General features: G+C 59.6%; 49 protein-coding genes, 1 tRNA gene and 1 pseudogene (2 of these 51 running past the window's edge). 38 read left to right on the top strand and 13 right to left on the bottom strand.

Annotation, left to right across the window (positions count from 1 at the left end; translation table 11 throughout):
• The 6 genes from amyA to V6S97_RS16320 all read right to left on the bottom strand — a co-directional run.
• A protein-coding gene (amyA, locus tag V6S97_RS16345; RefSeq protein WP_112357022.1) for an alpha-amylase crosses the window boundary here: on the bottom strand, window positions 1–222 show its beginning. 1,266 nt of this gene lie to the left of the window's left edge; 222 of the gene's 1,488 nt are visible here — the first part of the coding sequence; it begins with the start codon at window positions 220–222; its stop codon lies beyond the left edge, outside the window.
• Window positions 223–334: 112 nt separating this feature from the next.
• Window positions 335–2,068, bottom strand: coding sequence for an acetyl/propionyl/methylcrotonyl-CoA carboxylase subunit alpha (locus V6S97_RS16340; RefSeq protein WP_111792690.1), 1,734 nt, complete (start codon window positions 2,066–2,068; stop codon window positions 335–337).
• Window positions 2,065–3,681, bottom strand: coding sequence for a 5-oxoprolinase/urea amidolyase family protein (locus V6S97_RS16335; RefSeq protein WP_111792691.1), 1,617 nt, complete (start codon window positions 3,679–3,681; stop codon window positions 2,065–2,067). The genes V6S97_RS16340 and V6S97_RS16335 overlap by 4 nt, the downstream gene beginning before the upstream one ends.
• Window positions 3,682–3,688: 7 nt before the next feature.
• A complete protein-coding gene (locus V6S97_RS16330; RefSeq protein WP_003505842.1) occupies window positions 3,689–4,498 on the bottom strand; it encodes a putative hydro-lyase in 810 nt (269 codons plus the stop codon).
• An 11-nt stretch (window positions 4,499–4,509) separates the two neighbouring features.
• The gene (locus tag V6S97_RS16325) at window positions 4,510–5,277 is read right to left on the bottom strand and encodes a LamB/YcsF family protein (protein ID WP_003505845.1); all 768 of its coding nucleotides are present in this window, start codon (window positions 5,275–5,277) and stop codon (window positions 4,510–4,512) included.
• A 20-nt stretch (window positions 5,278–5,297) separates the two neighbouring features.
• Window positions 5,298–6,554, bottom strand: coding sequence for an NRAMP family divalent metal transporter (locus tag V6S97_RS16320; RefSeq protein WP_003505852.1), 1,257 nt, complete (start codon window positions 6,552–6,554; stop codon window positions 5,298–5,300).
• A gap of 266 nt (window positions 6,555–6,820) precedes the next feature.
• On the opposite strand from V6S97_RS16320, the gene V6S97_RS16315 reads away from it, so the two are divergent.
• The 19 genes from V6S97_RS16315 to glpK all read left to right on the top strand — a co-directional run bounded on the left by V6S97_RS16315 (window position 6,821) and on the right by glpK (window position 30,276).
• A complete protein-coding gene (locus V6S97_RS16315) occupies window positions 6,821–7,486 on the top strand; it encodes a GntR family transcriptional regulator (RefSeq protein WP_080864671.1) in 666 nt (221 codons plus the stop codon).
• Between the two features lie 101 nt (window positions 7,487–7,587).
• Complete coding sequence (locus V6S97_RS16310; RefSeq protein WP_112357024.1) at window positions 7,588–8,175, top strand: ANTAR domain-containing response regulator; 588 nt, start codon at window positions 7,588–7,590, stop codon at window positions 8,173–8,175.
• 35 nt (window positions 8,176–8,210) lie between these two features.
• On the top strand, window positions 8,211–9,506 hold the full coding sequence (locus V6S97_RS16305) for a CmpA/NrtA family ABC transporter substrate-binding protein (protein ID WP_111792692.1): 1,296 nt from the start codon (window positions 8,211–8,213) through the stop codon (window positions 9,504–9,506).
• Window positions 9,507–9,884: 378 nt separating this feature from the next.
• Complete coding sequence (locus tag V6S97_RS16300; protein ID WP_003505860.1) at window positions 9,885–11,177, top strand: CmpA/NrtA family ABC transporter substrate-binding protein; 1,293 nt, start codon at window positions 9,885–9,887, stop codon at window positions 11,175–11,177.
• Window positions 11,178–11,290: 113 nt separating this feature from the next.
• Window positions 11,291–12,184: a nitrate ABC transporter permease gene (gene ntrB / locus V6S97_RS16295; protein ID WP_003505862.1), complete on the top strand. Its 894-nt coding sequence runs from the start codon at window positions 11,291–11,293 to the stop codon at window positions 12,182–12,184.
• 13 nt (window positions 12,185–12,197) lie between these two features.
• Window positions 12,198–12,995 carry an ABC transporter ATP-binding protein gene (locus V6S97_RS16290; protein ID WP_035225183.1) on the top strand — a complete coding sequence of 266 codons (798 nt, stop codon included), beginning with the start codon at window positions 12,198–12,200 and terminating at the stop codon, window positions 12,993–12,995.
• A gap of 5 nt (window positions 12,996–13,000) precedes the next feature.
• The gene (nirB, locus tag V6S97_RS16285; protein WP_111792693.1) at window positions 13,001–15,448 is read left to right on the top strand and encodes a nitrite reductase large subunit NirB; all 2,448 of its coding nucleotides are present in this window, start codon (window positions 13,001–13,003) and stop codon (window positions 15,446–15,448) included.
• 5 nt (window positions 15,449–15,453) lie between these two features.
• A complete protein-coding gene (nirD, locus tag V6S97_RS16280; protein WP_003505867.1) occupies window positions 15,454–15,789 on the top strand; it encodes a nitrite reductase small subunit NirD in 336 nt (111 codons plus the stop codon).
• Between the two features lie 214 nt (window positions 15,790–16,003).
• A complete protein-coding gene (locus tag V6S97_RS16275) occupies window positions 16,004–18,652 on the top strand; it encodes a nitrate reductase (RefSeq protein WP_223569045.1) in 2,649 nt (882 codons plus the stop codon).
• Window positions 18,624–20,102: a siroheme synthase CysG gene (cysG, locus tag V6S97_RS16270; protein WP_020812586.1), complete on the top strand. Its 1,479-nt coding sequence runs from the start codon at window positions 18,624–18,626 to the stop codon at window positions 20,100–20,102. The genes V6S97_RS16275 and cysG overlap by 29 nt, the downstream gene beginning before the upstream one ends.
• A gap of 119 nt (window positions 20,103–20,221) precedes the next feature.
• A complete protein-coding gene (locus tag V6S97_RS16265; protein WP_003505873.1) occupies window positions 20,222–20,995 on the top strand; it encodes a DeoR/GlpR family DNA-binding transcription regulator in 774 nt (257 codons plus the stop codon).
• Between the two features lie 108 nt (window positions 20,996–21,103).
• Window positions 21,104–22,627, top strand: coding sequence for a glycerol-3-phosphate dehydrogenase (locus V6S97_RS16260; RefSeq protein ID WP_003505883.1), 1,524 nt, complete (start codon window positions 21,104–21,106; stop codon window positions 22,625–22,627).
• Window positions 22,628–22,664: 37 nt separating this feature from the next.
• Window positions 22,665–23,735, top strand: a complete 1,071-nt coding sequence (locus V6S97_RS16255) for an ABC transporter ATP-binding protein (protein ID WP_112357020.1) — start codon at window positions 22,665–22,667, stop codon at window positions 23,733–23,735.
• A gap of 12 nt (window positions 23,736–23,747) precedes the next feature.
• Window positions 23,748–24,818 carry an ABC transporter ATP-binding protein gene (locus tag V6S97_RS16250; RefSeq protein WP_334427499.1) on the top strand — a complete coding sequence of 357 codons (1,071 nt, stop codon included), beginning with the start codon at window positions 23,748–23,750 and terminating at the stop codon, window positions 24,816–24,818.
• 2 nt (window positions 24,819–24,820) lie between these two features.
• Complete coding sequence (locus V6S97_RS16245; RefSeq protein WP_003505888.1) at window positions 24,821–25,687, top strand: carbohydrate ABC transporter permease; 867 nt, start codon at window positions 24,821–24,823, stop codon at window positions 25,685–25,687.
• 3 nt (window positions 25,688–25,690) lie between these two features.
• Window positions 25,691–26,614: a carbohydrate ABC transporter permease gene (locus V6S97_RS16240; protein WP_003505890.1), complete on the top strand. Its 924-nt coding sequence runs from the start codon at window positions 25,691–25,693 to the stop codon at window positions 26,612–26,614.
• Window positions 26,615–26,616: 2 nt separating this feature from the next.
• Window positions 26,617–26,910: a DUF2160 domain-containing protein gene (locus V6S97_RS16235; RefSeq protein WP_003505892.1), complete on the top strand. Its 294-nt coding sequence runs from the start codon at window positions 26,617–26,619 to the stop codon at window positions 26,908–26,910.
• A 75-nt stretch (window positions 26,911–26,985) separates the two neighbouring features.
• Window positions 26,986–28,707, top strand: a complete 1,722-nt coding sequence (locus V6S97_RS16230) for an ABC transporter substrate-binding protein (protein WP_003505894.1) — start codon at window positions 26,986–26,988, stop codon at window positions 28,705–28,707.
• 69 nt (window positions 28,708–28,776) lie between these two features.
• Complete coding sequence (gene glpK / locus V6S97_RS16225) at window positions 28,777–30,276, top strand: glycerol kinase GlpK (RefSeq protein WP_020810335.1); 1,500 nt, start codon at window positions 28,777–28,779, stop codon at window positions 30,274–30,276.
• Window positions 30,277–30,331: 55 nt separating this feature from the next.
• Here glpK and V6S97_RS16220 read toward each other — a convergent pair whose 3' ends face one another.
• Window positions 30,332–31,192 (bottom strand): LysR family transcriptional regulator, encoded by an 861-nt coding sequence (locus V6S97_RS16220; RefSeq protein WP_060723063.1) that lies wholly within the window; start codon window positions 31,190–31,192, stop codon window positions 30,332–30,334.
• Window positions 31,193–31,290: 98 nt separating this feature from the next.
• Here V6S97_RS16220 and V6S97_RS16215 point away from each other — a divergent pair, with 98 nt between their 5' ends.
• Entirely contained in the window at window positions 31,291–32,310 is a 1,020-nt protein-coding gene (locus V6S97_RS16215) for a bile acid:sodium symporter family protein (RefSeq protein ID WP_003505904.1), read from the top strand.
• Between the two features lie 63 nt (window positions 32,311–32,373).
• Here the strand turns inward: V6S97_RS16215 and hspL are convergent, their stop codons facing one another.
• Window positions 32,374–32,856: a heat shock protein HspL gene (hspL, locus tag V6S97_RS16210; RefSeq protein ID WP_003505905.1), complete on the bottom strand. Its 483-nt coding sequence runs from the start codon at window positions 32,854–32,856 to the stop codon at window positions 32,374–32,376.
• 161 nt (window positions 32,857–33,017) lie between these two features.
• On the opposite strand from hspL, the gene V6S97_RS16205 reads away from it, so the two are divergent.
• The gene (locus V6S97_RS16205; RefSeq protein WP_020810333.1) at window positions 33,018–33,263 is read left to right on the top strand and encodes a hypothetical protein; all 246 of its coding nucleotides are present in this window, start codon (window positions 33,018–33,020) and stop codon (window positions 33,261–33,263) included.
• Window positions 33,235–34,176: an alpha/beta fold hydrolase gene (locus V6S97_RS16200; protein ID WP_112357019.1), complete on the top strand. Its 942-nt coding sequence runs from the start codon at window positions 33,235–33,237 to the stop codon at window positions 34,174–34,176. The genes V6S97_RS16205 and V6S97_RS16200 overlap by 29 nt, the downstream gene beginning before the upstream one ends.
• Window positions 34,177–34,196: 20 nt before the next feature.
• Here the strand turns inward: V6S97_RS16200 and hisN are convergent, their stop codons facing one another.
• Together hisN and V6S97_RS16190 are read right to left on the bottom strand one after the other, a co-directional pair.
• Complete coding sequence (gene hisN / locus V6S97_RS16195) at window positions 34,197–34,973, bottom strand: histidinol-phosphatase (RefSeq protein WP_113101151.1); 777 nt, start codon at window positions 34,971–34,973, stop codon at window positions 34,197–34,199.
• A gap of 318 nt (window positions 34,974–35,291) precedes the next feature.
• The gene (locus V6S97_RS16190) at window positions 35,292–36,176 is read right to left on the bottom strand and encodes an N-formylglutamate amidohydrolase (protein WP_003505913.1); all 885 of its coding nucleotides are present in this window, start codon (window positions 36,174–36,176) and stop codon (window positions 35,292–35,294) included.
• A gap of 181 nt (window positions 36,177–36,357) precedes the next feature.
• On the opposite strand from V6S97_RS16190, the gene cpdR reads away from it, so the two are divergent.
• The 12 genes from cpdR (at window position 36,358) to V6S97_RS16130 (ending at window position 50,506) form a co-directional block, all read left to right on the top strand.
• Window positions 36,358–36,720 carry a cell cycle two-component system response regulator CpdR gene (gene cpdR, locus V6S97_RS16185; RefSeq protein ID WP_003497910.1) on the top strand — a complete coding sequence of 121 codons (363 nt, stop codon included), beginning with the start codon at window positions 36,358–36,360 and terminating at the stop codon, window positions 36,718–36,720.
• Between the two features lie 81 nt (window positions 36,721–36,801).
• A tRNA-Val gene (locus tag V6S97_RS16180) sits at window positions 36,802–36,876 on the top strand.
• Window positions 36,877–37,191: 315 nt separating this feature from the next.
• On the top strand, window positions 37,192–38,205 hold the full coding sequence (locus V6S97_RS16175) for a substrate-binding domain-containing protein (RefSeq protein ID WP_107676694.1): 1,014 nt from the start codon (window positions 37,192–37,194) through the stop codon (window positions 38,203–38,205).
• 70 nt (window positions 38,206–38,275) lie between these two features.
• Window positions 38,276–39,796, top strand: coding sequence for a sugar ABC transporter ATP-binding protein (locus tag V6S97_RS16170; protein WP_112357017.1), 1,521 nt, complete (start codon window positions 38,276–38,278; stop codon window positions 39,794–39,796).
• 12 nt (window positions 39,797–39,808) lie between these two features.
• The gene (locus V6S97_RS16165; RefSeq protein WP_003505919.1) at window positions 39,809–40,810 is read left to right on the top strand and encodes an ABC transporter permease; all 1,002 of its coding nucleotides are present in this window, start codon (window positions 39,809–39,811) and stop codon (window positions 40,808–40,810) included.
• Window positions 40,811–40,851: 41 nt separating this feature from the next.
• The gene (locus V6S97_RS16160; RefSeq protein WP_003505921.1) at window positions 40,852–41,826 is read left to right on the top strand and encodes a sugar-binding transcriptional regulator; all 975 of its coding nucleotides are present in this window, start codon (window positions 40,852–40,854) and stop codon (window positions 41,824–41,826) included.
• A complete protein-coding gene (locus V6S97_RS16155) occupies window positions 41,823–42,821 on the top strand; it encodes an aldo/keto reductase (RefSeq protein ID WP_112357016.1) in 999 nt (332 codons plus the stop codon). Before V6S97_RS16160 ends, V6S97_RS16155 begins: the two co-directional genes overlap by 4 nt.
• A gap of 120 nt (window positions 42,822–42,941) precedes the next feature.
• Entirely contained in the window at window positions 42,942–44,666 is a 1,725-nt protein-coding gene (locus tag V6S97_RS16150; RefSeq protein WP_112357015.1) for a glycerol-3-phosphate dehydrogenase/oxidase, read from the top strand.
• A gap of 2 nt (window positions 44,667–44,668) precedes the next feature.
• Window positions 44,669–45,511 carry a class I fructose-bisphosphate aldolase gene (locus tag V6S97_RS16145; protein ID WP_003505929.1) on the top strand — a complete coding sequence of 281 codons (843 nt, stop codon included), beginning with the start codon at window positions 44,669–44,671 and terminating at the stop codon, window positions 45,509–45,511.
• A complete protein-coding gene (locus tag V6S97_RS16140; protein ID WP_162697155.1) occupies window positions 45,504–47,003 on the top strand; it encodes an FGGY-family carbohydrate kinase in 1,500 nt (499 codons plus the stop codon). Before V6S97_RS16145 ends, V6S97_RS16140 begins: the two co-directional genes overlap by 8 nt.
• Before the next feature lie 279 nt (window positions 47,004–47,282).
• The gene (locus tag V6S97_RS16135) at window positions 47,283–49,487 is read left to right on the top strand and encodes a methyl-accepting chemotaxis protein (RefSeq protein ID WP_334427480.1); all 2,205 of its coding nucleotides are present in this window, start codon (window positions 47,283–47,285) and stop codon (window positions 49,485–49,487) included.
• Window positions 49,488–49,600: 113 nt separating this feature from the next.
• The gene (locus V6S97_RS16130; RefSeq protein ID WP_003505935.1) at window positions 49,601–50,506 is read left to right on the top strand and encodes a LysR substrate-binding domain-containing protein; all 906 of its coding nucleotides are present in this window, start codon (window positions 49,601–49,603) and stop codon (window positions 50,504–50,506) included.
• Window positions 50,507–50,569: 63 nt separating this feature from the next.
• Here V6S97_RS16130 and V6S97_RS16125 read toward each other — a convergent pair whose 3' ends face one another.
• On the bottom strand, window positions 50,570–51,262 hold the full coding sequence (locus V6S97_RS16125; RefSeq protein ID WP_003505937.1) for an SDR family NAD(P)-dependent oxidoreductase: 693 nt from the start codon (window positions 51,260–51,262) through the stop codon (window positions 50,570–50,572).
• Window positions 51,263–51,272: 10 nt separating this feature from the next.
• Window positions 51,273–52,475, bottom strand: a complete 1,203-nt coding sequence (locus tag V6S97_RS16120) for a pyridoxal phosphate-dependent aminotransferase (protein WP_003505938.1) — start codon at window positions 52,473–52,475, stop codon at window positions 51,273–51,275.
• 426 nt (window positions 52,476–52,901) lie between these two features.
• Here V6S97_RS16120 and V6S97_RS16115 point away from each other — a divergent pair, with 426 nt between their 5' ends.
• Genes V6S97_RS16115 through V6S97_RS16100 form a run of 4 tightly spaced genes read left to right on the top strand, consistent with a single transcriptional unit; the run spans window position 52,902 to window position 56,850 of the window.
• Window positions 52,902–53,834, top strand: a complete 933-nt coding sequence (locus V6S97_RS16115) for an ABC transporter permease (protein WP_112357197.1) — start codon at window positions 52,902–52,904, stop codon at window positions 53,832–53,834.
• Complete coding sequence (locus tag V6S97_RS16110) at window positions 53,831–54,634, top strand: ABC transporter permease (RefSeq protein WP_003505942.1); 804 nt, start codon at window positions 53,831–53,833, stop codon at window positions 54,632–54,634. The genes V6S97_RS16115 and V6S97_RS16110 overlap by 4 nt, the downstream gene beginning before the upstream one ends.
• Before the next feature lie 25 nt (window positions 54,635–54,659).
• Window positions 54,660–55,736, top strand: a complete 1,077-nt coding sequence (locus tag V6S97_RS16105) for an ABC transporter substrate-binding protein (RefSeq protein ID WP_003505945.1) — start codon at window positions 54,660–54,662, stop codon at window positions 55,734–55,736.
• A gap of 10 nt (window positions 55,737–55,746) precedes the next feature.
• Window positions 55,747–56,850, top strand: a complete 1,104-nt coding sequence (locus V6S97_RS16100; protein ID WP_020810713.1) for an ABC transporter ATP-binding protein — start codon at window positions 55,747–55,749, stop codon at window positions 56,848–56,850.
• Window positions 56,851–56,985: 135 nt separating this feature from the next.
• On the opposite strand, the pseudogene V6S97_RS16095 reads toward V6S97_RS16100, so the two are convergent.
• A pseudogene (locus V6S97_RS16095) lies at window positions 56,986–57,671 on the bottom strand (5-oxoprolinase subunit PxpA) (it continues 83 nt past the right edge of the window).

Raw genomic sequence — 57,671 nt, 5'->3', positions numbered from 1 at the left:
GGCGACGGTGCCCTTCTGGTCAAATTCGCCGAGGTCGAAGAGATCGTAGGTATCATAACCTACAGAATAACCGCCGGCGGCGCCCTTGTAGGCGGGCGGCAGCCAAACGTCGGTGATACCCATTTTCGCAAGGCTTTCGGCCTTTTCGGCCACCTCGCTCCATAATTTCCCTCCGTCCGGATAATACCAATGGAAGAACTGAAGCAAGGTGCGTCCGGCCATATTTCCCTCACAGTAGTTAGCAGGTCGCGCCATAAACGGCCCGGCGGCGAAAGGGTTCCGCCGCCGGGGATGCGCGATCTGCAATTGTGAGGCCCGATGGCCCGTCCGTATATTAGCCGGCTATGTCGAGAAGAGCAGCGCCCGCCTGCAGATAGTCGCCTTCCTTGACGATCAGACGGACTTTGCCGGCCTTGGGGGCGACAATCTGCGTCTCCATCTTCATGGCTTCCATCACGGCCAGAAGATCGCCTTGCGAAACCGTGTCGCCGTTTTCCACCTTGAAGGACTGCAAGGTGCCGGAAACCGGGGCGAGGATTTCACCTTCCTTTTCCTTGGTGGCGGCGGCGCCCGGAACAGCCGCGCTGCTGCCGCTAACCGCACCGAGACTGGAGAGCAGCAGGCTGGGCAGGCCAACCGATACGCGCTTGCCGTCGATTTCCAGAAAAGTGCGAGTAACGGAAGGGTCGTCGGCCGGTGCCGGTCGTTCCATCGCATCCGGCATGGCGGCAAAATCGGTCTCGATCCAGCGGGTATGAACCTTGAACCCATCCGTGCCGATGAAGTCTTCGGTTTCGATCGCTGCGCGATGAAATGGCAGCACCGTGGCGATGCCTTCGATGCGGAACTCCTTCAGCGCGCGGCGGGCGCGACGCAGGACCTGATCGCGGTCGGCACCGGTGACGATCAGCTTCGCCATCAGCGAGTCGAATACGCCAGGCACGCTGGAGCCGCTGACGACACCGCTATCCACGCGAATCCCGGGACCTGAAGGTGCGTCGAAAACCGAGATCGAGCCGGGTGTGGGCAGGAAACCCCGGCCGGGATCTTCGGCATTGATGCGGAACTCCATGGAGTGGCCACGCGGCTCCGGCGTTTCAAGCACCCGTAGCTTGTGGCCTTCGGCAATGCGGAACTGTTCGATGACGAGATCGATGCCTGTGGTTTCCTCGGTAACCGGATGTTCCACCTGCAGGCGCGTATTGACCTCGAGGAAAGAAATCGTGCCGTCGACGCCGAGAAGGAATTCGACGGTGCCGGCGCCGGAATAACCAGCGGCAGCGCAGATCGCCTTGGCGGCCGCATGGATTTTCTGACGCTGTTCGGCGGACAGGAAGGGGGCAGGGGCTTCTTCGATCAGTTTCTGGTTCCGGCGCTGCAGCGAGCAGTCGCGGGTGCCGAGTACCAGCACATTGCCGTGCTTGTCGGCGAGAACCTGCGCCTCGATATGGCGCGGCCGGTCAAGGAAACGTTCGAGGAAGCACTCGCCGCGGCCGAAAGCGGCTGTCGCCTCGCGCACGGCGGATTCGTAGAGATCGGCGATCTCTTCCATCTTCCAAGCAACTTTCAGGCCGCGACCACCGCCGCCATGCGCTGCCTTGATGGCGACGGGCAGGCCGTGTTCTTCGGCAAAGGCTGTGACTTCGGCGGCGGAAGAGACCGGGCCGTCGCTGCCGGCGACCAGCGGTGCGCCGACGCCGGTGGCGATGCGCCGCGCCTCGACCTTGTCGCCCAATGCTTCGATAACCTGCGGGTCCGGGCCGATCCAGATCAAGCCGGCATCAAGCACGGCCTGCGCGAATTCAGCACGCTCGGACAGGAAGCCGTAGCCGGGATGCACGGCATCCGCGCCGGCACGTTTGGCAATCGCGATCAGCTTGGTGATATCGAGATAGGTCTCGGCCGGGCGCACGCCTTCCAGCGCATAGGCTTCATCCGCCAGCCGGACGAAAAGCGCATCCTGATCGGGATCGGCATAAACGGCGACCGATTGCAGGCCATAATCGCGACATGCGCGGATGATGCGCACCGCGATCTCGCCGCGATTGGCAATCAGCACTTTTTTCATCGCTCTTCTCCTCGGAATTCTATGTTCTTGGCCGCGATTTCGGCGAATAGGCCGATCGGGCGGAATTTGATTTTGGCGTTGACGGGGATCTGCCCGGCAAGATCGAGATGATATTCCGCCACCGCGCCGATGACGGGATAACCGCCGGTCAGCGGGTGATCGGCAAGGAAGAGAACCGGCTGGCCGCTATGCGGTATCTGGATCGCCCCTGTCGCCGTGCCTTCACTCGGCAGTTCGGCGCTGTCCTTGCGTTCCACCGGCACGTCGCCGGCAAGGCGGATGCCGACGCGGTTCGATTGCGGCGTGACCTGCCAGAACTGGCCGGTCAGCGTCTCGATACCCTTCTGCGTGAACCAGTCGGTGCGGGGGCCGAGAACGACGTCCAGTGTCACGACCTCACCGGTTGCCGGAGGTTCGAAGGCCGGAACTTCGTTGATCGATACGCTGGAGAGGCCGGACTTCTCACCCTTGAGCGAAAGGACGGCGCCAGCGCCCACCGGTTCGGGACCGACAACAGCGAGCGTATCGGTTGCGAAACTGCCGAGTACCGGCTCAACATCAAAGCCGCCGCGTACCGCAAGATAACAGCGCATGCCCTTCGGCGGCTGGCCGAAAGTCACGACATCGCCGGGTTCGAGGGATACCGGGCCATCGGTCTTTGCCGCGAAGCTGCCATCCGCCGTGGTAATGGTGACGGGGCAGGGCGCACCGGCAATGCCGATGACAGTGCGGCTTGTGCTCCTGAAGGAAAAACCGCCGAGCGTCAGTTCAAGGCACGGCGTATTAACCGGATTGCCGACGATGCGGTTTGCGGCGTTGAACGCACCGCGATCCAAGGCGCCGGAAGCCGATACACCCTGCCCTGTCTGGCCGAAGCGGCCGAGATCCTGAAAGATGGCGGGCATGGGTGCGGCGAGCACCTCGAAATGTGGGCCGTCCTTTATCGGTTCTTTTTGCGAACTACGCGGTGCCGAGACGGGAATATCGACCGTCTTGCCGGCCTTGTTCATGTCGAAGAAACGCACCCGGTAACCCGGCTGGAAAAGTGCGCCGGGATCGCGGTCAATATCCCACATTTTCACCGGCGTCGTGCCGATGATCTGCCAGCCGCCGGGGCTGTTTTGCGGATAGACGCCGCTGAAGGCTCCGGCCAATGCCACTGAACCGGCCGGAATGCGGGTGCGCGGGCTTTGCCGGCGCGGCACATGCAGGGCCGGATCGCCGCCGACCAAATAACCGAAACCGGGGGCGAAACCGCAGAAGGCCACGGTGAATTCGCTTTCGGTGTGGCGACGGATGACCTCTTCTATGCTCATGCCGGTCAGTTCGGCAACATCGGCGAGGTCCTCGCCATTATAATGGACTGGGATTTCGACGAGATTGTCCGAAGGTGCAATTTTCGCCGAAAGATCACGGCTTGCGAGCTGCGCGGCCAGCGTCTCCGCACCGATCTTTTCGGGGCGGAAACGGATCATCAACGTGCGGGCCGCCGGCACCGTCTCTTCGATGCCCTCGACCGGATCACTCTGAAGCGAGGCGAAAAGCGCCAGCGTTTCATCGAGATCGGCAAGTTCGACAAGAATGGTGGTGAGGCTGACGGGGAGAAAACGCATCATATCCTCACGCGTGATAGGCGGAATCGGGAATATCGGTGATGAACATGTGGCCCGGCGCATGGGTGATCGCAAAAGGCACGCCGGATGCCATGACCGCGGCCTGAGGGGTCACACCGCAGGCCCAGAAGACCGGAACCTCACCCGGCTCGATCCGCACCGCATCACCGAAGTCGGGTTTGGCAAGATCGATGATGCCGATTTCTTCCGGCGCGCCGACATGCACGGGCGCGCCATGCACCGCCGGAAAACGTCCCGAAATGGTTGCCGCATCGGCAACACGCGACGCCGGGATCGGCCGCATGGAAACGACCATATTGCCCTTCAGCCGACCCGCCGGACGGCAGGGCCGGTTGGTGAGATACATTGGCACATTGCTCTTGTCGGTCATGTGGCGGATTTCGATGCCCGCTTCCACCATCGGCGTTTCGAAGGTGAAGCTGCAGCCGATCAGGAAAGCGACGAGATCGTCACGCTCAGCCCACGCAGCGGTGGCATCAGCCGTTTCCTCGGCAAGCTTGCCGTCCCGCCAGATGCGGTAGAGCGGTAGATCAGTTCTGAGATCGGCACCGGGCGCGAGAAGCGTGGTGGGCGAGCCGGGATCGGAGACATCAAGCACCGGGCAGGGTTTGGGATTGCGCTGCGCATAAAGCAGGAAATCGAAAGCCCAGTCGCGCGGCAGCACGATCATGTTCGCCTGCGTGAAGCCGGGTGCGATGCCAGAGGTTGGGGCGACGAGGCCGTCGCGATAGATGGCGCGGGCCTTTCGCGCGGCGTCCGCGTCCGTGTGGTTGAGATAGGATGTCGGTATCGTCATCGGCTACCCTTTCAGCGATTGGATGCGAAGGAGCGGATGTCGATGCCATCAGCCTCGAAACGGCGGCGGATTTCCTGGGCGATGGCAACCGCGCCGGGGCTGTCGCCATGCACGCAGATGGATTGCGCCTCGATTTTTATGATGCTGCCATCGATTGCCTCCAGCGTGCCTTCGCGGGCGAGCTGCACCATGCGGTCGGCGATCTTTGCCGCATCATGCAGGACGGCACCGGCTTCCCGGCGGGAAACGAGCTGGCCCTGAGGCGTATAGGCACGATCCGCAAAGGCTTCGGCAACGACGGCAAGACCGGACTTGCGGGCGAGATCGAGGATGGGGGCATTTGCAAGACCCATCAATACCAGCGACGAGTCTATCGCCTTGATGCCGTCGATAACGGCCTGCCCCTGTTTCGCGTCATTGGCGATGCGGTTGTAGAGCGCGCCATGCGGTTTGACGTAACGCACCGTGGTGCCGGCAGCGGCGGCGACGCCTTTCAGCGCGCCGATCTGATAGATGACATCGGCAATCAGCTCTTCCGAGGTCGCGTCCAGATCACGGCGGCCGAAGCCGACGCGGTCCGGATAGGAGACATGGGCGCCGACAACCACGCCTTTTTCGGCAGCGGCCTTGACGGTGCGGTAGATGCCGGCCGGATCACCTGCGTGAAATCCGCAGGCGATGTTGGCGCTGGAGACGATGGCGAGCATCGCCTCGTCGTCACCCATGCGCCATGCGCCGTAACTTTCGCCAAGATCGCTGTTGAGATCGATAGCGGCCATGTTTGCCTCCCTTGAATTTATCAGTAGCCGAGCAGGGCGAAGATTGCGCCCGCCGACTTATAGGCCATATACCAGGTGAGTGCGCAGGTCAGCACGCCAAGCACCAGCAACCAGCGCGGGTAGTGATAACCGTGCATCAGATCGGCGCGTTTCCAGGCTGCATACATGAAGATCGAAAGGCCGATCGGCAGAACGAGACCGTTGAGGCCGCCGACGAAGACGAGCATGGCTGCAGGCGGTGTGGTGATGATGACATAGGCGATCAGCGAAATGGCGATGAAGCCGACGGTTGCCAGGTTTCGCTGGCGCTCCGTTATGTCAGGCTTGAAAGCCGTCAGGAACGACACGGAGGTATAGGCCGCACCAATGATGCTGGTCATGGCCGAGGCGAGGAAGACCGCGCCGAATAGGCGGAAGCCGATATCGCCGGCGGCGGCATGGAAAGCCTGGCCGGCGGGGTTTGCCGCCTTGCCGGAGAGATCGATGACCACGCCGCTGGCGACGACACCGAGGATGGCAAGGAACAGGATGTAGCGCAGCACGCCGGTAATCGCGATGCCGCTTAGCGCCGCACGATTGACCGCGTTGATATTTTCAACGCCCACCATGCCCTTGTCCAGCAGGCGATGTGCGCCGGCATAGGTAATATAACCGCCGACCGTGCCGCCGACGATGGTGGTGATGGTGACGAAATCGATGGTATCGGGCAGGAAGGTCTGGCGGAAGGCTTCCGCCACGGGCGGGCCGGAGACGTAAGCCGCATAAACGATCAGCGCGAGTTTGACGAAGGCGGCCACGAAAACCACGCGGTCCATGGCGATGCCCGCCCGCCGCGACAGGAAGATGCCGATGGCCGCCAGGGCGCCGATCGCGCCACCGATCTTCGGGTCGAGATCGATCATGGCGTTGAAGCCGAGGCCTGCGCCGCCGATATTGCCGATGTTGAAGAACAGGCCGCCGATGATGACGAGAATGGCGAGCAGATAACCCGAGCCCGGAATGGCGGCATTGGCAATCGCCGGCGCGCGCATGCGGGTGATGGTGACGATGCGCCAGATATTGGCCTGCACGACGAAGTCGATCAGTATGGAAATAATGATGGCGAATGCGAATGCGGCGCCCAGTTTCACCGTGAAATTCGCCGTCTGCGTGATGAAGCCCGGTCCGACGGCCGACATCGACATCAGGAACATTGCCGAAAGCAAGGCATAACGCTGATTCTTCGCCTTGCGCGCAACCTCGTTAGGGTCGGCGGGCGAGAGCTTGTTCTGCTCCATGGATTTTCTCCGCTCCAATCGCAATCCGCCCCTCGCGGATGCTTTATGCGGTCGATCTTGTCGTGTTCCGCGAAATTGTCAACATTGTTCAACAATAAATAATAATCGTTCTGTTATTCTGTTCATTTGTTGGACGTTATGCGCAGGAATTCATCACGTTTTTTTCGTGCTTTGCTAATGCTTTGTGCTATGGGCAATCATGCCGTGTCCGAACATGCCTGTCACGGAATTCCCGATGCTGCATTGCTCTTACGGAAAGGAGCGTCATGACGGAAACGATAGAGGGTCTGCCACTTGCTGATCGATTGGCCAAGGGTATCCGCACCCTGCTGATATCAGGCGAGCTGATGCCGGGGCAGCGCCTTTCAGAGGCAGCCTTCAGTGAACGTTTCGACGTCTCCCGCAATTCGCTGCGCGAAGCTTTCCGGCTGCTGACCAAGGACGGCCTGTTGCGCCACGAGGCCAATCGCGGCGTGTTTGTCGCCGTTCCCACCATGTCTTCGGTCATCGATATCTATCGGGTGCGGCGCATGGTGGAATGTGGCGCGCTGCGCCAGGCCTGGCACAAGCACCCCGCGATCAAAGCGATGCGCGCAGCCGTCGAAGATGCCAAGGTCAAGCGTGACGAGGCCGACTGGCTGGGCGTGGGCAGCGCCAACATGAAGTTTCATGCCGCCGTCGTCGATCTCCTCGACAGCGCCCGTCTCAGCGATTTTTACGAGCGCATCGCCGCTGAACTCAGGCTTTGTTTCGGGCTTTTGAAAGATCCCGAACAGCTTCATTCCCCCTTTGTGGACATGAACAGTAAGATACTGTCGCTGATGGAAGAGGGAAAAGCTGGAGAGGCTGGCGACGAGATGGAAATTTATCTCAATCTTTCCGAGCGAACGGTTTTGAAGGCGCTTGAACGCGCCGTCGAACACGCATCGTGACATGATGGGCGGCAGGGGAAAAAACGGCCCTTGCCGCTCCATCCATTTTTTGCATCCGCAGCCGATTGCCAAGTTTGCTGCGCTGCGTCATCAATGCTGACATGACGCTTCGCGACCTGACCATTCTCGTTATAGACGAAAACGCGATCCGCGCCTCCATCATTGAGGAGGGGCTGCGCGAAGCCGGTTATAGTCGCGTCACTGTTATCCATGAGGTGAACGGGGTCGCGCGTACCATCGAGACGCTGCAGCCCGATGTCATCTTCATCGATCTGGAAAATCCCAATCGTGACATGATGGAGCATCTGTTCCAGCTCACCCGCACGGTCGGTCGCCCCATCGCCATGTTTGTCGATCGTTCGGACACCGCCTCCATTGAGGCCGCCGTCGAGGCGGGTGTTTCCGCCTATGTCGTCGACGGGCTGAAGAAAGAGCGGGTCAAACCCATTCTCGATATGGCGGTCAGCCGCTTTAATGCTTTCAGCCGCCTGCAACGGGAACTTGCCGACGCCAAGTCGGCGCTTGAGGAACGCAAGGTCATCGAGCGCGCCAAGGGCATCCTGATGAAGATGCGTGGTCTTTCCGAAGAGGAGGCCTTTGCGCTTCTGCGCCAGACGGCGATGAATGAGAAAAAGAAGATTTCCGAGATCGCGCAAAGCGTGATCACCGCGGCCGGTTTGTTGATGTGACGAACCGCCGGTCGGACAGTCAAGGAGTGCATGATATGGCGGCACCGGAAAAAACGGCCGGATCAGACGGCGGAGTAACGAAAGCCCCGGGCGCGCCGGCAATCGTCGGCGGCGACCGGCAGAAAATCCTGCGTGCCGGCTTTATCCCGCTTGTCGATGCATCCGTCCTGATCGCCGCTGCCGAATTCGGTTTTGCCGAACGCGAAGGCCTTTCGCTCGATCTCGTCAAGGATGTCTCCTGGGCGAATGTGCGCGACCGGCTGGCGTTCCGGCAATTCGATATCGCCCATATGCTGTCGCCGATGCCCGTCGCCTCCATGCTCGGGCTCGGTTCCAACCCGTCGCCGACGATCACGCCTTTTTCGCTCGGACGCGGCGGCAATGCGATCACGCTTTCGACCCGCCTGTTTGCCCGGATGAAGGCCTTGACAGGGCTTTCCGAAATGGCGGGCGCACTCGAAAATGCCGAAGCGTTGAAGCGGGTACTCGATGATATGCGGGCGCGCGGCGAACCGCCGCCGACACTCGGCATGACCTATCCGTTTTCATCGCATAATTACGAATTCCGCTATTGGCTCGCCGCCGGTGGCATTCACCCCGATCACGACGTCAAGCTTGTGGTGGTGCCGCCGCCATTGACGTCGGACGCGTTGGCCGCAGGGGCTATCGACGGTTTCTGCGTCGGAGCGCCTTGGAACATCGTCGCCGCCGAGCGCGGTGTTGGCCGGATCGTTGCCGCCAAGCAGGACCTGTGGCCTTCTGCGCCGGAAAAGGTCATCGGCATGCGACCGGAATGGGCGGAAAACCAGCAGGAAACGGTCGGTCGGCTTCTGACGGCGCTCGATACTGCCGCACGCTGGTGTGACCTTGCCGAAAATCACGACCAACTGAGCCGTGCACTCGCCGATCCCCGTTATATCGGCGCGCCTGAGGGTATCATCCGCCGTGTGCTTGCCGGTGAATTCAGCATCGACAGCAAGGGCAACCGCCGGGTGATCGACGATTATTTCATCTTCCACGGCGGTCACGCCAATTATCCGCGCCAGAGCCAGGCATTGTGGATTTACAGCCAGATGATCCGCTGGGGGCAGGCCGAATTTTCGCGAGGGGGCGTGGAAGCCGCCTTATCTGCCTACCGTCCGGATATCTACCGGGCGGCGCTGGGCGACGCCAATGCACCCGATGATGCCGATATCCGCATCGAAGGGCAGGAAGAGCAGGACCGTTTCGTGGACGGCCTCGTGTTCGATCCCGCCGACATCGAGGGCTATGTGAACGGCTTTTCCGTGCGCACATCAGCGCCTTTTTCTTCGGCTTCAGGAGAGGCATAAGCGGCGTCATGCTTGGCAGGCTGCGCAAATTTCAAGCGCGGAATTCTTCTATTTGCACAAATGGAAGACAAAAAGCGCGCTGATTAAAATTTAATCAGCAAATTGGTCTCCCAAAATACCCCTTTATTTTCAGTGTTATGACCCAGTTTCGATAAACTGGCACGCCTCTTGCTTCTCATGTTGTGCACCGGTCAACGGCGATCGGGGCAAGCAGGGCGCGGCATAGGCGCTTTCAAAGACACAGACGTCGCAAGGTTTTGCTGCCCGGAACACCTCCCGTTCCGCCGGTGCAAACACCGAGCGGCGTTTTTTATTTTCAGGTTTTTTCGCAAGCGAAAACGTCACCCGCAGAGGTGGCCCAATAAGGGGAACATGCGAATGAAAAAGATATTCTCCGGCGCTGTCAGCCGCCGCACGATACTGAAGACAACAGCCACCGCAGCCCTTGTCAGCGCCGTGCGCGTGGCCTTTCCATCGGGTGCTTTCGCAGCCACCGCCGAGCCGGAAGTAAAAGGTGCGAAAATCGGCTTTATCGCGCTGACCGATGCCGCCCCGCTCATCATCGCGGCGGAAAAGGGGCTGTTCGCCAAGCATGGCATGCCTGATGTCGAGGTTCTGAAGCAGGCCTCCTGGGGCGCGACGCGCGACAATCTCGTGCTTGGTGGCGCATCCAACGGCATTGATGGCGCGCATATTCTGACGCCGATGCCCTATCTCATGCACACCGGCAAGGTGACCCAGAACAATGTGCCGGTGCCGATGACCATCCTCGCCCGCCTCAACCTCGACAGCCAGGGCATTTCCGTCGCCAAGGAATATGCCGAAACCGGCGTTCAGCTCGATGCTTCCAAATTGAAGGCTGCTTTCGAGAAGAAGAAGGCCGAAGGCAAGGAAATCAAGGCCGCGATGACCTTTCCCGGCGGCACCCATGATCTCTGGATCCGCTACTGGCTCGCCGCTGGCGGCATCGATCCGGACAAGGACGTCTCCACCATCGTCGTTCCGCCGCCGCAGATGGTTGCCAACATGAAGGTCGGCAATATGGACGTCTTCTGTGTGGGCGAGCCGTGGAATGAACAGCTCGTCAATCAGGGCATCGGCTTTACTGCCTGTACCACCGGAGAGCTCTGGAAGGGCCATCCGGAAAAGGCGCTCGGCATGCGCGCCGACTGGGTGGAAAAGAACCCCAACGCCACCAAGGCGCTGCTGATGGCCGTGATGGAGGCGCAGCAATGGTGCGATGAGATGGCGAACAAGGAGGAAATGTCCACCATCCTCGGCAAGCGCCAATGGTTCAACGTGCCGCCGAAGGACGTTCTTGGACGCCTCAAGGGCAATATCAATTACGGCAACGGTCGCGCGCTCGAAAATACCGGTCTGCAGATGAAGTTCTGGCAGGACCATGCGTCCTATCCCTTCCGCAGCCATGACAGCTGGTTCATCGCGGAAAACATCCGCTGGGGCAAATTCGCGCCGGATACGGACGTGAAAGCGCTGGTGGAGAAGGTAAACCGCGAGGATATCTGGCGCGCGGCGGCCAAGGATCTCGGCGTTGCGGATCTTCCCGCTTCCACTTCGCGCGGTAAGGAAACCTTCTTCGATGGCAAGGTGTTCGATCCTGAAAATCCATCTGCCTATCTCGAAAGTCTGTCCATCAAGGCGGCCTCCTGAGGAGGAGACCCGGGCGTCGCTCCTCATCCGCCAGCAGCTCTGCCCAACCGGCGCTGCTGAAGACCGGATGAGGGGCGAGCCCAGACCGCAACCGAAATCAAGAGGAAATGCCCATGTCCGCATTGGCCCGAAAATTCAACGAAGAGCCGCAGCAGCCGGTGGCGCAGAAGGCAAACGTCGTGGCGCTTGCACCGAAACAGTCGCCGCGGATCGATCTGCGCAAATGGGGTGCTGCGGCGGCTCGTAACATCATACCGCCGCTTGTCGTTCTCGCCATGCTGCTCGGCGTCTGGCAGCTGCTCTGTTCCGCGCCCGGCTCCTCGCTGCCGCCGCCTAGCCAGGTCTTCGAGGAAAGCTACGATCTCATCGTATCGCCGTTTTTCCAGAATGGTTCGCAGGATATCGGCCTTGGGCTGCGCGTTCTGGTCTCGCTTGAGCGTGTGGCCTATGGTTTCGGCCTCGCCGCCATTGCCGGCATCATCCTCGGTGCGGTGATCGGCCAGTCGGTCTGGGCCATGCGCGGCCTTGATCCGATCTTTCAGGTGCTGCGCACCGTGCCGCCGCTCGCCTGGCTGCCGCTTTCGCTGGCTGCCTTTCAGGACAGCAATCCATCGGCCATTTTCGTGATTTTCATCACCTCCATCTGGCCGGTCATCATCAATACGGCGGTTGGCGTACGCAATATTCCGCAGGATTACCGCAATGTCGCGCAGGTGCTGCGGCTCAACCAGCTCGAATTCTTCTTCAAAATCATGCTGCCGTCGGCCGCTCCTTACATCTTCACCGGCCTGCGCATCGGCATCGGTCTTTCGTGGCTCGCCATCGTGGCTGCGGAAATGCTGACCGGCGGCGTCGGCATCGGCTTCTTCATCTGGGATGCGTGGAATTCCTCGCGCCTGCCCGACATTATCGTGGCGCTCGCCTACATCGGCGTTGTCGGCTTCATGCTCGACAAGCTCGTGGCGGCGCTTGGCAAGGTCATCACCCGCGGCGCTGCGGCGAATTGAGAGGGCCAATATTATGAACGCTTATCTGAAGCTCGATCATATCGACAAATATTTCGACAAGGGCGGCTCGCGCGCCGAGGTCCTGAAAGGCATCAACCTCACCATCGAAAAAGGTGAATTCGTCTCGGTCATCGGCCATTCTGGCTGCGGCAAGTCCACCATGCTGAACCTCATCGCCGGGCTGACGAAAGTCTCCGCCGGTGCGGTGCTTCTCGAAAACCGGGAGGTCAATGAACCCGGGCCTGAACGCGCCGTCGTGTTCCAGAACCACAGCCTGCTGCCCTGGCTTTCGGTCTATGAAAACGTCAATCTTGCCGTGGAAAAGGTCTTCCGCAACACCAAGACCCGCGCCGAGCGGCATGACTGGGTCATGCGCAATCTCGATCTCGTGCAGATGGCCCATGCCAAGGACAAGAAACCTTCGGAAATTTCCGGCGGCATGAAACAGCGCGTCGGCATTGCCCGCGCGCTCGCCATGGAGCCGAAAATCCTGCTGCTGGATGAGCCCTTCGGCGCGCTGGACGCGCTGACCCGCGCTCATCTTCAGGACGCGGTGATGGAAATTCACGCCCGTCTCGGCAATACCATGGTCATGATCACCCATGATGTGGACGAGGCGGTGCTGCTTTCCGACCGCATCGTGATGATGACCAACGGGCCCGCCGCCCATATCGGCGAAGTGCTTGACGTGCCGCTGGCACGCCCGCGCAACCGCATCGAGCTTGCCTCCGACAAGACCTACCTCAAATGCCGCGAAGCCGTGCTGAAGTTCCTTTACGAACGTCACCGCTTCGTCGAAGCCGCGGAGTAACGACTATGGCGCAAAAACTCGTCATCATCGGCAATGGCATGGCGCCGGGGCGCATGCTGGAAAACCTGTTCGAAACCGCCCCCGGCCTTTACGACGTCACGATTTTCAACGCCGAACCGCGCGTCAATTACGACCGCATCATGCTCTCGCCGGTGCTCTCAGGCGAAAAGAGCTATGAGGACATCGTCATCCATAATGACGAATGGTATGCGGATAATAATGTGACGCTGCACAAGGGCGCGAAAGTCACCGGCATCGACCGTGACAAGAAAACCGTGACCAGCGAAAACGGCATCACGGCCTCTTACGACAGGCTGGTGATCGCCACCGGTTCCCTGCCCTTCATCATTCCCGTTCCCGGTCATCAATTACCCGGCGTGCTCGCCTATCGCGATCTCGACGATGTGACGAAGATGCTGGAAATCGCTGAAGGCAAAGGCCGCGCCATCGTCATCGGTGCGGGTCTTCTCGGGCTGGAGGCGGCTTACGGGCTGAAGCGTCAGGGCATGGATGTCACCGTCATCCATCTGATGCCGACCATCATGGAGCGTCAGCTCGATCCGGCAGCGGCCTATCTCTTAGAAAAGGCGCTGAACGAGCGCGGCATCGACATCATCACCAAGGCCAACACCAAGTGCATTCTCGGTGAGGACAAGGTCGAGGGCATCGAGCTCGAGGACGGCCGGATCATCAAGGGCGATATGGTGGTGATGGCGGTCGGTATCCGCCCGGCCTCGGGTCTCGCCAAGGAAGCCGGCATCGCCGTCAATCGCGGCATCGTGGTGGATGACGGCATGATGACGTCGGACGCCTCGATCTACGCGCTCGGCGAATGCGCCGAGCATCGCGGCATGTGCTATGGCCTCGTTGCGCCGCTTTATGAATCGGCCCGCGTGCTGGCTGACCGGCTTTGCGGCGGTTCGGCCGAATATCACGGCTCTGTCACCAATACGAAGCTGAAGGTGACAGGCATCAACCTGTTTTCCGCCGGCGACTTCGCCGAAGGCGATGACCGCGAGGAAATCGTGCTGCGCGATGCCACCGCCGGCGTCTACAAGCGTCTCATTCTCAAGGAAAACCGCATCATTGGCGCGGTTCTTTATGGCGAGACGGCGGATGGGTCGTGGTTCTTCGACCTGATGAAGAAATCGACCGATATCTCGACCATGCGCGAAACCCTTATCTTCGGCCAGGCCTATCAGGGAGGGTCTCCGCTGGACCCTATGGCGGCCGTTGCAGCCTTGCCGGATGATGCGGAAATCTGCGGCTGCAACGGCGTCTGCAAGGGCAAGATCACTTCGGTTATAACTTCCAAAGGGCTGACCTCGCTGGACGATGTGCGCGCCCACACCAAGGCGTCCGCCTCCTGCGGTAATTGCACCGGTCTTGTCGAGCAGTTGATGACGATAACGCTGGGCGACAGCTACAATCCCGCCGCCGTGCAGCCCATGTGCAAATGCACCGATCTCGGCCATGACGATGTGCGCCGTCTCATCAAGGCCAAGGGCCTGAAGACCATTCCCGCCGTGATGCAGGAGCTGGAATGGAAAACCTCCTGCGGCTGCGCCAAGTGCCGGCCGGCGCTCAATTATTACCTCGTCTGCGACTTTCCGGATGAATATGCCGACGATTATCAGTCGCGTTATATCAATGAGCGCGTTCACGCCAATATCCAGAAGGACGGCACCTATTCCGTCGTCCCGCGCATGTGGGGCGGCGTCACCTCTTCCTCTGAGCTCCGGGCAATTGCGGATGTGGTCGACAAGTTCGAAATCCCGATGGTGAAGGTGACCGGCGGCCAGCGCATCGATCTTCTCGGTATCGAGAAGGAGGATTTGCCGGCGGTCTGGGCCGATCTCGGCAAGGCCGGTTTTATCTCCGGTCAGGCCTATGCCAAGGGGCTGCGTACCGTAAAGACCTGCGTGGGCCAGCAATGGTGCCGTTTCGGCACGCAGGATTCCACCGGTCTCGGCATCCGCATCGAAAAATTCATGTGGGGCTCGTGGACGCCGGCCAAGCTTAAGCTCGCCGTCTCGGGCTGTCCGCGCAACTGTGCGGAGGCCACCTGCAAGGATATCGGCGTCATCTGCGTCGATTCCGGTTTTGAAATCCATTTCGCCGGTGCCGCCGGTCTCGATATCAAGGGCACGGAAGTGCTCGGTCTCGTGAGGACCGAGGATGAGGCGCTGGAGCATATCGTGGCGCTGACCCAGATGTATCGCGAACAGGCGCGTTACCTCGAGCGTATTTACAAATGGGCCAAGCGTATCGGCTACGACGAAGTCCGTCGCCAGATCATGGACGATGCTGAAAAGCGTAAGGGCTATTTCGACCGCTTCGTCTTCAGCCAGAAATTCGCGCAGGTTGATCCATGGTCCGAACGTGTATCCGGACACGACAAGCATGAGTTCAGGCCCATGGCGGCAATCGGTTTCAGTGAAGCGGCGGAGTGAGAACGATGGACAGCAACTGGATTGATATTGGCGACATCTCCGACATCCCGCTGCGCGGCGCACGTTGCGTGAAAACGCCGATGGGCAAGATCGCCGTATTCCGCACGGCGGAAAATCAGGTCTTCGCCATCGAGGATCATTGCCCGCACAAGGGCGGGCCGCTGTCTCAGGGCATCGTGCACGGGGCTTCGGTGACGTGTCCGTTGCACAATTGGGTGATTTCGCTGGAAACCGGCAAGGCCTTGGGGGCGGATGAGGGTGAGGTGAAGACTATCCCCGTCCGCAATCTCGACGGCCGGCTTTCCATCGCGCTTGAAACTCTGATGATTGCGGCGGAGTGAATTGCGATGGCGGCGATTTTACCCCCCTCTGTCCTGCCGGACATCTCCCTCTCAAGGGGGGAGATCAATTGCGGCACGCGCTTCCGTTCCCAGCTGGCCGCGCCGCCCGTCGATATAGAGCGGGGAGCCTTACGCTTGTCGACCTCCCCCCTTGAGGGGGAGATGTCCGGCAGGACAGAGGGGGGGAAGCGCCACGCACTGAGAGGGCAAACCCATGCCCGTTGAAACAAAAACCACCTGTCCCTATTGCGGCGTCGGCTGCGGTGTCATCGCCACCGTCAACGACAATGGCGCCGTTTCCGTCAAAGGCGATCAGGACCACCCCGCCAATTTCGGCCGGCTGTGTTCCAAGGGTTCGGCTCTGGCCGAAACCATCGATCTCGATGGCCGCCTTCTCCATCCCGAAATTGACGGCAGACGGGCGACGTGGGACGAAGCCCTTGATCTCGTCGCCACCCGCTTTTCTGAAGCCATAGCCGAGCATGGCCCGGATTCGGTGGCCTTTTACGTCTCCGGCCAATTGCTGACGGAGGATTATTACCTCGCTAACAAGCTGATGAAAGGTTTCATCGGCTCGGCCAATATCGATACGAATTCAAGACTTTGCATGTCGTCTTCGGTCGCCGGCCATCGCCGCGCTTTCGGGGCTGACACGGTGCCCGGCACCTATGAGGATATGGAGCTCGCCGATCTGGTGATTCTCACCGGTTCCAATCTCGCCTGGTGCCACCCGGTTCTCTATCAGCGCCTTGCCGCCGCAAAATCGGCGCGGCCGGAGATGAAGGTCGTCGTCATCGATCCGCGCCGGACGATGAGTGCCGATATTGCCGATATGCATCTCGCCATCCGCCCGGATGGAGATGTGGCGCTGTTTGTCGGCTTGCTGGCGCATCTTGCCGATAGTTCTGCAATCGATCACGGCTATGTGGAAAACCATACGGTCAGCTTTGGCGCTGCGATGCAGGCAGCAACCGAATACAGCCTGCCCGATATCGCCGAGACCACCGGCCTGACAATCGCCGAACTGATTTCCTTTTACGAATTGTTCGAACGCACGGAAAAAACCGTCACCTGTTACAGCCAGGGCGTCAACCAGTCGCAGAGCGGCACGGACAAGGTCAACGCCATCATCAATTGCCACCTTGCCACCGGCCGCATCGGCCGGCCGGGTATGGGCCCGTTTTCGCTGACCGGGCAGCCGAACGCCATGGGCGGACGCGAGGTCGGCGGACTGGCCAATATGCTGGCCGCCCATATGGTTATCGAAAATGCTGACGACCGTGATCGCGTGCAGCGCTTCTGGACCTCACCCGCCATTGCGCAAAAGCCCGGCCTCAAAGCGGTGGATATGTTCAGGGCGGTGGCCGACGGCCGCATCAAGGCGCTGTGGATCATGGCGACCAATCCGGTGGTTTCCATGCCGGATGCCGGTGCCGTCGAGGCGGCCATCAAGGCCTGTCCTTTCGTTGTGGTCTCCGAGGTCATGGCCAGTACCGATACGGCCCGCCACGCCGATATCCTTCTGCCATCGCTCGGCTGGGGAGAAAAGGACGGCACGGTAACCAACTCAGAGCGGCGCATTTCCCGCCAGCGTGGTTTCCTCGATGCGCCCGGCGAAGCAAGGGCCGACTGGTGGCAGATGGCGGAGGTGGGCAGGCGCATGGGTTTCGACGCCGCCTTCGATTATGGCCAGGCATCGGAGATTTTCGCCGAACATGCAGCGCTTTCCGGCTTCGAGAATGCCGGAAGCCGCGATTTTGATATTAGCGGGATCGAACGGCTCTCCTACGAAACGATGCCGCCCTTTCAATGGCCGAAAGCCCGACCTGGCGAGGCTGCCGTTACCCGCTTTTTCGCAGACGGCCGTTTTTACCATGCCGATGGAAAGGCGCGATTCATCGCCACCGCCTTGCCGAAAACCGGCAGGACATCGCCCGATTATCCGCTGACACTGAATACCGGCCGCATCCGCGATCAATGGCATACCATGACCCGCACCGGCAAAAGCGCGCGGCTTACCGCCCATATCGCCGAACCCTTCGCCGAGCTTCACCCGCGCGATGCGCAGGCGCTGGGAATTGAAAGCGCCGATCTAGTGGAGCTGGAAAGTCCTCATGGCAAGGTTCTGCTGCGGGCGCTGGTCAGCGAAAGGCAGGCGCGCGGTTCGGTCTTCGTACCGATGCACTGGAACGATCAGTTTGCCTCGCGGGCGCGCATCGATATGGTTGTGGCACCTGTTACGGATCCGCATTCCGGCCAGCCCGCTTCGAAAAACGTGGCGGTGAAGGCAAGGCGTTTTGCGGCGAAGGCCTATGGTTTTGCCATTTCCCGCACCCGGCCCGATGCGCCGGATTGCGCCTACTGGGCCATCGCCAAAGCCGATGGCGGCTATCGCATGGAGCTTGCCTTTGCCGAAGAGCCGCAGGACTGGACGCTCTGGGCGCGACAGGTTTTCGGCATCGATGCCAGGATCGAGCCGCTGGGTTACAGCGACCGGCAGACGGGCGATCTGCGTCTCGCCTTTTTCGACGGCGAAACACTGCTTGCGGCACTGTTCATTGCCAATGAACCGGTGGCCGTTGCCCGCAACTGGGCGATCTCGCAACTTACTGAGCGCCACGAGGATTTGCGCATGCGCTTTGCGCTGGTCGCCGGGCGTCCCGGTGCGGGCCGGGCTGATCCGGGTGCGACGGTCTGCTCCTGCTTCAATGTCGGGGTGAACCAGATCACGGCCGCTATCCGTGATGGCTGCCACAGTGTCGAAGCCATCGGCAAGGCGTTGAATGCCGGAACCAATTGCGGCTCCTGCCGCGCTGAAATCAGGGGGATCATCGATGGATGCCTTAAAACCGCAGCGGAATGAACCGGCTCGTATGGAGAAGCTCGCCAAGTTGCCTGTCTTCTGGGGACTTGAGGGCAAGCGCGTGGTTTTGGCGGGCGGATCGGATGGGGCGGCCTGGAAGGCGGAACTGCTGCTGGCCTGCGGGGCGGAACTTCATCTTTATTGTGAGGAAAGCGAGCTTTCGGAAAGCTTCGCGACGCTCGTCGCAAAAAGCCCGATGCTGATATGGCATGACCGTTCATGGGGTGCGGATATTTTCAAGGGCGCGGAACTAGCGCTGGCGGATTGCGAGACCGATGAAGAGGCGGAAAGATTTTACCATGCCGCACGAGCGGCTGGCATTCCCGTCAATGTCATCGACAAGCCGGAGTTCTGCCAGTTCCAGTTCGGCTCCATCGTCAATCGCTCGCCGGTGGTGGTGTCGATTTCCACCGATGGCGCCGCACCCATCCTGGCGCAGGCCATCCGCCGGCGCATCGAAACCTTGCTGCCGCTGGCCCTCAAGGACTGGGGCGCGCTTGCCCAGACAATTCGCGAGCGCGTCAATCTGCGACTCGTGCCGGGTCCGGCGCGACGCTCTTTCTGGGAAAAATTCGTCGATCGGGCGTTCACCGAAAGGCTGGATGAAGGCAGCGAAGAACGGCTGCTTGCGGATATCGGAACGCAGGCCGGTCGGGTGGGTTCGCGCGCCGGGCTGGTGACGCTTGTAGGCGCCGGACCGGGCGATGCCGAACTGCTGACTCTGAAAGCGGTGCGCGCTTTGCAGGCGGCCGATGTCATCCTGTTCGACGATCTTGTTTCAGCCGAAGTGCTGGAACTGGCGCGGCGGGAGGCGAAGCGCATGCTGGTTGGCAAACGTGGTGGCCGGGAAAGCTGCAGGCAGGAAGACATCAACGAGATGATGATCCGCCTCGCCAAGGCCGGAAAACGGGTGGTGCGGCTGAAATCCGGCGATCCGATGATTTTCGGGCGCGCCGGCGAGGAGATCGCCGCGCTGGAGGCCGAAAATATCCCGGTCGAAGTCGTGCCCGGCATCACTGCCGCAAGCGCCATGGCCTCGCGCCTAGGCGTGTCCTTGACCCATCGCGACCATGCCCAGTCGGTACGCTTCATCACTGGTCATTCCCGGCAGGGGAAGCTGCCGGAGAATATCGACTGGCAGTCCCTGTCGAACCCCTCCGTCACCACTGTCTTTTATATGGGCGGACGAACCGCCGGCGATATTCAGTCCTGCCTGCTTGCCCAGGGAATGCCCGCATCGACACCCGTGGTGGTGATGATTTCCGTCAGCCGCGCCAATGAGCGACGATGGTGCGGTTCGCTTGCGCAACTGGCTGCCGCGGTCGAGAGACTGGGCGTGAACGAACCTGTGCTGATTGGCATCGGTGATACGTTCCATAACGCCTCCGCGGCATTTTCCGTTACCCGCAACGAGGAAGCCGATGCTGGGCCTGTTCAAAAAGCCGGCTAACAAGATTTTTGATGGTTTCCGCTAACCGGCGATCCTTCTCACCGTAAACCCTCCCTTGACATTGGTTTTTCGTTCGCTCTTCAATAAAACGAAAAAATTGAAAGAGGAGGGAGGGTGAAATGCTGCTCACACCGCGTCAGGATGAAATCGTTGCGCTGGCGAAAGCGAACGGCCGGGTGCTGGTCGATGAACTGGCGGCGCGGTTTTCGGTGACCCCCCAGACGATCCGCAAGGATCTGAACGATCTCTGCGATACGCGGGTGCTGACCCGCATCCACGGCGGCGCGCTCTTTCCAAGCGGCAATGAAAACGTCAAATACGAGGCGCGCCGCGCCATCGCATCGTCCGAAAAACAGGCGATCGGCGCCGCTGCCGCGGCCCTCATCCCCAATAACTCGTCGCTTTTCATCAATATAGGCACCACGACCGAGGCAGTTGGTGAAGCGCTCGCGGATCATCACGAGTTGATGGTTATTACCAACAACATCAATGTTGCCAACAGGTTGAGGGTTTTCCCCGGCATCGAAGTGGTGATTGCCGGCGGTGTCGTGCGCGGTTCCGATGGTGGTATCGTCGGCGAGGCGGCTGTGGATTTCATCCGCCAGTTCAAGGTTGATTTTGCCGTCATCGGCGTTTCGGCCATCGATGAAGACGGGGCTTTGCTCGACTTTGACTTCCGTGAGGTCAAGGTGGCGCAGGCGATCATCTCCAATGCGCGCCATGTCATTCTGGTGTCGGATTCGCTTAAATTCGAGCGCACGGCCCCCGTGCGTATCGGTCATCTTTCCCAGGTGCACACCTTCATTACCGATCATTGTCCTGTTGATTCCATCCGTACCATCTGTGCCGATCACGATGTCCGGCTGATCGAAACCGAGGGTCGCGACGCCTGATTCAAGGGGCCTTTTGATTTCGTTTGACATTCGTTTTGTCTTCGAATTAGATGGCTGTGCTTTCAATATATCGATGAGGAGAGCGTCGATGAAAGCACGGGAGGGTCCATGTCTGACGAGGCAATTCACGATATTTTCGTGATCGGCGGCGGTATCAATGGCTGCGGCATCGCGCGTGACGCCGTTGGCAGGGGCTATTCCGTGGCGCTTGCGGAAATGAACGATTTTGCCTCCGGCACCTCGTCCGCCGCGACCAAACTCATCCATGGCGGTTTGCGTTATCTCGAACATTACGAATTTCGTCTGGTGCGCGAAGCGCTTATGGAGCGTGAGGTGCTGTGGGCCATGGCGCCGCACATCATCTGGCCGATGCGCTTCGTACTACCGTTCCAGAAGGGTGGCGTGCGCCCGGCCTGGCTAGTGCGTCTCGGGTTATTTCTTTACGACCATCTCGGCGGCCGCAAGCTTTTGCCCGCCACACGCTCGCTTGATCTGCGCCGTGATCCCGCCGGAAAGCCGCTGAAGCCGATTTTCGCCCGCGCCTTTGAATATTCGGATGGCTGGGTGGACGATGCCCGTCTTGTGGTGCTGAATGCCCGCGATGCCGCTAATCGCGGTGCTTTGATCCTCAATCGCACGCAGGTGGTTTCGGCCCGGCGCGAAGGCGCCTTCTGGCGGATTGAAACGAAAAATGTCGCCGGAGAAGCCAAGACCCACCGGGCGCGCATGCTGGTGAATGCCGCCGGCCCCTGGGTGGACAAGGTGCTGTCTTCGACATTCGGCAAAAACAATGTCCACAATGTCCGCCTCGTGCAGGGCAGCCACATCATCGTGCGCAAGAAGTTTTCCGATCCGCGCGCCTATTTTTTCCAGAATCCTGATGGCCGCATTATCTTCGCCATCCCTTACGAACAGGACTTTACGCTGATCGGCACGACGGATCGCGACTATACCGCCGACCCCCGTGCTGTTAAGATCAGCGACGAGGAGATCAGCTATCTTTGCAATGCGGCGAGCGAATATTTCGCTGAACCGGTGGGGCCGGCGGATATCGTCTGGACCTATTCCGGCGTGCGGCCCTTGTTCGATGACGGCGCGTCAAAAGCGCAGGAAGCGACCCGCGATTATGTGCTGAAAACCGAAGGGGCGGAAGGCGAAGCGCCGCTTCTCAATATTTTCGGCGGCAAGCTCACCACCTATCGGCGGCTTGCCGAACATGCTCTTGAAAAAATCGGCGATGCGCTGGGTGAAAAGGGTGCGCCATGGACGGCGGGCTCGCATTTGCCGGGCGGAGATTTCGGTGCCGAAGCCTACGTCGCGGAAGTTTCGGCGCTGCGTTCACGTTACCCCTTTCTCGAAGAGCGTCATGCAAAGCGGCTTGTGCGCTGCTACGGAACGGATGCGACGGCGCTGATCGGCAATGCGACTGAGACGGCGGCGATGGGGCGGTTTTTCGGCGGCACGCTCTACGAGGCTGAGGTTCGCTGGCTGATGGCGAGGGAATGGGCGCTGACGGCGGAGGATATTCTTTGGCGCCGCACCAAGCAGGGGCTGTTTTTAACCCCCGAAGAGGTGCGTGGGCTGGAGGATTATATCGAAGACATTGCGGGTGAACGCTTGAAGGCAATCTGACGATCCGATCGAAAAGCGGAGGAGGCTTTGGATCACCATGCTTGAATTGCGAAACGTCTCGAAGATGGTTGGCGGTGAATATCATATTCACCCGATCGATCTGACGTTGCAGCGCGGAAGCCTGAACGTCCTGCTTGGACCGACACTTTCGGGCAAAACGACGCTGATGCGGCTGATGGCCGGGTTGGACAAGCCGAGCGCCGGCGCGATCTTTTTTAATGGCGAGGACGTGACGGGCTTTCCGGTGCAGAAGCGTAATGTCGCCATGGTCTATCAGCAGTTCATCAACTATCCGGCGCTCTCGGTTTATGAAAATATCGCTTCGCCGATGCGGGTTGCCGGCAAGGATCAGGCGACCATCGACAGGGAGGTTAGGAAGGCGGCCGAGCTTCTGAAGCTGACGCCCTATCTCGACCGCACGCCCCTCAATCTTTCTGGCGGCCAGCAGCAGCGCACCGCGCTTGCAAGAGCCATCGTCAAGAACGCCAATCTGGTGCTGCTCGACGAGCCGCTGGCCAATCTCGATTACAAGCTGCGCGAAGAATTGCGTGAGGAACTGCCGCGCATTTTTGCGGAATCCGGTGCGATCTTCGTTTATGCCACGACCGAACCGTCAGAAGCGCTGCTGCTGGGCGGCAATACCGCGACGCTTAACGAGGGCAGAGTGACGCAGTTCAGCCGCACGATCGAGGTCTACCGGCGTCCGGTGGATATCGTGACTGCGGAAATCTTCGCCGACCCGCCGCTCAACACCATCGAGGTCATCAAGACGGGTGGGGCTTTCACCCGTGCCAATCAGGCCGTTGTCACGGTGCCGGCGCATCTTGCGGCCGTGCCGGACGGACCTTTGACCATTGCTTTCCAGCCGCATCATCTTTTCCCGCATGCGAAGGGTGAGGCGCGGCAATCCATCCGGGCGCGGACGCTGATTTCGGAAATCGCCGGATCGGAGAGCTTCGTGCATGTGGAATTTTCCGGCAGGCGCTGGGTCATGCTGGCGCATGGCATCCACGACATCGAACCGGACAGAGATATCGAGCTCTTTCTCGATACAAAACACCTGATGGCCTTTGACGCGAATGGCCGCGCCATCGGCGAAGCGGCGTAAGGGAGATCGGTCATGGCACGCATCACGCTCGATCATATCCGCCACGCCTATAATGCCAAGGCGCAGGCTGCCGGCGAATATGCCCTGAAGGAAGTCCATCACGAATGGGAGGATGGCGGCGCCTATGCGCTGCTTGGGCCTTCCGGCTGCGGCAAGACCACGCTGCTCAACATCATTTCCGGCCTGCTGCGTCCGTCGGAAGGCCGCATCGCCTTTGACGGAACTGACGTGACCGATTTTGCCACCGAAGACCGCAATATTGCGCAGGTGTTTCAGTTCCCGGTCGTCTACGACACGATGACGGTCTACGACAATCTCGCCTTTCCGCTGCGCAACCGGCATGTGCCGGAGGCCGAGGTGGACCGCCGGGTGCGGGAAATTCTCGAAATGACCGATCTTTCCGGCATGGCCAAACGCCATGCGCGCGGATTGACGGCAGACCAGAAGCAGAAGATTTCGCTGGCGCGCGGCCTGGTACGTTCCGACGTCAATGCCATCCTTTTCGACGAACCGCTGACGGTGATCGATCCGCATATGAAGTGGGTGCTGCGCTCGCAGATGAAGCGCCTGCATCGCCAGTCCGGTTTCACCATGGTCTATGTGACCCATGACCAGACCGAGGCTTTGACCTTCGCGGACAAGGTGGTCGTCATGTATGACGGGCAGATCGTCCAGATCGGCACGCCCGCCGAGCTTTTCGAACGGCCGGGACACACTTTCGTCGGTTATTTCATCGGCTCACCGGGCATGAACGTGCTGCCCGCCAGCATCGAAGGGGCGACGGCGGTTGTCGGCGGCCTCGGCGTGCCGCTGGCAGGTGCGCCGAAGGTTGATGGAAAGCAGCGGATCGAGATCGGCATCCGCCCGGAATTCGTCCGGCTGGAACGGGGCGGTATGCCCATCACTGTTGACAAGGTCGAGGATATCGGCCGGCAGAAGATCGTGCGCGCCCGGTTTGCCGGCCAGAAGCTCGCGATCGTCGTTGCGGAAGACGAGGAAATTCCGGCGGAAGCGGGTGTTCGCTTCGATCCGGCCGCGATCGGTGTCTTTGCCGATTCCTGGCGCGTGAAGATGGGAGCCTGACCATGGAAAAGAGCTGGAACAACAAGGCGTGGTTCATGGTGCTGCCGGTGCTGGTGCTGGTCGCCTTTTCTGCCGTCATTCCGCTGATGACCGTCGTGAACTATTCGGTGCAGGATACGTTCGGCAATAACCAGTTCTTCTGGGCGGGAACGCAATGGTTCGAGGAAATCCTCAGTTCCGATCGCTTCTGGAACGCTCTCGGACGCAACCTGGTGTTTTCCGGCATCATATTGGCGATCGAAATTCCGCTCGGCATATTCATCGCGCTCAAGATGCCCAAATCCGGCATCGGCGTGCCGGTCTGCCTCGTGACGATGGCGCTGCCGCTGCTGGTGCCTTGGAATGTTGTCGGCACGATCTGGCAGGTGTTCGGCCGCAGCGATATCGGACTGCTCGGTTATTACGCCAATCAGCTTGGTCTTGACTATAACTACGTCAACGATCCGGTTGACGCATGGATTACGGTCATCATCATGGATGTGTGGCACTGGACAAGCCTTGTCGTGCTGTTGTGCTACGCCAGCCTTGTCTCCATTCCGGACGCCTATTATCAGGCGGCAAGGATCGATGGCGCGTCACGTTTTGCGGTGTTCCGGTACATCCAGCTGCCGAAGATGAAGCGGGTGCTGCTGATCGCCTTCCTGCTACGCTTCATGGACAGTTTCATGATCTATACCGAACCTTTCGTCGTCACCGGCGGCGGCCCCGGCAATTCCACGACCTTCCTGTCCATCGATCTCGTGAAGGTCGCGCTCGGCCAGTTTGACCTCGGGCCTGCGGCAGCCATGTCGCTGATCTACTTCCTCATCATCCTGCTGCTGTCCTGGGTGTTCTACACCGTCATGACCAGCCACGACGCGGAGACTTGAGACATGAGTGCTTCGAACGTCACGACCGGTGTGGAACGTAATGGCATGGGTACTGGTTCTGCGGCAGTTGCTGCCTCGGTACGGCCTGGTTTTGCCGCAACGGCAAGGTCACGCCGTCACCATGGGCCGTCCAGGTTTTCCTGGCTGGTGCCGACGATCTATATCGTGCTGTTGCTCGTGCCAATCTACTGGCTCATCAATATGAGCTTCAAGACGAATTCGGAAATCGTGTCGTCCATGACGCTTTATCCGCACCAGCCAACGTTGCAGAACTACAGGACGATCTTCACGGATTCATCCTGGTATTCGGGTTACATCAATTCGATTACTTACGTCGTGATGAATATGGTGATTTCGGTCGCGGCGGCGCTTCCAGCGGCTTATGCCTTCTCACGTTACCGTTTTCTGGGCGACAAGCACCTGTTCTTCTGGCTGCTGACAAACCGTATGGCGCCGCCCGCCGTCTTCGCGCTGCCTTTCTTCCAGCTTTATTCGGCATTCGGTCTGATCGACACACATATCGCGGTGGCGCTGGCGCACTGCCTGTTCAACGTGCCGCTGGCGGTGTGGATTCTCGAAGGTTTCATGTCCGGTGTGCCGAAGGAAATCGACGAGACCGCCTATATTGACGGCTATTCCTTCCCGAAATTCTTCGTGAAGATCTTCATGCCGCTCATCGCTTCCGGCATCGGTGTCGCCTGCTTCTTCAGCTTCATGTTCTCGTGGGTCGAGCTTCTGATCGCCCGCACGCTGACGACGACGGACGCCAAGCCGATTGCCGCGACCATGACGCGAACCGTTTCCGCCGCCGGCATGGACTGGGGCCTGCTTGCCGCCGCCGGCGTGTTGACACTGATCCCCGGCGCGCTGGTGATCTGGTTCGTGCGTAATTACATCGCCAAGGGCTTTGCGCTGGGGAGGGTTTGACCATGACGAAGATGCCCGATTTTACCTGGATGGCCTGGACCTGGCAGACGGCTGCGTTTTTCGGCGCCATTGCCGTGCTGCTCGTCGGCATGTGGTTCTGGGAATATCTCTCGCCCGGCGGCAATCCCCGCTTCGGCATCTTGCGCTTCGAGACCACGCGCGGCGACCGGTTGTTCATCTCGCTGCTCGGCAGCGCCTTCATTCATCTCGCATGGCTCGGGCTGGTCGGCCCGAACCTGTGGTGGGCTCTCGCTCTGTCTGCGGTCTACGCCATCGGCGTTTTCCGTTTTGTCTAGAGCAGGAAAAAGGTGCGGCGGAGGAAAACCGCACCAGCAGACTTCATGCAATCGCAAACCCTTGGGAGGACTGATATGCGACGGCATCTGATGACGACGACGGCGGCCATGCTGCTGGCAATGACGGGTTCCGCTTTCGCCGGAATGGAGGAAGCAAAGCAGTTTCTGGACAAGGAAATCGGCGATCTCTCGTCGCTTTCGCGTGGTGATCAGGAAAAGGAGCTGCAATGGTTTGTCGATGCCGCGAAACCTTTCGCGGGCATGGAGATCAAGGTCGTTTCCGAATCGCTCACGACCCATGAGTATGAATCCAAGGTTCTGGCTCCGGCCTTCACCGCCATTACCGGTATCAAGGTCACGCACGACCTGATCCAGGAAGGTGATGTGGTCGAAAAGATCCAGACCCAGATGCAGACCGGTCAGAACCTCTATGACGGCTGGGTCAATGACAGTGACCTCATCGGCACCCATTGGCGTTACCAGCAGGTGCGCAACCTGACCGACTTCATGGCCAATGAAGGCAAGGACGTCACCAATCCCGGTCTCGACCTCAAGGATTTCATCGGCAGCGCCTTTACGACGGCGCCGGACAAGAAGCTCTACCAGCTTCCCGACCAGCAATTCGCGAACCTCTACTGGTTCCGTTATGACTGGTTCAACAACGAAAAGAACAAGGCCGATTTCAAGGCCAAATATGGTTATGACCTCGGCGTGCCCGTCAACTGGTCGGCCTATGAGGATATTGCCGAATTCTTCACCGGCCGCGATGTCGATGGCAAGAAGGTCTTTGGCCATATGGACTATGGCAAGAAGGACCCGTCGCTCGGCTGGCGCTTCACCGATGCCTGGCTTTCCATGGCCGGCAACGGCGACAAGGGCCTGCCAAACGGTCTGCCGGTCGATGAATGGGGCATCAAGGTCAACGACAAGTCGCAGCCGGTCGGTTCCTGCGTGGCGCGCGGCGGCGATACCAATGGTCCGGCTTCCGTCTATTCCATCGAGAAATATCTCGAATGGCTGAAGAAATATGCGCCGCCCGAAGCGCAGGGCATGACCTTCTCCGAATCCGGCCCGGTGCCGGCGCAGGGCAACATCGCCCAGCAGATCTTCTGGTACACGGCCTTCACGGCAGATATGGCCAAGCCCGGCCTGCCTGTGGTGAACGAGGACGGTTCGCCGAAATGGCGCGTCGCACCTTCGCCGCATGGCGTCTACTGGAAGGACGGCATGAAACTCGGTTATCAGGATGTGGGTTCGTGGACGCTGATGAAATCCACCCCCGACGACCGCGCCAAGGCCGCCTGGCTTTACGCGCAGTTCGTGACCTCCAAGACCGTGGATGTGAAAAAGAGCCATGTGGGTCTGACCTTCATTCGCGACACCACCATCCACCACAAGAGCTTCACGGACCGGGCCACCAAGCTCGGTGGTCTCATCGAGTTCTATCGTTCACCGGCCCGCGTGCAGTGGTCGCCAACCGGCACCAACGTTCCTGACTATCCGAAGCTGGCACAGCTGTGGTGGCAGGCGATCGGCGATGCGTCTTCGGGCGCAAAGACGGCTCAGGCGGCAATGGACTCTCTCTGCGCCGAGCAAGAAAAAGTCATGAGCCGTCTGGAACGTGCCGGCGTGCAGGGCGATATCGGTCCGAAACTGGCGGAAGAGCACGATATCGAATACTGGAACAAGGATGCCGTTTCGAAGGGCAATCTGGCGCCGCAGTTGAAGATCGCCAACGAAAAGGAAAAGCCGGTCACCGTCAATTACGACGAACTGGTCAAAAGCTGGCAGAAGTAATTTCTGCATGAAATCTTAAACCGGGGCGGCTTTGCCGCCCCGTCATTGCGTCTGAAAGGGAGTAGCATAATGGGCGGTTATATTCTGGCGATCGATCAGGGAACGACATCGACAAGGTCGATGGTCTTTGATCGCGACATGCGGGTCATCGGTGTCGGGCAGCGAGAATTTCCGCAACATTTCCCGGCCTCCGGCTGGGTCGAACACGATGCAGAGGATATCTGGAAAAGTGTGCTGGAAACCATCCGGTTGGCGCTTGCCGATGCCGGCATCGCCGCATCCGATATCGCGGCGATCGGCATCACCAACCAGCGCGAAACGACCGTGCTTTGGGACCGTAATACCGGTGAGGCCGTGCATCGCGCCGTCGTCTGGCAGGATCGGCGCGCCGCGCCTGTCTGCGAGGATCTGAAACGCCGGGGACTCGAGCCGCTTTTTTCGAAAAAGACCGGGCTGCTGCTCGATCCCTATTTTTCCGGCACGAAGTTGAAATGGCTTCTCGACAGCGTCAGCGGCCTTCGCGAAAAAGCCGTGAAGGGGGAAATCTGCTTCGGCACGGTCGACAGTTTCCTGATCTACCGTCTCACCGGTGGCCGCCGCCATGTGACCGACGCCACCAATGCCTCGCGAACGCTGATCTACAATATCGAAGACAACGCCTGGGATGATGAACTCCTGTCGATCCTCGATATTCCGCGCGCCATGCTGCCGGAAGTGCTGGATTGCGCCGCCGATTTCGGCGTGACGGACAGGTCGCTGCTGGGTGCGGAAATCCCGATCCTTGGCGTCGCCGGCGATCAGCAGGCGGCCGTGATCGGCAACGCCTGCTTCGAGCCGGGCATGATGAAATCCACCTATGGCACCGGCTGCTTTGCGCTTCTCAACACCGGCACTGATCGCGTCGCCTCCACCAATCGCCTGCTGACGACGATCGCTTACCGCCTCGATGGCGTCACGACCTATGCGCTCGAAGGCTCGATCTTCATCGCAGGTGCCGCCGTGCAATGGCTGCGTGACGAGCTTGGCTTCATCTCGGTTGCATCAGAAGTCAGTGCGCTTGCCGAAAAGGCCGATCCAAGGCAGCGTGTTTATCTCGTACCGGCCTTTACCGGTCTTGGCGCGCCTTACTGGGACGCCGAGGCGCGGGGTGCGATCTTTGGCCTGACACGCGGCACCGGCCCGGCGGAATTTGCGCGCGCGGCGCTGGAAAGCGTGGCCTACCAGACCTTCGATCTGCTGGACGCCATGCGCAAGGACTGGGCGGGTGATAATGGCAAGACGGTGCTGAGGGTCGATGGCGGCATGGTCGCTTCCGATTGGACCATGCAGCGGCTGGCGGATATTCTTGCAGCACCCGTCGATCGTCCTGTCTTTCTCGAGACGACCATTCTCGGTGCCGCATGGCTCGCAGCATCGCGCGCTGGTATCTGGCCGGACCGCAAGGCCTTTGCCGACCATTGGCGGCGTGATCGCCGTTTCAGCCCGGATATGGAAGAGGGCGAGCGGAAAAACGCTATTGCCGGCTGGCGCGACAGCGTCGGCCGCTGCCTCTCGAAACGGGAAAACTAGAGTATTTCCAGCAAAAGTGTGAAGCGGTTTTGCTTTCGGAAATGCGCCAGGAAATCTATACGAAGCTGCCAGGTGCGATGCTCTTGCTCGACACGAGATCGGAAAGGGCGCGCACCAGCTTCGTATCCGCGCCCTTGCTGGGCTGAAGCACGAATTCCACATCCTCCAGAGCCGGCAGCACACCCGCCGCAATCTCCTTGAGGCCTGCCGGCGCCATGCTGCGTGGCTGCACCAGAATGCCCATGCCCGCTCTTGCGGCAGCGGTAAGTCCGCTGAGGCTGCCGCAGGTGCAGACGATCCGCCAGGAGAGGCCGGCCCGGTCCAATGCTTCCTGCGCCGCCTTTCGGGTGATGCTGGGCGGCGGAAAGGCGATCAGCGGCAGGGCGTCCGGCTGGTTCAGCATGCGTTCCGGGTCGCGCGCCAGCCAGACCAGCGGTTCGCGGTAAAGGAAGTGACCCAGCTTGTCGCCGAGGCGGCGTTTGGCGAGCACCACATCCAGCTCACCATTATCCTGCATCTGGTAAAGCACGCCGCTCAGCGAGACCGTCAATTCGAGATCCACCAACGGATAAAGGCGAATGAATTCCTCCAGAATGGCCGTCAGCCGGCTGGCGACGAAATCCTCCGAGACGCCGAGCCGCAGCCGCCCGCGCAGACGGTTTTCGCTGAAGAGCGATGAGACCTTGCTGTCGATCTCCAGCATGTTGCGGGCATAACCAAGCAGCGCCTCGCCCTCGCCAGTCAGTTTCACCTGATGGGTGCTACGGGCGATCAGCCGGCGGCCAAGGGCTGCCTCAAGCCTTTGAATATGCTGGCTGACGGTGGATTGGCCAATACCCAGCCGCTCGGCAGCAAGCGTGAAACTGCCGGTTTGCTGAAGCATGACGAAGCTGGCAAGATGTTGAAGGTTCAGCATTATCTCAAATCGTGATAACTGTTAATCTTTGCATCCGAAATCATGATGAGCGATAGTGACGCCCGTTTCAAGCAAAACCGATGCCGGAAAGACCTCCCATGACCCGCTTCCTGCCCGATCGTTTCACCATGATGCTGGTGGCCACCGTGATTTTGGCCTCCATCTTGCCGATTAGCGGCGAGCCGGCGGAGTATTTCGGCCTTGCGACGAAACTGGCGATCGCGCTTCTCTTCTTTCTGCATGGTGCGCGGCTTTCGCGGGATGTGGTGATTGCGGGCATCCTGCACTGGCGCCTGCATCTGGCGATCCTGCTCGTCACCTTCGGCCTTTTCCCGCTTCTCGGCGTGGCAATCGGTTTCATTCCCGAAAGCATCCTGCCGGCACCGCTTTATATGGGTGTGCTGTTTCTCTGCGTGCTGCCATCCACCGTGCAGTCTTCCATCGCCTTCACCTCCATGGCGGGCGGAAACGTGCCAGCGGCGATCTGTTCGGCCTCGGCCTCGAATATCTTCGGCATGTTCCTCACGCCATTGCTGGTTGGCCTGCTGTTTACGGTGGGCGGCCATGGCGGCGGCTTTTCGCTGGACGCGTTCCTGCAAATCTTCCTGCAGCTTCTGTTGCCGTTCATCGTCGGGCAGGCTCTGCAGCCTTGGATCGGCGACTGGATCCGGGCGCGCAAGAAGCTGCTGTCCCCGGTCGATCGCGGTTCGATCCTGATGGTGGTCTATCTCGCATTCTCCGACGCTGTCATCGAGGGCATCTGGCACACGTTTTCGCTCAGGGATATCGGCGTTGTCATCCTCATCAACATCGTGCTTCTGGCGCTTGTTCTGTGCGTAACCATGTTCGGCAGCCGTCTGCTCGGTTTCGAGAAGGCCGATGAAATCACCATCACCTTCTGCGGATCGAAGAAGAGCCTCGCAAGTGGTGTTCCCATGGCGGGCGCGATTTTCGCCGGCCAGAGCATTGGCGCGATCGTTCTGCCGATCATGCTCTTCCATCAGATACAGCTGATGGTCTGCGCGGTTCTTGCTCAGCGTTATGCCCGCAAGGCGCATGAAAAGGCAGCGATCGCGGAAACGGCTGCTGCAGAGGGTGCGGCGGCATCCGCTCGCTAACAGGATTTCCGCAAACAAAAACGGCCCCCCTAAGGGGCCGTTCTTTTTGCATGTCAGAAAAGCTTAGTTGACCTGAGCCGGGGAAATCTGGGCTTCGATTGTCTTCGGCGCATCGGCGCTGTCGGACGAGATCGCGATGCGGCGCGGCTTCATCGCTTCCGGAATATTGCGGACGAGGTCGATGTGAAGCAGCCCGTTCTTCAAGGAAGCGGTCTGGACTTCGACGTGGTCGGCAAGCTGGAAGCGGCGTTCGAAAGCGCGCGTGGCGATGCCGCGATACAGGAATTCTCCCTCGGTGGTTTTTTCATCCGTGGCCTTCTCGGCCTTCACCGTCAGCGCATTGGCGCGGGATTCGATGCTGAGTTCGTTCTCATCGAAACCGGCAACGGCCATGGTGATGCGATAGGTGTTTTCGCCGGTCCGCTCGATATTGTAGGGCGGATAGGATTGGGCCTGTTCGGGCTGGCCGAGGCCGTCAAGCATCGAAAAAAGACGGTCGAAGCCGACGGTGGAACGATAGAGGGGGGAAAAATCAACGTGACGCATGGTGTCCTCCTTAAGAAGCGACTGTTTGCGGTTAAGTCCGGCGTCCCGTTCTGGCTACGGCCGGACATATGGCGCGGTCCCGTTCTGGCGACCGCATGAATGAGATGGGAATGGCTTGCCGCCGCGTCAAGGGGCGTGAAAAGGTGAAAGCAACATGAACCATGGCTGAACGTCAGGTTCCGGCATCGTTCAGTTTGAGAGCCATAAAACATCGGTCATCGGAGACATTCTCCGTGGACAGAAGCAATAACGTCCCTTCTTCTTCTGTCTTATTCGCCGGAACCGCGACTGCTTTAACCGACGGTTCCGGCAATTTTTTCTTTGACCTTCCCGCGCCGCCGACCTATCCCGAAAAGGCACAAAAGCCGGAAAAGACCGATGATCGAAGCCACATTGCGCGCCAGTGAAGACAACCCGGTTCCCGGCAACCATACCGTCGGATATTTTACCGGCCATGGCGGCAAACAGCTTCGATATGCAATCTTCCGCGCCAGCCGCCATATTGCCCGCGGAACGGTGGTTCTGCTGCATGGCAGGAATGAATGTATCGAGAAATATTTCGAAACGGTTGGCGATCTTACCGCCATGGGTTTCTGGGTTGCGACCTTCGATACACGCGGGCAGGGCGGTTCCGAGAGGCTGCTCAAGAAGCCGGGTGCCGGGCATGTGCGGCGGTTCTCCGACTACCAGCATGACATCAGCCTTTTTCTCGAGCAGGTGGTGCTGCCGGATACGCGGCTGCCATTCTTCATGATCGCGCATTCTACCGGCGCGCTTGCAGCACTTGCGGCTGCTCCCGGCCTGTCGAACCGCATTGACCGTCTGGCCCTTTGTTCGCCCTTCATCGAGCTGGATAGCCAGCAATCGGTTCCCTCACCCGTGATCCGGATTGTTGCGACGGCCTTGAGTCTTGTCGGTCTCGGCAGGGTTCAGCTCGGCAGAGACCAGCGCGAACGGGATTTCGACGGCAATCCGCTGACCTCGGACGCCAGGCGTTTTGCCAGAAATCTGACCCTGCACCGGCAGTTTTCGGAATTGTTCATCGGTGCGCCGACGGCGCGCTGGGTCTATGAGGCGCTGAAGACCATGGGCCGGGTGAAACGCCAGGATCACCTGACGAATATTACCGTACCGACGCTTATTCTGGCGCCGATGCTGGACACGATCACGCCCTATAAGGCGCAGGAAGAACTCTCACGCAATTTCCGGGCGGCGCAGCTTCTTCCGATAACCGGCGCGCGCCACGAATTGCTGCATGAGCGCGATGTTTTCCGCAAACAGGCGCTGGCGGCCATCGACGCGTTTTTCGCGCCGGAGTGATGGCCGCCCAAGCGGGCTGCCTAGAGTTTGGAGAGAATGGCGAGCGCCTGTTCGTGCACCGCTTTTGAGCCGGCTGCGAGAATGCGACCACCATTTTCCGGGCGCCCGCCACCCCAGGTGGTCATGATGCCGCCGGCCTGTTCGATCACAGGGATCAAAGCGCCGACATCATAGGGCTTCAGCCCGGATTCGATCACCAGATCGACATGGCCGGCCGCCAGCAGGCAATAGGCGTAACAATCCACGCCGTAGCGGAAAAGGCGGACCTGATCCTGCACTTCTTCGTAAAGGGGCTTTTCTTCCGCAGTAAAGATGTGGGGAGTCGTGGTGAACAAAACGGCGTCCGATAGCGAAGCGCAATTGCGCGTGCGGATTTTCCGCTCGCCATCCGGCCCGAAATACCACGCCGCCTCGCCATCGGCGAAATAACGCTCTTTGGTGAAGGGCTGGTCCATGATGCCCATCGTGGCGCGGCCGGCCGACTGGAAGCCGATCAGCGTGCCCCACACGGGCACGCCGGAAATGAAGGCGCGGGTGCCGTCGATCGGGTCGATGACCCAGATATGCTCGCGGTCGAGGCCGACATTGCCGTGTTCTTCGCCGAGAATACCATGCTGCGGAAAATGTGCTTCAATCAGGGTGCGAATGGCGGTTTCTGCTGCCTGATCGCCTTCCGTCACCGGGTCGTAGCCACCATCCTGCTTATTGGTGACGGCAATGCCCGTGCGGAAGCGGGGAAGCGTCTCGGCGCTGGCGGCATCGGCAAGTTTGAAGAAGAAATCCCGGTCGGGCAGCATGCGAAACCTCATCGCCTGAATATTGGGTCTGAATTCTGTGGCGCAATGCATAGACCGGAATCACATCCGCCGTCCACTGATACGGATGACGGGACCGGTGTTTCCATATTTTCAGCAGAAGCCTAAAAAATATGCATAAAATAAAATGATTGACAATTGTGCAGATACTGCGTAGCGTTACCCTGCAGTCTTTGACTGTAAATACCCTCCTTGGGTGTTTCCTCCCTAGACTTGACCGCGCCAAGGCGCGGTTTTTTTTGCCCGGCAAGCCGCCAGGTGATCCGGGATAAAGATTGAATTTGTGGGTGATTCGAGCTGCTACTCGGCAGCGAGCGACGTTTCGATTGCGTATTCGGAAACGAAGACGCCGAGCTGGCGCATGAAGATTTCAAGCGATGCCTGAATGGCCGGAAAATCGGCTTTTTTAAGAAGCGTCTTTTCATCGACATAAAGTGCGCGATTGACCTCTATCTGCAGCGCATGCAGCGAGCGGATCGGCCGGCCATAATGTTCGGTGATGAAGCCGCCGGCATAGGGTTTGTTACAGACCGCGACAAAACCCAGTTCCTCGAGAAAATGCAGGGCGGCGCGGGAGACTTCCTGGGATGCGCTGGTGCCGTAGCGATCACCGATGATCACATCTGGCCTGAGATTTGAACCGGCGACACGGATATTGCCCGGCATGGAATGGCAATCGATCAGCACCGCCATTCCGAAATTGGCGTGGGTGCGTGACAGCAGGCGGCGCAGGCAGGCATGGTAGGGCTTGTAGATCGTCTCGATCCGCGAAAGCGCCTCGTCGACCGGCAGGCGATGGGCATAGATATCCATATTCTCGGCGACGATGCGCGGCACCGTTCCCAGACCGCCGGCGACCCGCATGGAGCCAATATTGGCGTAAGGCGGCAACGTGCCTTCGAACATGCGAGGATCGAGTTCGTAGGGTTCGCGATTGACGTCCAGATAGGCGCGCGGGAAATTCGCCTTCAGAAGCGGTGCGCCGATCTCCGGTGCTGCCGCGAACAGCTCGTCGACGAAGTGATCTTCGGAGCGGCGGATCTCGTGCGAATCGAGCCGTGCCGATTCCAGGAAGGAAATGGGGTAGCAGCGGCCGCTATGGGGGGAATTATAGACAAATGGCAGGGTTTGAACGGCAGGTTCCGTTACCTCAAAAAGCTCATATTCACCCGTTACCCAGTCCATTCAGTGCCATTTACCATGTCGCAAACAATCGGGATGTTCATGTTGCCAGTTACGGTGCGGCAAGTCCATACTATCGCCTAAGCAGCGCTATACCGATTCACGTGTTCACAGGATATTTACCGTGAAAATCCTATAATCGGGCTAGGGTATTTCAAACATTGAGTAGTTACGGTCACTTATGATGAATCAGAAAATTCTTCTCGCTGAAGACGACAACGATATGCGCCGCTTTCTCGTCAAGGCGCTGGAAAAAGCCGGTTACAAGGTTTCTTCCTTCGACAACGGCGCCAGCGCCTATGACCGGCTTCGCGAAGAGCCCTTTTCGCTCCTGCTGACCGATATCGTCATGCCCGAAATGGACGGCATCGAGCTTGCGCGGCGCGCGACCGAACTCGACCCGGACCTCAAAGTCATGTTCATCACCGGCTTTGCAGCCGTTGCACTGAACGCCGATTCGAAGGCTCCGAAGGACGCCAAGGTGCTTTCCAAGCCGTTCCATCTGCGCGATCTGGTGGATGAGGTCAACAAACTCCTTGTGGCGTAAGGCCTCTCAAAAAACCTTCACAAAACCGAAAAAAAGCAGTTGACGCATCAACCGGTTTTGTGGTCTATCCGCCGCCACGGAGGGCGTGTAGCTCAGCGGGAGAGCACTACGTTGACATCGTAGGGGTCACAGGTTCAATCCCTGTCACGCCCACCATCCGAATTCATGAAAAGGGTTTCTGAGCAATCAGAAACCCTTTTTTCGTTTCTGGCCTGCGCTTACCGCAACCTCCTTTCTCAAGCTTAAGAATTCTTCGGGACCTGGTCGACATCAGGAAATCGACAAGGCGGGAATCGTTTGCGCTGGTTTCAATCTTGGCCGCAATCGTGTCTCGCAATAAATTTCACGATACAAAATAAAATTCAAACCACGTTGACGTGACCTCGGTTTCCGGCTATCTCAAGTGACATGCAATAAATTACATCATATAAAATTTATTGCGGACTAAGTCATTGTCCTTGGGAGGGGAATATGTTGGCTTTTCTGAAATCGACCGCTGCCGCGGGTGTTATAGCCGTGGCGATTTCCGCTGGTGCCGGCTCTCAGGCCGTCGCTGCGGACAAATTCGCCTGCGAGCCGGGCGAGACCTATGTGATGAACGTCATGGTTTCCAGCCACCCCTATTGGGTGCCGGTCTTTGAGGGCTTCAAGCAGGCAGCAAAGGCGCTCGGCTGCGAGGCCGTTTTTACCGGTACGCCGGAATATGACATCACCAAGCAGATCGCGTCCTTCGAGCAGGAACTCGTGAAGAAGCCGAAAGGCATCCTGCTGCACCCGATGCAGGCCGATCCATTTATCGAACCCATCAACAAGGCGATTGGCTCCGGCGTTTCGGTGACGACTTTTGCGGCGGATTCTCCGAAGTCGAAGCGCACTGCCTACATCACCTCTGATAATGTCGCCGAGGCGAAATTCGCGGCTGACGAAATCGTCAAGAAGCTTGGTGAAAAAGGCGAATATGCCGTTCTGGAAAATCCGGGACAGAGCAATCACGATCTGCGCGTCACCGCCCTCATCGACTATATGGGGCGCACCTATCCGGGAATGAAGCTGGTCGGCCGCCAGGCGACCAACCAGGATGCGAATGTCGCCTATCAGGCAGTTGGCGCCCTGCTGCAGGCCAATCCAAATCTCGGCGCATTATGGATACCCGAGGCCGGTTCGGCTGAAGGCGCGACCACCGCTGTTCTCGAGGCAAAAAAGAAGGTCCTGATCCTGCATGCGGATATCACGCCTGCAACGCTGGAACATATCAAGCAGGGCAATATCTACATGTCCATCAATCCCAATCAGGGCGTTCAGGGTTTCATGGGTTTCATGAACACCTTTCTCGGCGCCCATTCGGATCTGATCGACCCCTTCAACGACTACAAGGTTTCCGGCTTCAACCCGATGCAGGTTCCTTCGATGGACAATGGCTTCGCCGTCATCACCAAGGCGAACGCCGCTTCCTTCGATCTCAACGACTATATGAAGGGGCGCTGACGCGTCGCTCTGGACCCGGCGAGGTTTGCGCCTCGCCGGCCATATGGGGAAGCAGGTTCGGGAGGGCGTTATGGGTGAGGTCATCCTCAGCATGACGAATATTCACAAGGCGTTCGGCCCCGTGCGGGCGCTGCGCAATGCGGCATTTGAGCTGCGGCGCGGCGAAATCCACGCGCTGGCGGGTGAAAACGGCGCCGGCAAGTCGACGCTGATGCATATCATCGACGGCATTTTGCAGCCGGATGGCGGGGAAATCCTGCTGGATGGCAAACCGGTCAAGATATCCTCGCCCAATGCGGCGAACCGGCTTGGCATCGGCTTCGTGCATCAGGAGATCGCGCTCTGCCCGGAGATTTCGGTCGCCGAAAACATGTTCATGTCGCAGACCGGCCAAAGCCGTTCCTGGTTCATGAACTATCGCGACCTCGAAAGGCAGGCGGCAATCGTGCTGCGGGAAATCGGCGATATCGATCCCACCCGCCGCGCCGGCGACCTTTCGATTTCGCAACAGCAGATCGTCGAGATCGCCAAGGCGCTGACGCTGGATTGCCGCATCCTGATCCTTGACGAGCCGACGGCGGCTTTGACCGAGACCGAAGCCCAGACGCTTTTCAGGATCATGCACCGGCTGGCGGAACGGGGCATTGCCATCATCTATATCTCGCATCGCATGGCGGAGATTTTCGACCATTGCGACCGCATCACCATCATGCGCGACGGCTGCCATATCAGGACGGAGAATATTGCCGACATTTCCCCCGAGGAGGTCGTCAACAGCATGGTCGGACGGGTGCTCGACAAGCTCTACCCGCCAAAGCTTTCGGACGACGAGAAATCCGATGACATCATTCTTTCGGTTCGGGGCTTGAATGAAGGAAAGCGCGTTTTCGATGTCAATTTCGATCTGCGTCGGGGCGAAATCCTGGGGTTGGCAGGGCTGATCGGTGCGGGAAGAAGCGAGATTGCCCGGGCGGTCTGCCGGTTGGAGGGAAAACCGAGAGGCGAGGTTACGCTGCGTGGCCGGCCGCTGAGGCTGAAAGACTACCGTGACAGCATCCGCGAGGGGCTGGTCTATCTGTCCGAGGACCGCAAGGGGGACGGGCTGTTCCTCAATATGTCCATCGCCTCGAATGTCTCCGCGCTCGATATCGGCAGGGTATCGAACGGCATGGGCTTCATCGAACGGCGCAAGGAGATGAAGCGGGCCGATGAGCTGGGACGTCGGCTGAAATTGCGGGCGAACAGTGTTGGCGATGCGGTGTCGACCTTGAGCGGCGGCAACCAGCAGAAGGTAGCGCTGGCGAAGATGCTGTCGGTAGAGCCGGAGGTCATCTTTCTGGATGAGCCGACACGCGGGGTGGATGTGGGTGCGAAAGCCGAAATCCACCGCCAGATCCGGGAACTGGCGCGTGAGGGGGTCGGCGTGGTCGTCATTTCTTCGGAACTGCCGGAACTTATCGGCGTCAGCGATCGCGTGCTGGTGGTGCGCGAGGGACGGATCACGGGTGAGGTCGAGGGCGAAGACATGACGGAGGAAAAGATCATGCAGCTTGCATCGATCAATATTGTGCATAGCCCGGAAAGGGCCTGAGGGAGCGGGAAAATGGCAACATCGGAAACACCTTCAAGCCTTGCCGAAACGGCGGTTCGCCGCACCGCCTGGTGGGAGCCGGCGCTCAAGGCGCGGGAAACCGGGCTGATCGTCATCATCCTTGCGCTTTTTGCAGTGATGTCCTTCATATCTCCGTATTTCCTGACCGTGGATAATCTGCGGGCCATGGCCATGGTCTTCGCCATTGAAAGCATTGTCGTGGTTGGCATGACGATCCTCTTGATCTCGGGCGGCATCGATCTTTCGGTCGGCTCCGTCACCGCACTGGCGATGGTGGCGGCCGGCTGGCTTTTCCTTAATGGCGTCGATCCCTGGGTGGCGGCGGGGCTGGCGATCTGCCTGACGACATTGGTCGGCATGGCGATGGGATTTCTGACCACGGTCATCGGCCTGCATCATTTCATCGTGTCGCTGGGCGTCATGGTGATTGCGCGCGGTGTTTGCCTGCTGGCAACCGGCGGGCGGCCACTGGGGCTCTATTCCCTGCCGCCCGAATTCAAATTCATCGGTCAGGGTGTGATTGGCGGCATTCCGCTGGTGCTGATCATATTTGCGGTGGTGGTCGTCTCTTTCGATCTGCTGCTGCGGCGCACGACCGCCTTCCGTAAGGTGTTCTATACCGGCAGCAATCCCAAGGCCGCAGCCTATTCCGGCATCCGCGTCGGCCGGGTCGTGTTTGCCACCACCACGCTTTGTTCGATGCTGTGCGGTGTGGCAGGCGTTATCTACATGGCCCGCTTCGGTTCTGCCCAGCCGAGCTTTGGCGTCGGCATGGAACTCAACGTTATTGCGGCGGCGGTTATCGGCGGCGCGAGCCTTTCGGGCGGCTCGGGCACCATTCTCGGTGCAATCCTTGGGGCGATCCTTCTCTCGGTCGTTTCCAGTTCGCTTGCCTTGCTCAATGTGTCTGTCTACTGGCAGGACATCATCAGGGGAAGCATATTGCTGACTGCGGTTCTGTTCGACCACTATCTGGTCAGGCGTCGCCGCTGAGCGCCCATTGAACGCCCATGGGTAACTGGAGAAAGACGATCATGCTGGATATCAAGGACGATTTCGATCAACAGAGACAGATGTATTCCGTCCTGGTGCTGCATTTCATCGAGGGGGTGAAGCAGTCAGAGATCGCCGAGCGGCTCAATCTTTCCCATACCAAGGTGAACCGCATGATTGCGGCCGGCCGCAAGGCGGGCATGGTGAAGATCACCATCGCTAGCCCCTATCAGAGGCTGGTGGATCTCGAAAGCGAGATCACCCGTCGTTTCGGCCTCAGGCAGTCGGTGGTCACACCAACGGTATCCGATAATCCGGAAACCGCCTTGCAGATGGTGGGTCGGGTGGCCGCCAACCATTTGCTGGAGACGATCCGTGACGGTGACGTGATCGCGATTACGGGCGGCAAGGCGGTGAGCGCGGTTGTCGACAATCTGCAGGCGGAGCGTCGTTTCGATGTGCGGGTGGTGCCTTTGACGGGCGGCGTGCAGGGCAAGCACTATACGGATGTCAATCATCTCGCCACGCAGCTGGCGGAGAAACTCGGCGGCAGCGCCTCGCTCGTGCATGCGCCGCTGTTTGCCGAGGATGAGGAACAGCGCGATTTGCTGATGAACGTCGCATCGATCCGCGAGGTCTTCGATCTGGCGCGGCAGGCGCAGGTGGCGCTGGTCGGCATCGGTTCGGTGGAGGCGCCGGGCTCCGGCTACTACGATCTTCTGCCGGATGCCGCCCGTGGCGGGCAGGCGCTGGTGGATGCGGGCATTGCCGGGGAATTTCTTGCCCACCTCACCATGGCGGACGGGCAGCTGGCGCGGATCGATCTCAACTCGCGCGTGGTGGCGCTGGACCCCGGGCAGCTTGCCCGGTGCCCGAATATCATTGGCGTGGCGGCAGGCGCCATCAAGGCTGGACCGGTGGCTGCCACGCTTGCCGGCCGTTATCTGACCTCGCTCGTCGTGGACGAGGCAATAGCCGGCTATTTACTGGATCATGAAGGAGGGGAAACCTCGTGACAGACAATGCAATATTGACCCGGACGATCGGCGGCAGCGCCATCAGCGCATCCGCCGTGGGGCTTGGCACCTGGGCCATCGGTGGCTGGATGTGGGGTGGCACCGACGAGCGGCAATCCATCGCCGCCATACAGGCCTCCATCGATGCGGGAATTTCCCTCATCGATACCGCACCGGCCTATGGCATGGGGCTTGCGGAAACCATCGTCGGCAAGGCAATTGCCGGCAGGCGTGACAAGGTGGTGCTGGTCACCAAATGCGGGCTTGTCTGGCATGTGAATGAGGGTGCCTATTTCTTCCATCAGGATGGCAAGCCGGTTCACCGTTATCTCGGCGCCGCGTCCATCCGGCATGAGGTCGAAGAGAGCCTGAAACGGCTCGGAACCGACTATATCGACCATTACGTCACCCATTGGCAGGACGCCACGACGCCGATTGCCGAGACGGTCGGGGCTTTGGTGCGGCTGAAGGAGGAGGGAAAGATCCGTTCCATCGGGGCAAGCAACGTTTCGCCGGACGATCTCGAAGCCTATATCGCAACCGGCGCGCTGGATGCCATTCAGGAAGAATATTCCATGGTGAAGCGCGGTATCGAGACGACGCTCCTGCCGCTTTGCCTGGAGAATGCCGTCTCGGTTCTCAGCTATTCGTCGCTGGCGCTCGGTCTCCTCTCGGGCAAGGTTGGGCCGGAGCGGGTTTTTGCGGAAGACGACCAGCGTCACGGCAACCCGCGCTTCAGTCAGGCGAACCGCCAGAAAATCGCACGGTTGATGGGGGTGCTGGAACCGGTGGCGGCCACCCATGAGGCTTCGGTCGCGCAGGTGGTGATTGCCTGGACGATTGCGCAGCCGGGCATAACATTTTCGCTGTGTGGCGCGCGTGATCCGGCTCAGGCGGTTGAAAACGCCGCGGCGGCGCGTCTTCGCCTCACGGAGAGTGAACTGGCGCTCATCAGTGCCGGCGTCGCGGAGCATCTTGTGGGGCTCGATACCTGATTATGTAAGCTGAGACGGGACTTCAGGCGAACAGCGCATCATTTTCGTCCCGTCTCTCACGTCGCTTTAAACGGTCAACAACATTGGGACGCTGGTCATCAGCCAGCGAACGGTATTTCTATGCCCAGTTTTCGCGAGGACGCTCTGCGCCGCATCCGGCACGATGGTGATTTTGATGCCGTCGTTATCGGCGGCGGCATCAACGGAATTGCCGCCTATCGCGATCTCGCCCTGCAGGGGCTGCGGGTGCTGCTGGTCGAACGCAACGATTTCTCCTCAGGCTGCAGCGCCGCACCCTCGCGCATGATCCATGGCGGCCTGCGTTATCTCGAAAACGGTGAATTCAGCCTCGTGGCAGAGTCTTTGCGGGAGCGGGACGCACTTCTGAGACTCGCCCCGCATATGGTTCGTCCGCTGCCGACCACGATCCCGATTTTCTCGACTTTCAGCGGCCTTTTCAACGCGGCAGCAACCTTTGCCGGCTCAGGCGGAAAACCCGCAAGCCGGGGCGCTCTCGCCATCAAGGCGGGTCTCATGCTCTATGATTTTGTCACCCGAAAAAACCGTATTCTGCCCCGTCACGCGTTTCGAGGCGCGCCCGGGACTTTGCAGCATTGGCCGGATCTGACGCCGGAAATCAGATACTCCGCCACTTACTACGATGCGTGGATAAGCCAGCCTGAACGGCTTGCGCTGGAGCTTCTGATCGACACCCGTACCGATGCGCCGCAAAGCATTGCGCTCAACTATGCCGAACTTGTCCGTCTTGGCGATGAGTACCGTCTTCGGCTGGAGGGCGCGGATGAAACTCTGCCCATCCGCCCAAGGATCATCGTCAATGCGACCGGCGCATGGATCGACGAGACGATTGGCACGCTGACCGCCGGACCAGTGGCGGAGAAAGCAAAACCGACCGTCTCCGGAACCAAGGGATCACATCTGATTATCGCCAACGACGCGCTTCTCAAGGCCCTGAACGGCCATATGATCTTTTTCGAGAATGCCGATAATCGCGTCTGTATCCTCTTTCCCTATCTCGGCCGTGTTCTCGCTGGCTCGACCGATATCAAGGTGGATCGGCCCGAGCGGGTGCGCTGCGAGCCCGAGGAGCGGGATTATATTATCGAGGCGATCCGGCAGGTCTTTCCGCAGATTGCCATCGACCATTCCGACATTGTCTTCAGTTTCAGCGGCATACGCCCGCTGCCGCGCAGCGATGCCGCCTTTACCGGAAAAATATCCCGCAGCCATTTCATCCACCGCGTTGCGGGCGATCCGCCACAGCTCTGCATGATCGGCGGCAAGTGGACCACCTTCAGAGCCTTTGGTGAGCAGGTGACCGACGAGGTTCTGGCCTTTCTTGGACGCAGACGACTGACCGGTACCATGGATCGCCCAATCGGCGGCGGCAGGAATTTTCCCACCGGCGCAGGCAGCCTGCCGGCCTTGCTGTCCGAGGAGTTTTCGATCGCCGGAGACCGGGCGGAGCATCTGGTTCTGGCTTACGGCTCCCGCGCCTTCGATCTGATGGGCTTTTGCCGGGACCGCGCAGATGATGCGCCGCTTTCAGAAAAATCGTCGATCACCGCCGCCGAGGTGATCTGGCTGATCCGCTGCGAACATGTCCGACACCTGACCGATCTCGTCCTGCGGCGCACGACGCTCGCCATCACCGGCGTCATCGATGCCGAACTGATCGACGCGATCTTGAACGTCGCGGCACGCGAGCTGGGCTGGCCGACCACCCAGGCGGCAGCGGAACGGCAGCGGCTTACCGATGAGCTGGAGACTTTTTACGGCGTCACGCCGGCAATGCTTCAACACAGATGCAAGGAGAATGCATGATGATGCGGATTTCGAAAAAGGCGCGCATGAACCGGCTGTTTCGCAATGGCGGCTGCCTCGATGTGGCCATTGATCACGGGGTTTGCAACGAGCCGAGCTTCCTTGTCGGGCTGGAGGATATGGCGCAGACCGTGGGCAGGCTGGTCGAGGCCGGTCCCGATGCTATCCAGATGGCCTATGGGCAGGCCGATCTGCTGCAGCAGCGGCCGGAGCGCGACAAGCCGGCCCTCGTCATGCGTATCGACATGGGCAATCCCTATAATTCCACGCGCCACAGAACGATGTGGTCGCAGTTACAGAACCATCACGATCCGATCATCGGTGCGCTGGAAATGGATGCCGCCTGCGTCGTCGTGAACCTGTTCATGCTGCCGGACGAGCCGGACCTGTTTCGTCAATGCGTCGAAAACATCAGTCGCGTGCGGGCAGATTGCCATCGTTTCGGCATGCCGCTGATGATCGAACCTCTGGTGATGCTGCCCAATGATATCAGGGGCGGTTATCAGGTGGATGGCGATGCGGAAAAGATCGTCACGCTGGTGCGTCTTGCCTCGGAAATGGGAGCCGATATCATCAAGGCCGATCCGACCAGCGATCCGCGCGATTTTCACAAGGTGATCGAAGCCGCGCGGTGCCCGGTGCTGGTGCGGGGCGGGGGACGTGAGGACTTGCGCAATGTACTGGCAAAATCGGCGGCTCTGGTGGCCGAAGGCGCGAACGGCATGGTCTATGGGCGCAATATCTATCAGCACGACAATCCCAAGGCCGTCGTTGCGGCGTTGATGGCCATCATCCATCAGGGTGCAGGTGGTGAGGAAGCATGGGATATCTATAATCGTGGCTGACAAAAATTACATATTGGGTCTCGATGTCGGCAACACGGTCATCAAGGCCGTGCTGTTCGACACGGCGGGCCGGCAGATCGCGCAACACGCCATCGATGGACAGTCGACATTCCCTCAGCCCGGCTATGTCGAGCGCGATCTTGAGGAATTATGGCGGAACGGCTGCGAGGCGATCCGCCAGCTGCTGGTAAAATCCTCTGTCGATCCCTCCAGCATTCTGGCGGTGGGCTGCGCCGGCCACGGCAATGGTCTTTACCTTCTGGACAAGAACCAGCAGCCCCTGATCGGCATCCAGTCGCTCGACAGCCGCGCCGCCGATGTGGCGGCAGAGCTTGACCGGAAAAGCGGAGCGCAGTTGCAGGCTCGTTGCCTGCAGCGGCCATGGCCTGCGCAAACACCCAGCCTGCTTGCCTGGGTCAAACGGCATGCGCCCGATCTATACGGGCAGATCGGCACGGTCCTGTTCTGCAAGGATTTCGTCAATTTCCGCCTGACGGATTGCCTTGCCAACGATATTTCGGACCTCAGTGGTGCGGGGCTGCTGGCCTTGCCGGAAGCGCGGCTCGACCGCGAGCTCCTGTCACTTTACGATCTTGAGGATGGGTTCGCGTTCTTCCCCCGTCTCGTGGAATCGGCTGATATTGTCGGCCATGTGACAAGCGGGGCTGCTGACATCACGGGGTTGCCTGAAGGCATACCCGTCATTGGCGGTTTCTTTGATGTGGTCTCCAGCGCCATGGGGTCGGGCGTCATCAATGCCGGGGAAGCGTCCATCATCGCTGGTACCTGGAGCATCAATCAGGTTTTCGCAGACAAACCGGTCATCAGTCCCGATGTCTTCATGGTCACGACCTTTGGCCGTGACCGCTATGTCAATATCGAATCCAGCGCCACCTCCGCCGCCAATCTTGAATGGTACGTGCATCGTGTTCGCGGCGACCATGGTGACCATGCCTTCGAGCGCTGCAACGAATTGGTCGGTTCCGTCACACCGCGCGCCGACGATCCGTTTTTTCATCCGTTCATTTTCGGATCGAGGCTGGGTGCGGAATTTCGGGGCGGCTTTTATGGCCTCGCCGGATGGCATGGCGAGGGCCATATGTTGCGTGCCCTGTTCGAAGGTGTGTGTTTCGAACATCGTCGCCATATCGGTGTCCTGCGCGAAGCGGGATTGCCGGTGGAAAGCGCCGTGATGTCTGGCGGCGGTTCCCGCAGCCAGCATTGGCCGCAGATCATGGCTGATGTTCTGGAAATTCCGCTGCGTGTCGCGGAGGCGCGCGAGACGGGCGCACTCGGCGCGGCCATTGGCGCGGCCGTGGCGATTAGGCTTTATCCTGATTATGAGGAGGCGGTTGCGGCGATGACACGGGTCGCGAATGCTTATCAGCCGGATGCTGCGCAAGTCTCGCACTATGGGCGGCGCTATGGTCTCTATGCGGAATTGACCGCACAGTTGCGCGGCTTCTGGAGCGCCTTGAGGTTGCCGCAATAGTCTCCGGCTTCGGCAGAGCGCAATTCCGCGCTGCATCAAACAGAGCCCCTGCGCAGAGAAGTATCTGTGCAGGGGATAAAATATCGCGTAATAGCTTGTATATACTTCAATATTGCAACTTTATAAAGTATTGATGTTTTTTAATTGCGTGTGAAAAATAGAATTGAAAGTAAATCTTAAACTTAATTTCTTAAGCTCACTCTCCAGCCCGGTCGCCAACAGTTGCGCACGCACCCGTAACTCCCGCTACCGTCGCAGCATAGTTTTGAGGGATGGGACATGCTTTTTAAATCGACAACGGGCCGGAATATTTTTGCGGTTGCCGCATGTGGTGTCTTTGCGACGATCGCGGCTTCGGCCGTGCTGTTTTATCGGTCCATGGAGGATACCAGGGCCAACAATCTCGAGCGTATGCGGCAGATCGCCCATGCCGAAGCGCTAGTGACCGAAAAGAATATCGGCGGTACCATTCACATCGTCAACAGCCTCGCCTCCGTTCTGGAATCGATGAAACAGTCAGGTGATGCCGACCGGGGCAAGGCCGATCAGATCATTCACCAGATGCTGGCCAATAACCCCGATATCCTTGGCCTCTGGACCGGATGGGAGCCCAATGCGTTTGACGGTAAGGACGCGGATTTCGCCAACAGGGAAGGCCATGACGCGACCGGCCGGTACATACCCTATTGGGTACGCAGCGGCGGCAAAACAAGCAATACCGCTTTGACCGACTATGCCACCGCAGGCCCGGGCGATTATTATCAATTGCCCTTTACCCTGAAGAAAACGGTCGTCATCGAACCCTATTCTTATGCAATCGACGGCAAGGAGGTTCTGATCACCTCGATCGCCAAGCCGGTTATGGTCGATGGCAAACCTCTGGGCGTTGCTGGCCTCGACCTGTCGCTTGATGAAACAGGCAAGGCGCTTTCGACCGTGCGGCCCATGGGAACGGGTTTCGTCAGTCTCGTCAGCGGCGGCGGCAAGATCATCAGCCATCCGGATGCGGCGATCATGGGAAAAAGCCTTGCGGATGGCGGTGCGCAGACCGCTGGCTGGGATCAGCTGATTGCAAATCCCGGTGCGGAGCGGGAGATTACCACACAGGACGGAACGAAGTCCTTCGCCATCGCCTTGCCCGTCATGCTTACCCAGGACATGAAATGGTACGCAATCATCTCGGTGCCGGAAGAAACAGTGCTTGCGCAGCTGCATGCCATGATGCGTGACGCCGCTGTGACGATCGTGACGGCCACCGTGCTGCTGGCGCTGGCGGGATGGTTCATCGCGCGGCGGTTCATCGGGCGCATCGCCAACATCATCGATGAGACCGCCCAGATTGCGCAGGGAAATCTTCAGCTGACACTAAAGGATATCGAGACAAGGGACGAGATCGGCGATCTTGCCCGCTCGCTTGACGTTCTGCGCGAAAACAATCGACAAAAGGCCTCGCTGGAACAGCAGGCGGAGAGCAACCGCGCGCTTGGCGAAGAAGAGCGCACGGTCCGGGAACGCAGGGCCGCCGATGAGGCGAGCAGCATCCGCTTTGCCGTCGACAGCCTGGCCTATGCGCTGGCAAAGCTCGCCGACGGCGATGTGTCCTGTCGAATAGACGATCCCTTTGTCGAGCAGCTCGATGCGGTGCGGAGCGACTTCAACGGCTCGGCCGGGAAATTGCAGGACGCGCTTCTGCGGGTATCGGAAAATGCCTCTGGCATCGATGCCGGCGCCAATGAAATCAAGGCGGCGTCCGATGATCTGGCGCGGCGAACGGAGCAGCAGGCGGCGGCCGTTGAAGAAACCGCTGCCGCCCTTGAGGAGATCACGATAACGGTAAAGGATGCCGCGAACCGTGCACATGAGGCGGGCCGGCTCGTTTCCCGCACGCGCATCGGCGCGGAACGGTCGGGTGAGGTCGTACGGCAGGCCGTGCTGGCGATGGAGCGGATAGAGAAATCGTCAAACGAGATTTCCAGCATCATCGGCGTGATCGACGAGATCGCGTTCCAGACGAATTTGCTGGCGTTGAATGCCGGGGTGGAAGCGGCGCGTGCCGGCGAGGCGGGCAAGGGTTTTGCCGTGGTGGCGCAGGAAGTGCGTGAGCTTGCCCAACGCTCCGCCGCCGCGGCGAAGGAAATCAAGTCGCTGATCACAAAGTCGAACCAGCAGGTCGAAGACGGCGTGCATCTTGTCGGCGACACCGGCAAGGCGCTCGATGTCATCGTTGCCGAAGTGCAGGAGATCAACCAGCACGTCGCCGCGATCGTGGAATCCGCGCAGGAACAGTCGTCCGGCCTCCAGCAGATCAACGTTGCCGTCAACCAGATGGATCAGGACACGCAGAAAAATGCGGCAATGGTCGAGGAGATGACTGCCGCAAGCCACACCCTGGCAACAGAGGTCGATGCGCTGAACCGGCTGCTCGGCCAGTTCGAACTCGGTCAGGGAACGGGTGTCCATCGGGGTTCTCTCAGGGCGGCCTGATTGGACGCCTTCGCCATCGGCGCTGTTGGGGCCGGCGGGGAAATGGAAGATGGACTTTGTCTGCAAATTGAGCATCTTATTCCTGCAAGCAGTAATGGGATGATCAACAGCAGATGGATATCAGGCGCCTGAAATCGTTTATCACGATTGTCGACATGGGTAGCATAACCAGGGCGGCCGATGTGCTGCATATTGCCCAGCCGGCGCTTAGCCAGCAACTGGCGAGTATCGAGGAGCATTTCCGCCAGAAACTGCTGACACGAAGCCAGCAGGGCGTGGTCATGACCGATGCCGGCAAGGTCGTCTACAGGCATGCGCAGGTCATTCTGCGACAGATGGAGCAGGCGCAGGCGGAGGCGCTGGAAGCGGGCGCGGTGCTTTCCGGCAAGGTGTCGGTGGGGCTTGCGCCTTTCAGCAGCGCCGCCACGCTCTCGCTGCGTCTGATGGAAGAAACCAAGCGGCTTCATCCCGGCATTCTGCTGCACATCACGGAAAGCGTCAGCCAGCCCTATAGTCAGATGATCATGAATGGCCGTTTGGAAATGGGCCTGATTCACGGCACCGGGCCGATCAGGGGCGTCAAGTTCACGCCGCTGTTGCGTGAGGAATTCGTGCTGGTCGTGCATCGCAGCTTCGGCGTGGAACCGGGCGACGCGCCGATCACGGTGGCGGATCTGGCGTTTCTGCCCTTCCTTCTACCGCCGACCTATAATTTCGTACGCCGCGCCATCAATCTCGCTTTCACCCGCAGCCGCAAGGATCTGATCGTCATGGCGGAGCTGGAATCGGTAAGAACCATCGCGCGCGGCGTGGATGCCGGGCTTGGCGCGACCATAACGCCCAAGGCCATCGCCGATCGTATCGTGGCGGAATCCAATGAGGAAATCGTTGTAAGGCAGATCGCCAGCCCGATGATCGAGGAAACGCTGTCCTTCTGCGTATCGGACAATACGCCGCTCTCCGAGCCTGCGCTGGCCGTCAAGGAGATATTGCTGCAACTGGCGGAGACCCTGAAATAAAAGGGTCAGGCCGGTTTTAAAACTACGCGCGGCATGGTCTTTCCGTACCGCGCGCAAAAAAGCTTAAAGCATTGATTCCTTGCGGCAATTCACCAGCAATTCGGCCACCGAAAGGTTGTTCGGCAGGCAAAGCAGGGTTTCCACCATTTCAGCGAGATCCTCCGGCTGGGTCATATCCTCGCGGCTGACTTCCGTTTCGCCTGCTGTCATGTCGGTCGCGATGTAACCTGGGCAGAGGGCAGTGGCGCGCACGCCGTTGTCCCACAACTCCTGTCGGATACCGTGGGTGAGGGCGACGACGGCGAATTTCGTCATTGCATAACCGACATTGGAGCCAACGCGGCGTCCCGCCAGCGAGGCGACATTGATGACCCTGCCCTGTCCGGACTTGACGAGATGAGGGATGGCGGCGCGTGTTACCCTCAGGGGGCCCTTGACGTTGATGCGCCACATCTGGTCGAGGCTTTCTTCGCCCGCATCCATGACCCGTACCTTGGGGTTGATGCCGGCGCAATTTACCAGACCATCGATCCGGCCATATCTTGTTGCGACGGCTTCAACCCAGGCCTCGGCCGAGCCCGTCTCTTCCGCATCGTATCGATCAGCTGAAAGCCGGTCCTTTACCGCAACAGCGGCCGGATTTCGCGCTCCCGCCGCGACGGTGAAACCGGCTTCGTGAAGCCTCTTGGCGATCGCAAGGCCAAGGCCTCGCGATGCGCCGGAAACCATGATGACACGGCCACTTCCTCCCAACATGCTGCTCTCCCTATTTCATTCCATTGCAGAATTCGGCGATGCGGGCGCAGCCTTCGGCCAGGTTCTCCATGCTGGTGGCATAAGAAAGCCGGAAGAAGGGGCTCAAGCCATAGGCCGCACCCTGCACAGTCGCAACGTGATGTTCGGCGAGAAGCGCCATGACGAAATCGGTGTCGTTCTCGATCTTCTTGCCGCCCTTTGTCGTCTTGCCGATCAGCGCCCCAATGTTCGGGAAGATATAGAAGGCGCCTTCCGGCTTGTGGCAGCGGATGCCGTCGATTTCGGCGAGCTTGTCGAGCACGAAATCGCGGCGCGTCTTGTAGATATCGGCGCGTTCCTTCAGCAGATCCTGCGGGCCGTCGAGAACCGCGACGGCGGCAGCCTGTACGATGGTTGCGACACCGCCGCTGTTCTGGGTGTTGACGTTGCTGATGGCCTTGATGAGGTCCTTCGGGCCGCCGCAGAAGCCGAGACGCCAGCCGGTCATGGCATAGGCTTTCGATGCGCCGTTGACGGTCAGAACCCGATCATAGAGCCGCGGTTCGACTTCGGCGATGGTGCAGAATTCGAAGTCGTCATAGATCAGATGCTCATACATGTCGTCGGTCATGATCCAGACATGCGGATGCCGCAGCATGACTTCGGCGATCTCTTTCATTTCCGCTCGCGAGCAGGCGGCGCCGGTGGGGTTGTTTGGGAAGTTGAAAAGCAGCCATTTGGTTTTCGGGGTGATGGCGGCTTCGAGATCTTCGGCCCGCAGGCGGAAACCGTTATTTTCGGGGCAAACCACCGGTACCGGCACGGCGCCCGAGAACTTGACGATATCGGCATAGCTGATCCAGGACGGCGCGGGGATGACGACTTCGTCGCCTGGGTCGCAGGTGGCCATGATGGCGTTGAAGATGATCTGCTTGCCGCCGCCCGCCACCAGAATCTGGCTTGGATCGTAGTCGAGATTGTTATCCCGCTTGAACTTCCGCTGGATGGCGGCACGCAGGGCAGGCGTTCCGTCGGCGGGCGGATATTTCGTATCGCCGGCAAGGGCGGCCGCATGCGCCGCTTCAACCGCGTGGGCAGGGGTCGGGAAATCCGGCTCGCCGGACGACAGGCTGATGACCTTGATGCCCTGAGCCGCGAGGTCGCGGGCTTTCTGGGTCATGGCAAGCGAGGCTGAAACGGTGACGTTGTTAAGGCGTTGGGCGATAGCGGGCATGGATCATTTCCGATTGTAACGGTGAAGGCAGGCATCTTCGTGGTGCCAGTGCATGACAAAGAGGTTACGGGAAATTTCCGCCGTTTCCCCAATACGACTTCGATGTGAGGTCATACGGGATTTTGATGCATCGCTCTGAGAGGGCGCAGGTCCATACTCGTATGCGATGACCTAAGAGCAATAAACTATTATGCAGCGCGTCGGCTTAGCCCCTAAGCTCCTGACAACAACAAGGGAACGACGCATCGGACAATATTACCCAAAGAGGTAACCGGCGCGAAAATGCAGAAACATGCGACAGGGGCCGGCAAAAGACCGGATACCTCGACAGGGAGCACACCCAGCAAATTCTAGTCATAGGGCCTGGACGATTTCGTTCGGCTCAACGCGATGCCTCGTGCCGTATTCAACGCGACGGGAGTATAGATGTCGGATATTGCGATCATGGAACCACATGCCCCGCCACGCCGTGGAGTTTCCGGCTGGAAAGCCATCGAGCGCCGGCTGTTTTCGCCCGGCATACTCATCCTGCCGCTTCTGATCTTTCTCACGATCTTTTTCTTCTGGCCGGCAATTCGGTTGATGACCTTCAGCGTCATGACGCAGAATTCGCAAGGGTTGATCGGTGCGCCCTTCACGCTTGCCCACTATGTGAGGTTTTTCGAGGTCGATCTTTACCAGAAAGTGCTCTGGGCGACGATCCGCATCAGCCTGATCACTTCGGCTCTCGCGGCTATACTCGCCTATCCGGTCGCGACCGTTCTCGTGCGCGGCAATATCGTCACGACCCGCATCATCACGCTGATCGTCATCGCACCGCTGGCCGTCAGCGTCGTGGTTCGCGCTTACGGCTGGCAGCTCATTCTGGGCAATGGTCCGACCGGTCTCTTGAACTACATCCTGATGAATCTGGGCATCATAGATTGCCCGTTGACGCTGCTTTTTTCGGACGCCGCCGTCATCATCGGCTCTCTGCACATCTTCTTCCCGATGATGGTGCTGCCGCTGTCGTCCGCGCTCGGCAAGATCGATCCCAATCTGCAGCAGGCCGCGCGCACGCTCGGCGCGCCAGCGTGGAAAGTTTTCCTGCGGATCACTTTCCCGCTCAGCCTTCCCGGCCTCGTGGCGGGTTTCACGCTGGTGTTCTCGCTCGCCTCCGCATCCTATGTCATTCCCGCTTTGATCGGCGGTCCCGGCTCGCAAATGCTCGGCAACATGGTCGAACAGCAGGTTCTCGCGGTCTATGACTGGCCGTTCGGCGCCACCATCGCCACCATCCTCGTCTTCATCGTCATTCTGATCAACGCCGTCTCGATGAGGCTGCTCGGCGGGCGTCGTATCAAGGCAAGTGCATCATGAACAACAAGCTGACCGGCACACCCGCCATCGTCCTTTATGCGATCACCGCTGCCATGATGGTCTTCATTCTGGCTCCGATCGTCCTTGTCGTCGCCATCTCGTTTTCCGACAGCTATTTCGTCACCTTCCCGCCGCAGGGTTTCACCTTCCGCTGGTATGCGGCGGTAATGCAGAACGAGGAATTCACCGCCGGCCTCACCTTCAGTGCGGCGCTTGCGGTGGCGACCACCATTCTGTCGCTGGCACTTGGCGTTCCCGCAGCCTTCGCGCTCTCCCGGGGTAAATTCATCGGCCGCTCGCTGATGAAGGGGCTACTGCTTTCGCCGCTGATCTTTCCCGTGCTGGTGACCGGCCTTGCGCTGCTGCAGCTCTTTTCCGGCTACGGCTGGATGGATACCAAGCTGAAGCTTCTCATCGCCCATACCGTGGTGACGTCGCCCTATGTGATCCGCACGGTGCTGACCAGCCTCCAGCTCGTCAATGTCAGCCTCGAGGAAGCGGCGCGCACGCTTGGCGCCACCCGCTGGAAAACCTTCACGCGGGTGATCTTTCCGCAGATCGCGCCCGGTGTCGCCTCCGGCTCGATCTTCTGCTTCATGGTTTCTTTTGACAATTATCCCGTTTCGATGTGGCTGGCCGATTCCGCGAACCTGCCCGTGCCCATCGTTCTCTATCGCCAGATCGGTACGGTCTTTGATCCTTCGGTCGCGACCATGTCCACCATCATCATCGTTCTGGCGGTTACCGTCGTGCTCGTCCTCGACAGGCTGGTTGGTCTGCGCCGGGCAATGGCAATGTAAATCAACAACAAGAGGGGTACCGGAAATGACAGACAAGACCATCATCATGAAACGGCGCAGTTTCCTCACAGTCACCGCAGGCGCGCTCGCCACACCCTATTTTTATACCGCGGCTTCCGCGCAGGACCGCACCATGTATGTCGGCGTCTATAATTCGGCACAGGGCGGGCTGATCAAGAAGGAAGTGATCCCGGCCTTCGAAAAGGAATATAAGTGCCGGGTCCTGACGACTGAAGGCGCAACGCTTGCCAATATCGCCACGCTGCGCGCCACCCGCGAAAATCCGCAATATAGCGTGATGTCGATGGACGATGTCGGCGTTCCCCAGGCCAAGGAGGAAGGCCTGATCGAGCAATTGCCGATCGACGAAATCCCCAACCTCAAGAACGTCTATTCCCGTTATCTTTTCGAAGACAATTTCGGCGTCGGTTTTGCAATTTCGATTGCCGGCCTGTTCTACAATCCGACAACGGGCAAGCCGTTCGAAAGTTACGAACAGATGTTCGACAAGAAATATGCCCGCCGGATGCTTCTGAATACGCCGAAGAATACCCAGAGCGTTCTGATGCTGATGGTGGCGGCCGCACTTGCGACCGGCAAACCGCTGAAAGAAGCGCAATATGCCACCGATGCAGGCTGGGCGAAACTTGCCGACCTGAAGCCGAACGTCCTTTCCATCTATGATGCGGAAGCGCAGACCATGATGGTTGCGCAGGGCCAGGCGGATTTCGGCGGCATCGAATATTCCAAGGCCGTTTATCCACACACCAAAAAGGGCGTGCCGCTGGACATGACCTTCCCGAAGGAAGGCGCTTTCACCGGCATCAACTCCATCGCGCTGGTCAAGGGCGGGCCGCACCGCGATCTCGCTCTCGCCTATATCAACCGCATCCTCGACCCCGGCGTGCAGAAGATGCTGTCTGAAGCCACGCTCAGCGCCCCCTCCGTCAAGGGCATCGAGTTCGGCGCGGATACGGCGAAATTCCTTGCCTATCCGGAAGCGAAGATGGAATCGCTGAACCTCTTCACGCCGGACTGGAAATACATCATTCCGCGCCGCGCGCAGTGGCTCGAAAAATACAACCAGACCTTTAACGGCTGAGGGAACGCAGATGAAATCCGTAGAAGTCCGCCTGGAAAGACTGACCAAGCATTACAGCGGTCAGGTCGTTGCCGTCGATGATGTTTCGCTTACCGTCAAGGCAGGGGAAATCCTGGCGCTTCTCGGTCCGAGCGGATGCGGGAAAACGACCTGCCTTCGCATGATTGCGGGGCTCGTCGATCCCACCTCGGGTGAAATCGTGGTCGGCGGCAAGCCGACCACGCGCACCCCGGTTCATCGCCGCAATGTCGGTATGCTGTTTCAGAACTACGCCCTGTTTCCCCATATGACCGTTGCCGAAAACGTCGCCTTCGGTCTCGAGATGCGGGGCGTTTCCAAGGCCGATCGGGAAGGGCGTGTGAAGCAGGCGCTCGATCTCGTTCAGCTGCACGCCTTCGGCGACCGGCTGCCGGCGCAGCTTTCCGGCGGCCAGCAGCAGCGTGTCGCACTGGCGCGCGCTCTGGTGATCGAGCCTTCGATGCTGCTGCTGGACGAGCCGCTTGGCGCACTCGACAAGGGCCTTCGGGAAAGCATGCAGGTTGAAATCCGCAGCCTGCAGCAGCGGCTTGGCCTCACCACCATCATGGTGACGCATGATCAGGACGAGGCCCTGACCATGGCGGACCAGATCGCCGTGATGCGGGACGGCAATCTCGAGCAGATCGCGCCGGCAGGTGAAATCTACCAGAAGCCGCTGACGCGCTTCGTCGCTGGTTTCATCGGCGCCTCGAACTTCTTCGAGGCGAGTGTGGTGGAACGCAACGGCCGCGCCGCACGGCTTGTGACCGGTGCCGGGGTGCGGCTGGATGTGGATGACATGGGTACGGTCCAGGGCGACAAGGTTGTTGTCACGGTTCGCCCGGAGGCGATCTCGGTTTCGCCGCTTGCGGCCGACGCGGGTGAAAACGCCAGCAATTCCACGACGGCAAAAGTGGAGCAGGTCGTCTATCGCGGTTTTATGCTGCACTACTACCTGCGGCTGGATAGTGGCGAGCCGATGATCGCCTACAGGCAGACCCAGACGGAAGGGTTCACCAATGCCGTCAGCGTGGCCGGCGACCGGGTGAAACTGAGCTGGACAAACGACAGCAATCACGTGATCCAGCTGAATTGATACTTCCTCTGCCGGATCGGTTCACCGGTTCGGCCGACGAAAAATACCTGAAAATGTAATGGCACCGTGCTCCAGAAATGATGCACGGTGCCGTAATTGTTTGATTGTCAATGATAAGAGGAAAGCGGGCCGCCCTCAGACGACTACTTCGCGGGCCGGAACGACGCTGCCCCCGCAGGCTTCCACTTCGCTGCGCACCGTGCGAGCAAGCTCCAGCGAACCGGGTGTATCGCTGTGAAGGAGGATCGATCTGGCGCGAATGGGGATGATCTCGCCCTCGATTGTCGTGACGGTGCCTTTTTCCAGAAACTGGCGCACGCGCGCGCGCACTTTCGTCTCTTCCTTGATGACGGAATTGGGCAGCTTGCGCGGCACGAGCTGCCCCTTCACATCATAGGCCCGGTCGGCGAGGAAAAGATTGAGCACCTTCAGCCCGCAATCCAGCGCGGCCTTTTCGATCAGCATGTCCGGCATCGAAAAGACGATGAGATTGGGATCGACCGCTTTGATCTTTTTCATGATCCGTTCGGCAAGGGCCGCGTCGCGGTTGATCATGTTGCCCATGGCAGCATGGAAGCTGATGTGAGAAAGCGCGACATCCTGCGCCCTCGCAATCGCCGATAGCGCGCCGAGCTGGTAGAGAACCTGCTGTTCCATTTCTTCCGCGTCGACGGGAATTTTCGCGGCGGCCAAAGCCGAGACGGTCGGCAAGGCCCGGATGAGCGCCGACGCCGACGCCGTTCTGTTTGGCCAGACGCACCATGCGCGCCATCATTTCCGGATCGCCCGCATGGAATCCGCAGGCGATATTTGCCGAAGAG

The sequence above is a fragment of the Agrobacterium sp. CCNWLW155 genome (genome assembly GCF_036888815.1).
Classification (GTDB): Bacteria; Pseudomonadota; Alphaproteobacteria; order Rhizobiales; family Rhizobiaceae; genus Agrobacterium; species Agrobacterium radiobacter.
The sequence above is the reverse complement of the archived record's forward strand: the minus strand, read 5'-3'. Positions and strand labels throughout refer to the sequence as shown.

Bases quoted from the DNA above. Each gene is read 5' to 3' on its own strand.
- V6S97_RS16340 (WP_111792690.1), bottom strand. From the start codon at position 2,068: ATGAAAAAAGTGCTGATTGCCAATCGCGGCGAGATCGCGGTGCGCATC.
- V6S97_RS16335 (WP_111792691.1), bottom strand. From the start codon at position 3,681: ATGCGTTTTCTCCCCGTCAGCCTCACCACCATTCTTGTCGAACTTGCC.
- V6S97_RS16330 (WP_003505842.1), bottom strand. From the start codon at position 4,498: ATGACGATACCGACATCCTATCTCAACCACACGGACGCGGACGCCGCG.
- V6S97_RS16325 (WP_003505845.1), bottom strand. From the start codon at position 5,277: ATGGCCGCTATCGATCTCAACAGCGATCTTGGCGAAAGTTACGGCGCA.
- V6S97_RS16320 (WP_003505852.1), bottom strand. From the start codon at position 6,554: ATGGAGCAGAACAAGCTCTCGCCCGCCGACCCTAACGAGGTTGCGCGC.
- V6S97_RS16315 (WP_080864671.1), top strand. From the start codon at position 6,821: ATGACGGAAACGATAGAGGGTCTGCCACTTGCTGATCGATTGGCCAAG.
- V6S97_RS16310 (WP_112357024.1), top strand. From the start codon at position 7,588: ATGACGCTTCGCGACCTGACCATTCTCGTTATAGACGAAAACGCGATC.
- V6S97_RS16305 (WP_111792692.1), top strand. From the start codon at position 8,211: ATGGCGGCACCGGAAAAAACGGCCGGATCAGACGGCGGAGTAACGAAA.
- V6S97_RS16300 (WP_003505860.1), top strand. From the start codon at position 9,885: ATGAAAAAGATATTCTCCGGCGCTGTCAGCCGCCGCACGATACTGAAG.
- ntrB (WP_003505862.1), top strand. From the start codon at position 11,291: ATGTCCGCATTGGCCCGAAAATTCAACGAAGAGCCGCAGCAGCCGGTG.
- V6S97_RS16290 (WP_035225183.1), top strand. From the start codon at position 12,198: ATGAACGCTTATCTGAAGCTCGATCATATCGACAAATATTTCGACAAG.
- nirB (WP_111792693.1), top strand. From the start codon at position 13,001: ATGGCGCAAAAACTCGTCATCATCGGCAATGGCATGGCGCCGGGGCGC.
- nirD (WP_003505867.1), top strand. From the start codon at position 15,454: ATGGACAGCAACTGGATTGATATTGGCGACATCTCCGACATCCCGCTG.
- V6S97_RS16275 (WP_223569045.1), top strand. From the start codon at position 16,004: ATGCCCGTTGAAACAAAAACCACCTGTCCCTATTGCGGCGTCGGCTGC.
- cysG (WP_020812586.1), top strand. From the start codon at position 18,624: ATGGATGCCTTAAAACCGCAGCGGAATGAACCGGCTCGTATGGAGAAG.
- V6S97_RS16265 (WP_003505873.1), top strand. From the start codon at position 20,222: ATGCTGCTCACACCGCGTCAGGATGAAATCGTTGCGCTGGCGAAAGCG.
- V6S97_RS16260 (WP_003505883.1), top strand. From the start codon at position 21,104: ATGTCTGACGAGGCAATTCACGATATTTTCGTGATCGGCGGCGGTATC.
- V6S97_RS16255 (WP_112357020.1), top strand. From the start codon at position 22,665: ATGCTTGAATTGCGAAACGTCTCGAAGATGGTTGGCGGTGAATATCAT.
- V6S97_RS16250 (WP_334427499.1), top strand. From the start codon at position 23,748: ATGGCACGCATCACGCTCGATCATATCCGCCACGCCTATAATGCCAAG.
- V6S97_RS16245 (WP_003505888.1), top strand. From the start codon at position 24,821: ATGGAAAAGAGCTGGAACAACAAGGCGTGGTTCATGGTGCTGCCGGTG.
- V6S97_RS16240 (WP_003505890.1), top strand. From the start codon at position 25,691: ATGAGTGCTTCGAACGTCACGACCGGTGTGGAACGTAATGGCATGGGT.
- V6S97_RS16235 (WP_003505892.1), top strand. From the start codon at position 26,617: ATGACGAAGATGCCCGATTTTACCTGGATGGCCTGGACCTGGCAGACG.
- V6S97_RS16230 (WP_003505894.1), top strand. From the start codon at position 26,986: ATGCGACGGCATCTGATGACGACGACGGCGGCCATGCTGCTGGCAATG.
- glpK (WP_020810335.1), top strand. From the start codon at position 28,777: ATGGGCGGTTATATTCTGGCGATCGATCAGGGAACGACATCGACAAGG.
- V6S97_RS16220 (WP_060723063.1), bottom strand. From the start codon at position 31,192: ATGCTGAACCTTCAACATCTTGCCAGCTTCGTCATGCTTCAGCAAACC.
- V6S97_RS16215 (WP_003505904.1), top strand. From the start codon at position 31,291: ATGACCCGCTTCCTGCCCGATCGTTTCACCATGATGCTGGTGGCCACC.
- hspL (WP_003505905.1), bottom strand. From the start codon at position 32,856: ATGCGTCACGTTGATTTTTCCCCCCTCTATCGTTCCACCGTCGGCTTC.
- V6S97_RS16205 (WP_020810333.1), top strand. From the start codon at position 33,018: ATGGCTGAACGTCAGGTTCCGGCATCGTTCAGTTTGAGAGCCATAAAA.
- V6S97_RS16200 (WP_112357019.1), top strand. From the start codon at position 33,235: ATGATCGAAGCCACATTGCGCGCCAGTGAAGACAACCCGGTTCCCGGC.
- hisN (WP_113101151.1), bottom strand. From the start codon at position 34,973: ATGCTGCCCGACCGGGATTTCTTCTTCAAACTTGCCGATGCCGCCAGC.
- V6S97_RS16190 (WP_003505913.1), bottom strand. From the start codon at position 36,176: ATGGACTGGGTAACGGGTGAATATGAGCTTTTTGAGGTAACGGAACCT.
- cpdR (WP_003497910.1), top strand. From the start codon at position 36,358: ATGAATCAGAAAATTCTTCTCGCTGAAGACGACAACGATATGCGCCGC.
- V6S97_RS16175 (WP_107676694.1), top strand. From the start codon at position 37,192: ATGTTGGCTTTTCTGAAATCGACCGCTGCCGCGGGTGTTATAGCCGTG.
- V6S97_RS16170 (WP_112357017.1), top strand. From the start codon at position 38,276: ATGGGTGAGGTCATCCTCAGCATGACGAATATTCACAAGGCGTTCGGC.
- V6S97_RS16165 (WP_003505919.1), top strand. From the start codon at position 39,809: ATGGCAACATCGGAAACACCTTCAAGCCTTGCCGAAACGGCGGTTCGC.
- V6S97_RS16160 (WP_003505921.1), top strand. From the start codon at position 40,852: ATGCTGGATATCAAGGACGATTTCGATCAACAGAGACAGATGTATTCC.
- V6S97_RS16150 (WP_112357015.1), top strand. From the start codon at position 42,942: ATGCCCAGTTTTCGCGAGGACGCTCTGCGCCGCATCCGGCACGATGGT.
- V6S97_RS16145 (WP_003505929.1), top strand. From the start codon at position 44,669: ATGCGGATTTCGAAAAAGGCGCGCATGAACCGGCTGTTTCGCAATGGC.
- V6S97_RS16135 (WP_334427480.1), top strand. From the start codon at position 47,283: ATGCTTTTTAAATCGACAACGGGCCGGAATATTTTTGCGGTTGCCGCA.
- V6S97_RS16130 (WP_003505935.1), top strand. From the start codon at position 49,601: ATGGATATCAGGCGCCTGAAATCGTTTATCACGATTGTCGACATGGGT.
- V6S97_RS16125 (WP_003505937.1), bottom strand. From the start codon at position 51,262: ATGTTGGGAGGAAGTGGCCGTGTCATCATGGTTTCCGGCGCATCGCGA.
- V6S97_RS16120 (WP_003505938.1), bottom strand. From the start codon at position 52,475: ATGCCCGCTATCGCCCAACGCCTTAACAACGTCACCGTTTCAGCCTCG.
- V6S97_RS16115 (WP_112357197.1), top strand. From the start codon at position 52,902: ATGTCGGATATTGCGATCATGGAACCACATGCCCCGCCACGCCGTGGA.
- V6S97_RS16110 (WP_003505942.1), top strand. From the start codon at position 53,831: ATGAACAACAAGCTGACCGGCACACCCGCCATCGTCCTTTATGCGATC.
- V6S97_RS16105 (WP_003505945.1), top strand. From the start codon at position 54,660: ATGACAGACAAGACCATCATCATGAAACGGCGCAGTTTCCTCACAGTC.
- V6S97_RS16100 (WP_020810713.1), top strand. From the start codon at position 55,747: ATGAAATCCGTAGAAGTCCGCCTGGAAAGACTGACCAAGCATTACAGC.